Origin of the sequence: Parabacteroides sp. AM08-6 (assembly GCF_003473295.1) — a bacterium.
GTDB lineage: Bacteria > Bacteroidota > Bacteroidia > Bacteroidales > Tannerellaceae > Parabacteroides.
Map to the genome: position 1 here is coordinate 4661 of NZ_QRMP01000016.1, position 57671 is coordinate 62331.

At 42.1% G+C, this 57671-nt stretch carries 40 protein-coding genes and 1 pseudogene (1 of these 41 cut by a window edge); 15 read left to right on the plus strand and 26 right to left on the minus strand.

The genetic code is table 11. The features are described 5' to 3' along the window. The 11 genes and pseudogenes from DW103_RS18055 to DW103_RS11160 form a co-directional block, all read right to left on the minus strand. A pseudogene (locus tag DW103_RS18055) lies at positions 1-240 on the minus strand (hypothetical protein); the annotation flags it as partial. A gap of 88 nt (positions 241-328) precedes the next feature. Beyond that, a complete protein-coding gene (locus DW103_RS11115; protein ID WP_233545674.1) occupies positions 329-1141 on the minus strand; it encodes a PDDEXK nuclease domain-containing protein in 813 nt (270 codons plus the stop codon). Positions 1142-1145: 4 nt separating this feature from the next. Beyond that, positions 1146-1346: a helix-turn-helix transcriptional regulator gene (locus tag DW103_RS11120; protein ID WP_122276112.1), complete on the minus strand. Its 201-nt coding sequence runs from the start codon at positions 1344-1346 to the stop codon at positions 1146-1148. 649 nt (positions 1347-1995) lie between these two features. Continuing rightward, positions 1996-2865 carry a beta-1,6-N-acetylglucosaminyltransferase gene (locus tag DW103_RS11125; RefSeq protein ID WP_122276114.1) on the minus strand — a complete coding sequence of 290 codons (870 nt, stop codon included), beginning with the start codon at positions 2863-2865 and terminating at the stop codon, positions 1996-1998. Between the two features lie 14 nt (positions 2866-2879). Beyond that, positions 2880-4199: an HlyD family efflux transporter periplasmic adaptor subunit gene (locus DW103_RS11130; protein WP_122276116.1), complete on the minus strand. Its 1320-nt coding sequence runs from the start codon at positions 4197-4199 to the stop codon at positions 2880-2882. A 1-nt stretch (position 4200) separates the two neighbouring features. Further along, positions 4201-6423, minus strand: coding sequence for a peptidase domain-containing ABC transporter (locus DW103_RS11135; protein ID WP_122276118.1), 2223 nt, complete (start codon positions 6421-6423; stop codon positions 4201-4203). Positions 6424-6437: 14 nt separating this feature from the next. After that, complete coding sequence (locus tag DW103_RS11140) at positions 6438-7763, minus strand: radical SAM/SPASM domain-containing protein (RefSeq protein WP_122276119.1); 1326 nt, start codon at positions 7761-7763, stop codon at positions 6438-6440. Between the two features lie 6 nt (positions 7764-7769). Beyond that, on the minus strand, positions 7770-9140 hold the full coding sequence (locus DW103_RS11145; RefSeq protein ID WP_122276120.1) for a S41 family peptidase: 1371 nt from the start codon (positions 9138-9140) through the stop codon (positions 7770-7772). Between the two features lie 128 nt (positions 9141-9268). Next, positions 9269-9610 carry a hypothetical protein gene (locus DW103_RS11150; RefSeq protein WP_122276121.1) on the minus strand — a complete coding sequence of 114 codons (342 nt, stop codon included), beginning with the start codon at positions 9608-9610 and terminating at the stop codon, positions 9269-9271. 14 nt (positions 9611-9624) lie between these two features. Further along, positions 9625-10575 (minus strand): glycosyltransferase family 2 protein, encoded by a 951-nt coding sequence (locus DW103_RS11155; protein WP_122276122.1) that lies wholly within the window; start codon positions 10573-10575, stop codon positions 9625-9627. A gap of 6 nt (positions 10576-10581) precedes the next feature. Continuing rightward, the gene (locus DW103_RS11160) at positions 10582-11397 is read right to left on the minus strand and encodes a glycosyltransferase family 2 protein (protein ID WP_122276124.1); all 816 of its coding nucleotides are present in this window, start codon (positions 11395-11397) and stop codon (positions 10582-10584) included. Positions 11398-11937: 540 nt separating this feature from the next. Here DW103_RS11160 and DW103_RS11165 point away from each other — a divergent pair. The 5 genes from DW103_RS11165 to DW103_RS11185 all read left to right on the plus strand — a co-directional run bounded on the left by DW103_RS11165 (position 11938) and on the right by DW103_RS11185 (position 19961). Further along, positions 11938-12528, plus strand: a complete 591-nt coding sequence (locus tag DW103_RS11165) for an HU family DNA-binding protein (protein WP_122276126.1) — start codon at positions 11938-11940, stop codon at positions 12526-12528. 3 nt (positions 12529-12531) lie between these two features. Beyond that, positions 12532-13740: a DUF4105 domain-containing protein gene (locus DW103_RS11170; protein WP_122276128.1), complete on the plus strand. Its 1209-nt coding sequence runs from the start codon at positions 12532-12534 to the stop codon at positions 13738-13740. After that, positions 13725-15326, plus strand: a complete 1602-nt coding sequence (locus DW103_RS11175) for an alkaline phosphatase family protein (RefSeq protein WP_122276130.1) — start codon at positions 13725-13727, stop codon at positions 15324-15326. The genes DW103_RS11170 and DW103_RS11175 overlap by 16 nt, the downstream gene beginning before the upstream one ends. 85 nt (positions 15327-15411) lie before the next feature. Further along, positions 15412-18747: a preprotein translocase subunit SecA gene (gene secA / locus DW103_RS11180; protein WP_122276132.1), complete on the plus strand. Its 3336-nt coding sequence runs from the start codon at positions 15412-15414 to the stop codon at positions 18745-18747. A gap of 479 nt (positions 18748-19226) precedes the next feature. Then, on the plus strand, positions 19227-19961 hold the full coding sequence (locus tag DW103_RS11185; protein WP_122276134.1) for a tetratricopeptide repeat protein: 735 nt from the start codon (positions 19227-19229) through the stop codon (positions 19959-19961). 74 nt (positions 19962-20035) lie between these two features. Here the strand turns inward: DW103_RS11185 and rseP are convergent, their stop codons facing one another. The 10 genes from rseP to DW103_RS11235 all read right to left on the minus strand — a co-directional run bounded on the left by rseP (position 20036) and on the right by DW103_RS11235 (position 33424). Beyond that, positions 20036-21364, minus strand: a complete 1329-nt coding sequence (gene rseP / locus DW103_RS11190) for an RIP metalloprotease RseP (protein ID WP_122276136.1) — start codon at positions 21362-21364, stop codon at positions 20036-20038. 67 nt (positions 21365-21431) lie between these two features. Continuing rightward, complete coding sequence (locus DW103_RS11195) at positions 21432-22580, minus strand: 1-deoxy-D-xylulose-5-phosphate reductoisomerase (protein ID WP_122276138.1); 1149 nt, start codon at positions 22578-22580, stop codon at positions 21432-21434. Positions 22581-22585: 5 nt separating this feature from the next. After that, positions 22586-23458 carry a M23 family metallopeptidase gene (locus DW103_RS11200; protein WP_122276140.1) on the minus strand — a complete coding sequence of 291 codons (873 nt, stop codon included), beginning with the start codon at positions 23456-23458 and terminating at the stop codon, positions 22586-22588. A 16-nt stretch (positions 23459-23474) separates the two neighbouring features. Next, a complete protein-coding gene (gene rimM, locus DW103_RS11205; RefSeq protein WP_122276142.1) occupies positions 23475-23996 on the minus strand; it encodes a ribosome maturation factor RimM in 522 nt (173 codons plus the stop codon). An 11-nt stretch (positions 23997-24007) separates the two neighbouring features. Further along, positions 24008-25312 (minus strand): UDP-N-acetylglucosamine 1-carboxyvinyltransferase, encoded by a 1305-nt coding sequence (murA, locus tag DW103_RS11210; RefSeq protein ID WP_122276144.1) that lies wholly within the window; start codon positions 25310-25312, stop codon positions 24008-24010. Further along, positions 25309-25917 carry a DUF4290 domain-containing protein gene (locus DW103_RS11215; protein ID WP_122276146.1) on the minus strand — a complete coding sequence of 203 codons (609 nt, stop codon included), beginning with the start codon at positions 25915-25917 and terminating at the stop codon, positions 25309-25311. Before DW103_RS11215 ends, murA begins: the two co-directional genes overlap by 4 nt. Positions 25918-26140: 223 nt before the next feature. Next, entirely contained in the window at positions 26141-27997 is a 1857-nt protein-coding gene (locus DW103_RS11220; RefSeq protein WP_122276148.1) for a glycoside hydrolase family 2 protein, read from the minus strand. Positions 27998-28016: 19 nt separating this feature from the next. Then, the gene (locus DW103_RS11225) at positions 28017-29831 is read right to left on the minus strand and encodes a glycoside hydrolase family 2 protein (RefSeq protein ID WP_122276150.1); all 1815 of its coding nucleotides are present in this window, start codon (positions 29829-29831) and stop codon (positions 28017-28019) included. Between the two features lie 39 nt (positions 29832-29870). After that, the gene (locus tag DW103_RS11230; protein ID WP_122276198.1) at positions 29871-30875 is read right to left on the minus strand and encodes a family 43 glycosylhydrolase; all 1005 of its coding nucleotides are present in this window, start codon (positions 30873-30875) and stop codon (positions 29871-29873) included. A gap of 23 nt (positions 30876-30898) precedes the next feature. After that, positions 30899-33424 (minus strand): glutaminase domain-containing protein, encoded by a 2526-nt coding sequence (locus DW103_RS11235; RefSeq protein ID WP_122276152.1) that lies wholly within the window; start codon positions 33422-33424, stop codon positions 30899-30901. Between the two features lie 394 nt (positions 33425-33818). Between DW103_RS11235 and DW103_RS11240 the strand changes: the two genes are divergently transcribed. Then, entirely contained in the window at positions 33819-37787 is a 3969-nt protein-coding gene (locus tag DW103_RS11240; RefSeq protein ID WP_122276154.1) for a two-component regulator propeller domain-containing protein, read from the plus strand. A gap of 168 nt (positions 37788-37955) precedes the next feature. On the opposite strand, the gene DW103_RS11250 is transcribed toward DW103_RS11240, so the two are convergent. The 5 genes from DW103_RS11250 to DW103_RS11270 all read right to left on the minus strand — a co-directional run bounded on the left by DW103_RS11250 (position 37956) and on the right by DW103_RS11270 (position 45574). Continuing rightward, entirely contained in the window at positions 37956-39971 is a 2016-nt protein-coding gene (locus DW103_RS11250; protein ID WP_122276156.1) for a beta-L-arabinofuranosidase domain-containing protein, read from the minus strand. Between the two features lie 13 nt (positions 39972-39984). Next, positions 39985-42918 carry a family 43 glycosylhydrolase gene (locus DW103_RS11255; protein ID WP_122276158.1) on the minus strand — a complete coding sequence of 978 codons (2934 nt, stop codon included), beginning with the start codon at positions 42916-42918 and terminating at the stop codon, positions 39985-39987. 291 nt (positions 42919-43209) lie between these two features. Then, complete coding sequence (locus tag DW103_RS11260; RefSeq protein ID WP_122276160.1) at positions 43210-43446, minus strand: hypothetical protein; 237 nt, start codon at positions 43444-43446, stop codon at positions 43210-43212. Between the two features lie 2 nt (positions 43447-43448). After that, positions 43449-44771 carry a Gfo/Idh/MocA family protein gene (locus DW103_RS11265; protein ID WP_122276162.1) on the minus strand — a complete coding sequence of 441 codons (1323 nt, stop codon included), beginning with the start codon at positions 44769-44771 and terminating at the stop codon, positions 43449-43451. Then, on the minus strand, positions 44768-45574 hold the full coding sequence (locus tag DW103_RS11270) for an FAD:protein FMN transferase (RefSeq protein ID WP_122276164.1): 807 nt from the start codon (positions 45572-45574) through the stop codon (positions 44768-44770). The genes DW103_RS11265 and DW103_RS11270 overlap by 4 nt, the downstream gene beginning before the upstream one ends. 258 nt (positions 45575-45832) lie before the next feature. Here DW103_RS11270 and DW103_RS11275 point away from each other — a divergent pair, with 258 nt between their 5' ends. From DW103_RS11275 to DW103_RS11315, 9 genes are all read left to right on the plus strand, one after another. Continuing rightward, the gene (locus DW103_RS11275) at positions 45833-48109 is read left to right on the plus strand and encodes a GH92 family glycosyl hydrolase (RefSeq protein ID WP_122276166.1); all 2277 of its coding nucleotides are present in this window, start codon (positions 45833-45835) and stop codon (positions 48107-48109) included. Between the two features lie 181 nt (positions 48110-48290). Continuing rightward, positions 48291-49142: a DUF3298 and DUF4163 domain-containing protein gene (locus tag DW103_RS11280; RefSeq protein WP_122276168.1), complete on the plus strand. Its 852-nt coding sequence runs from the start codon at positions 48291-48293 to the stop codon at positions 49140-49142. A gap of 39 nt (positions 49143-49181) precedes the next feature. Then, positions 49182-49850: a 16S rRNA (guanine(527)-N(7))-methyltransferase RsmG gene (rsmG, locus tag DW103_RS11285; protein ID WP_122276170.1), complete on the plus strand. Its 669-nt coding sequence runs from the start codon at positions 49182-49184 to the stop codon at positions 49848-49850. Beyond that, the gene (locus DW103_RS11290) at positions 49847-50485 is read left to right on the plus strand and encodes an MBL fold metallo-hydrolase (RefSeq protein WP_122276172.1); all 639 of its coding nucleotides are present in this window, start codon (positions 49847-49849) and stop codon (positions 50483-50485) included. Before rsmG ends, DW103_RS11290 begins: the two co-directional genes overlap by 4 nt. 11 nt (positions 50486-50496) lie before the next feature. After that, positions 50497-53349 (plus strand): aminomethyl-transferring glycine dehydrogenase, encoded by a 2853-nt coding sequence (gcvP, locus tag DW103_RS11295; RefSeq protein WP_122276174.1) that lies wholly within the window; start codon positions 50497-50499, stop codon positions 53347-53349. 233 nt (positions 53350-53582) lie between these two features. Beyond that, on the plus strand, positions 53583-54062 hold the full coding sequence (locus DW103_RS11300) for a helix-turn-helix domain-containing protein (RefSeq protein ID WP_122276176.1): 480 nt from the start codon (positions 53583-53585) through the stop codon (positions 54060-54062). A gap of 148 nt (positions 54063-54210) precedes the next feature. Beyond that, the gene (locus DW103_RS11305; RefSeq protein ID WP_122276178.1) at positions 54211-55095 is read left to right on the plus strand and encodes an electron transfer flavoprotein subunit beta/FixA family protein; all 885 of its coding nucleotides are present in this window, start codon (positions 54211-54213) and stop codon (positions 55093-55095) included. Between the two features lie 13 nt (positions 55096-55108). Then, entirely contained in the window at positions 55109-56128 is a 1020-nt protein-coding gene (locus tag DW103_RS11310; protein ID WP_122276200.1) for an electron transfer flavoprotein subunit alpha/FixB family protein, read from the plus strand. Between the two features lie 4 nt (positions 56129-56132). Further along, on the plus strand, positions 56133-57671 hold the 5' portion of the coding sequence (locus DW103_RS11315) for an acyl-CoA dehydrogenase family protein (protein ID WP_122276180.1). It continues 165 nt past the right edge of the window; 1539 of the gene's 1704 nt are visible here — the first part of the coding sequence; it begins with the start codon at positions 56133-56135; its stop codon lies off the right edge, out of view.

The window sequence follows — 57671 nt, forward strand, 5'->3', positions numbered from 1 at the left end:
AAGAAAACCGTTTTCATCCGTTTCAATTTCAGGGTATAATTCAGCATCCACATAAGAACAACGATATTCTATTCCTGAATATGGTAAAATTCCATTTAGAGAATCTGCTCCATTATAAGAAACAGGAGTACCAGCCCTTTCTCCAACTACAAGCCCAACCTTTTGTCTACGAAAAAGTGCCACAAAATTAATCGCTGCTGAATAAGTATATCTACTTTGAATAACAAATACCTTACCAGCAAATCCTTTTGTATTTTTAGAGTAAGCCTGCCCGTTCGTTCAAGTATTTTTGCTTCTTTATCTGGCCACATAGACATTTTTCCTTATATCACTTCTTTTCTGACAATAATTTTACCTCAGTTTCTGTACGAGAAGGAAATTCTTTACCAAAAGCTTCCACTTCTTCAGCTACAACTTTCTTTAATTCTTCCTGGGGAACAATCAGTTGGTAATCTGCCACGCCGATGGGTTTACCCATATCTTCTAATGCTAGTTCCACTTCTACACGGTCTTTCTCGGCACATAGAATGATACCGATAGAACGATTCTCATCTTCTCTTCGTTCCAAACGGTCAAGCAACGACAGGTAGTAGTTCATTTTACCTGCATATTCCGGCTTAAACTCACCAATCTTTAAGTCGACAGCAACAAGACAATGTAACCCACGATGAAAAAAAAGCATATCCACCTTACTCCGCTTTCCATTGTATTCAAGCATATACTGATTTCCTATATAGGTGAAACCCTTGCCTAGTTCCAGAAGAAATTGCTTTACCTTCTCTACTAGTCGAGCTTCAAGTTCTGTTTCCAATATAGGATCTTTAACACCAAGGAATCCAAGATTATAACCGTTTCTGAACACTTCATTGGCAAACATTGCTTGTGCAGCAGGCAGAGTCTGCTCAAAATTATTACCAGAAGGCTCGTCCTTCCTCATGTGCATTTTCAGAGAGATGGCACTGGATAGAAGTTCACGATTCCAACCTTTTGATGTGGTTTCCTGTGCATAGTATAAAATAGCATTGTCATCTTCACCGAACTTGCGCATCAAGGTCAGTATATGTCCCCATGGTATAACTGCGACAGCCTGTCGCAGAATTGCGTCATACTCTGATTCTTGGATTTGCGTAATATCTGTCATGGCCTCAATCTTTCCCTGTTATAAGTTCTCGCTTGTCAATATCAAGCAACGTTGCAATCCTGTCTAATGTGTATAGGTCAGGCTGGGACACATTAGTACACCACTTGCTTACAGTAGCAGGATTCTTCCCTAATTCTTCGGCAAGCCATTTAGCCGTTCGCTTCTTTTCAACAAGCACAACTTTAATGCGATTTAAATCTTCCATTTGCAAATCTATTTAATTTGAACGCAAAGATATATAAAACAATTGGCAATAAATGGATTTTTACTTAGGAAGTTCATTTATGCATTCGTTTTTCATAATTATTGAATCTCTATAGAAATGATTGTCCAAGTTAGGTGTGATTAACTAATTCATGTTACACCTTAAGAATGAGTTCGCTGATTCGCTTTACAGTTTCTGCTTGGTAGACTAAACCTGTTTACGAACAGTCCACTTGGAACTATTCAGCTCTACAGTGATTGTTGCAGAATGATTAAAAGAGACATTGAGTTATCGGAATTTTTGATTACCCTTGTCGTCAGCTAATCATTTCACTTCTATTTGAAGCAAGACGAGGAAAATAGTACGTTACAAATCCATTACCTATGCCTATTTAATGGTTTTGTAAATCTTTGAAAGATAGGGATGTATATTCAGGCAAAAGAATTGTTGCCAACTCATTACCTCTATTTCTCAAATAATTCGCTAAAAGTCTATTTCTCAAACGTTTGTATCAAACCGTCAAAAATCTAAAATAATAATCAATATCAGACCTCATCTCTTCCGGAGACAATTTCTGTGCAGAAGAAAGATGGACGCTAAATATAAATATCAAAACAATCAAATATTTCATATATGCAAAATTCATCGTTTATAGAAATCCCATTATCTGATTTTTAAGAACACTCCGAATTTCCGAATCGACAACATCATCAAATTTCCGGGCAAACAAACATTCAGACTTCAGGAGTAACGATAAATCATCTATTCTCAATAGTCTCGGATATTCCGGACCTTTTACCCAATCAATATACCTGAGATTACTATTTACCAAAGATGGCTGAAATATAGAATTTTGTAAAATGGTCTGAAATATCATTTCATCAGGACATAATGTATTTTTATAAAAATCATACAGCTCATTTCCAAAAGCACAATTATTTGCCAAGAAACTAACACATTCATACGTTAAAGACCACCATTGAGAACCACCATAGAATTTTATTCCTAAAGGACAATTCCGTTTCATATTCTTTTGTTTCTGATATTCAACAAGAAAATAAGCGCGTTCTATACCTGTTTCATCAATCAACCATTTATACGTTAGGCGATCTAATCCACCATTACCACTCCAATTCTTATACGGCAAAGGGAAAAATTCTATAAAATTCAAACCGTTATTTCGCACAAAATAGTTATCAATTTCAACATTTGATTTCAAAGGAAAATCTTGACCACTCAAAAGATGTACATAATCAACCTGAATCCCTGTTTCAATCAATGCCTGTATCAAGCACATAGTTGCTTTCACTTGGCTAAAACCAGCCCAATTCACAGATATCCTTCTTTCTAAGAAAAAGATTCGTTCCGGCATTTTATAATTCTCTCTTAAGAAAAGCGAAAGTTCCGACTTTTCGTCTATATGTACAAAAAAATAATTATCCTCATCTTGTAATACATTAATCAAATCACAAAGCTGAGATGGATTTTTATGCGCTTGTATCAGATATGCAAATTTCATATTTATCAGAACATTTATTTGTTTGCAGAAACTGTACCACTATTCTTAATCAAGGACTTCATCGGGAAAAATAATCTTTGCAATATATTGTAATCATCTGTGATAATTTCTGCTTCACCCGTCATTTCTGGGGAAAAGGGTAATTCTATTCCATAGCTTGTTCGCACCGCGTTCGGTAATTCAACCTCTACTTTATAATTTTCCTTTCCGGGTATATCAGATATGGAACGTATCACACCTCTCAATATGCCAAATTCCATATAAGGATAATTGTCCAATTTTATATTCACAACCTGTCCTTCTTCTACTTTTCCTGATTTAAGCAATGGCAACTCCAATTTTCCTATAAAAAAACCTTTTTTAAATGGTATCACATTTGTAAATATATCACCTTGCTCTATATATTGATTTTTACTCCAAAAAGCGGGGAATGACAGTTGTCCTTCATAAGGAGAACGGAACACATACCTTTTATCCCACTGTTCCGTCTGATCCTGTAATGCATCCAACTTCTGACGGATATTATTCAGATGTTCCTGTTTTTGTTTCTGATAATCCAATTCTAGTTCCAATAACTGTTGTTTTAATTGTGATAATTGGGTTCTTGTATTTGCCAAAGAAGCCATATTACCTTCCCATGTAATTTTCTTTTGTAGGAGAGCACTTTTCGTTTGCTCTAATTCTGCTGAGAAAACAACTTGTTTCTCAAATAATAACGAATCTCTTTTATAGGCTATTACAGACAATTCTATTTCTTCTTCTAACAATTTATTTTGTCTTTCAAAATGAGATACATTATCTGATGTATACAGGATTTGTTCTTCCAAAACCTTTCTATTCCGGGTATGGTAATCTAAGTCTTGAAATTTTTTATAATCTTTCAAAGCAGACTTCAAGTCCAGAAAATAAGGCATAATCTCTCCTAACTGTTGTTCTTTGACGAAAACGCTGTCTTTCAAACTTATTATTTCCGGTTCATTATTTTGATTCAACCAAGCTTTTAAACTCAACATATCATTCAAAGAAGATGGACTTTCAATCACCCCCAATACTTGATTAACACCAACCTCCGCTTTATCACTGACTTTTATATCAACTATCCGCCCCGATACTTTTGCGACTAAAGAAACAGAAGGGAACTCGGTTGAAATCGTAATTTTTGCATTGACAACATCCGGATAACTAAAAAAAGAACTTCCTATTAATAAAATCAGAAAAAAAAGAAACAAAACAAAGATACCCATTCTCATCAACCAGTTAGGCGTCCTTCCAAGAATGGCTTCTATTTCATCACTACGGATATTCAATTTTACGGGTTTCTTTTCCTTCTCCATGTCAATTCACCATTTCCAATTGATTCTTAACTAATTCATAATAATATCCCCGCTCTGCTACCAACTGTTCATGAGTTCCTTCCGACACAATTTTTCCATGATCCAAAACCACAATTTTATCAGCATTCCTTACCGTACTAAGACGATGTGCCACTACAATCACAGTTCGTCCCTGATAAAAATCGTGCAAATTATCATTGATGGCACGTTCATTGTTCGCATCCAAAGCATTGGTAGCCTCATCCAAAAAAATGTATTGCGGATTCTTGTATACAGCCCGTGCTATCAAGATACGTTGCTTTTGTCCCTGGCTCAAACCACTTCCCTCCTGGCCTATCTTTGTATTATATCCGGAAGGCAATTCCTCTATAAACTCATGAATATTGGCAATCTGGGCAGCAACATAAAGTCGTTCTATATCTATTTGTTCTTCTCCCACTGCTATATTTTCAGCAATCGTATCAGAAAAGATAAAACCATCTTGCATCACAACACCACAAATAGAACGCCAGTAATTAGTATCGATGTTTTTCAGATTCGTTACGCCTATATTAATACATCCGGACAGAGGTTCATAATATCCCAGCAGCATTTTCAGTATGGTAGTTTTCCCACTTCCACTTTCACCGACAATAGCCGTCACTTTATTATGAGGAAATACTAAATTCAAATGATCCAACACCGGCAAAGAAGAAGCACCCAAGTAACTGAATGTTAAATCCTTCAAAACCAAATCCCGATTTCCCGGCGACAATGCCTTTTGCCGGATTTCATTCATTTGGTCCTCATCCTCCCGAAAATGTACTTCACCCAATCTTTCCAAGCTGATTTTTGCATCCTGATAAGAATGTACAAAACCGATAAAATTCTCTACCGGTCCTTTTAGTTGTCCTAATATATAGGATAAGGACATCATCATACCTAATGTAATCTCACCTTTTATCACCAAATAAGCAGAGAATACCGACATTCCTATGTTCAATGCATTCGAAATAAAGAAAGCGCCGATACTCTGGATTTGACTGACAGTAAGACCTTTTATACTCACATCGAATAATTCAGCCTGTATATTTTCCCACTTCCAACGAACTTTTCGTTCGCATCCGTTCAATTTTATCTCTTCCGCCCCGGAAATCAACTGGATTATACTGGATTGATTACGTGCCGCTTTCTCAAACCGTTTAAAATCCAATTCACGACGTATTCCCAAAAAGAGCATGACCCATCCCACATAAATAGCATGTCCAATCACAAAACAAACCAACATCCAATAATTATAATATCCCAATACGATTGCAAACACAAAGAAATTTAAAAAGGAAAACAGTGTACCTAAAGAGGTTCCGGTAAAAAATTCCTGAATACGGGAATGATCGCCTATACGCTGCATAATGTCCCCTGTTTTTTTCGATTCGAAAAAATTGATTGGCAGTTTCAGCATCTTTGTTATGAAGTCTGAAATCAAGGCTACATTAATACGGGTCGTAACATGAAGCAAAATCCAACTTTGAACAAATCCGACCGATAACTGGCTAAGAGAAAGGATAAACTGTGCAACCAAAACAAGTATGATAAAATTCAAATTGTTGCCCAAAACACCAAAATCCACCATCGACTGGGTTATAAAAGGAAACAACAACTGAATAAGCATTCCCATCAACATCCCTAACATCACCTGAAAAAACAGCTTCTTATGCGGACGTATATAAGAAAAGAAATGAATCAAGCTATACTTTTTCGATTCATTCAAATCATCATCCGGATGATAGAAAGCTAATGTCGGAGACAACATCAAAACCATTCCTTTTTGTATTTCATCTTCAACCGTACTGAGCCATCCATCCAGAAATTCGGAAACACTGTAAGTCAACAATCCAAAAGCAGGATCTGCTACATATATTTTTCCCATCCAGTGCTCCCCCTTTTTCCTGACCTTTATCTTATAAACGACAGCAAAATGGTCCTGCCTCCAATGAATAATACAAGGTAAAATCACATCTTTCTGTAATCGGTCGAAACTCGTACGTATTCCCATTGTTCGAAAACCAACTTTCTCGGCAGCATCGCTAATACCCAACATTGTCACGCCATTTCTGTTTGCAAAACACAAATCGCGTAATCTATATAACTCCATTCTTCTTCCGTAATGGGCCGAAATCATTCGTAAACAACTCGGACCACAATCGGAAGAATCATGTTGACGAAAAAAGGGGAATTTTCTCATTACAATATATCGTGTTAATTTTCTTCTAAAAACTTCATCTTATTTTTATAATACTCTACAATTACTGTTTCCGGTGGAATTTCTGAATATTTTAAACTACAAATAGAAGACAGGTATTCCTTGGGGGTTTCCATGATTTTTTGTGAACATGGTCCCATACATAGAGGCAAATATTTACATTTAATACACATCTCATTCTCGAATGTAGCTTTTGCGTAACGTTTTGCAACCTTTTGTTCATGCCAACGTATAGTTCCATCATCGTTTAATACTCCGACCTCATATTCTTCTGTAAAAGTTCTTGCAGTACAAAAGTACAGTTTGCCATCATAATTTATTTCCAAATGGTTAAAACAATCTACATAACATTTGAAATATGCACCTATCTGAAGAATATTCGCAGGTTCATTCACTTTAAAACCAATATCCCTACAATAATTATACAAATCCAAACGCCTTTCATTTTTGAGAGATCCCTCTTTTACTGTTTGCCACACTCTTTGAAAATTCGGTAATATTTTTGCTCTATATTCAACTGGTATAATAGAAAAAATCTCTTTCATTTGAACATCTTTCAATGTTTTATCATCATAATTAATACGTAACGTTATATGAACATCCTCTATATACTTACACAAATCATTAACATTTTTCATTATCCTATCATAACTCGGTAATCCATTCTCATTCCGTATTTTATCATGCCTCTTCTTTGCCCCATCCAATGTAATTTGAAAATGCTTCATATCAATTTCTTTCATCTTGGTTATCATCTCTTTATCAATCCTATACGCGTTTGTCGTAACAGAGACATTAAATGGCACATTATGGGAAGCACAGATTTTCTTTGCAAAAAGAGAAAGCGGATAGACCACTTCATTAAAATATAACAATGGTTCTCCACCAAACCAAGATATATGAACAGAAGAAACATGTTCTTTTATAACTTTATGTTCTATATATTTTTGAATTTTATCAACGGTATCCTGATTCATAACACCTTTAGGATGTTCTTCGTAGCAGTACCAACAATTAAAATTACATTCTAAAGTTGGATTAATCACTAAATTTAGTGCTTTATTTCCTATCGTAGCAAGCTTATTTCTATACCTAACGATATCTAATTCATCAACATCTTCTTCTATCACAAATCCCCAATCTATAAACTTTTTAAACACTGAATTATAATTAATCTCAAAAGAAATTAAATCATAAAGTAATCGTTGTATATTTTCATGTTCATTTTCAGACAAAGAGAACACATGATTCGTAATACCATTAAAATAGACATAACGATTATTTTCCTTCACAAAATAATTATAAGAACTCAACTTATACATAATTAATTATTTTAAATTATTACTCATATCTATTATCTTCAAATAATCTTCTATGCCCAATTCACGATTATAAACATCATATGGTATATCTGGAATAATAAAACCATTTTCATCTGTTTCCATTTTAGGATAATTTATCTCTTCAACTAAAGAATATCGAATTTTTATTTTTGAATATGGCAAAATATCCTCCCGTGGATTTCCACTGAAACAAATAGGTTCACCGGCCTGCTCTCCAACTACAAGACCCATATTTTGCCTACGAAAATATTCAACCAAACTTATCGCTGCAGAAAAAGTCTCTCGTCCTTGAAGAACAAAGACTTTACCATCAAAACCCTTCGTATTACCAGGCATAGAGATTTTCAATGTTCCAGTTCCTGTTTTTAAGAAATTTTTTTTCGCTCTTTCTAGTTTCCAAATAAAATATCTAATTTTTAACCTCTTCATAAATGTTGTTCCTTGACTTGCAAGATATTTTCTATTTTCTTTTACATCTTGCTCCATAAGCTCTTTTACGCATTTTTTATTAATGCGCTTTACTATTTTAATAGTAACTTTTTTCGCATTAAGATGTTTGAAAATATATTTTTGATATTCATCACTACCTCCTCCATTTTTAGTCACATCAATAAACAAGTATTTTATGTGGTCGTTTTTCATTTTTCTAAATGCTTCTATTAATACGTGTTCAAAAAATTCTTCATCTTTTCCTAAATAACATGTATTATAATGAAGTACAGCAATTGAATATTCTTCAAAAAATTCAAAATTAAATTTAGATTCGTTATTATACACCTGTTTAACAAGCTTCAAGGTATCTTTCTTCATTTCCCCTGTTTTCAAATTTTTAAAAGAGGCTATATAGGGAGGTTTTATTCCATAAAATTTAGCAGCAAACAAAAGAAAATCATCATTAATGCTTTTTTCTTTTAACAACGAACTATATTCCCAACTATACATATTAGAAAGTTCTTGTACTATTTCTTTCGTGCTTACATCATTAATAAATACAATCAAATTATCATTCAACAATAAAGAATCTTCTCGTACTTGAAAATATGGAAATTTGGTCTGTACATTCCATTTAGTAATCTTATTTATATTAACATTAGTATGGCCATCTGTATAAGCATTAACTCTTAACATCAAACGATTAAAATCTCTACAACTCATTGTATCTTTTATATTTAATAGAATACTTTGTCGCAATGAATCAAACTGAATAGCCGTATATTTCTTATAAAGATTTGGATGATATTTGTTCAACATCTCAAAATAATAATTAACATCAATCTTCATTTCATTAGGAGATAAATCCTGAGCATAAGAGACACAAATACTCATTAGAAATAAAAAAGAGACAACATATTTCATTACATTAATATTTATTTGTATCACAAAAATGTATCTGTCATTAATGTTATAACGAATTTCATTCAAAACTTATTCATAAAGAAAAACATTTCTACTTATAATGACAGATACTCTAATATCAAACCCTATCAGGGCTTAGGGATTGAAGGTTGAGCAAGAGTTACTTCTGGTACAGCAAGTGTTGGCACGGGAACTGTAGGCAATTCTACCGAAGCTAAAATACAAATAGCTGCTTTTGGATTAGTACAAGGTTTATTATCCTGAGGACAATTACATTTTGAAAAATTAATACAAATACCATTCTTAGCACCTGGACAATAACCATTGTCATCCAAAAGATTGCCTCCCACAACTTTCCCCATCCTCATCGTATTCAGGGATTCTTCACTAAACAGCTCTACTGCTTCATCAAATACAATGTTCAGTTCAAGAGCCATTCTTTCTTTGTTTTTTAATTCTTGGTCGTTCATACAAACCTCCTTCTTTAAAAATTAGACATATATTTATGGATTTCTCCATTTGCTAACAGAAATTTATCTATTGAATGGTTGAATATTGTTTGATAATAAGAGGATTGTTCTTTAATAAACGACCTGTCTTCAACCATTTTACTTATAGCTTGCCTATATAATACCGGAATTTGTTTTTCCCAATATTTAAACAACATATACTTCTCCGGCTGTGGTAAGAATAATTCTGCTACATAGAACTTATTGTAAAGAATATCTATATCTGCCGTTTTATAAGGAAAGTTAGTTCGATATATATGTCCGGCTCCGACGGACTTTAATAATTTGCATTTTCCACCCTCCATCCATACTTTCATTGAAATGAGCTGTTCATCCAATCCATAAGAACGCAATCCTTTTAATCCTCCCAAATATTTCCAGTAAGATTTATTGCAAGCATAAGCTGCTCCTAATACGCAAACAATATCTACAACATTTTCCTCCGGATTCGGATCTTTTGTATTCCACTTAGCCCGCATATCACCATTCTCTGAAAGGTCTATATAGGCACCATATGTTGTAACCTTGTCTGTTTCAATCACATCGTATCCATCTGTGTCTTTTTTAAAGGAAATTGATTGACAACAAAGTAACGCCCGTCCATCTTTATACAATTCTTGAACTATTAACTCGACCCAATCATTCTGAAAAAAACGCATATGTCCATCCAGAAGTAAAAAGAACTCCGTAGGACAATTCTCTACTGCTTCATCTCTTGAAGCAGCAACCCCTTTTCTTTCCGAATGACAAATATAAGCTGCATCAAACTTATCCGCCACAGCCTTATAATCATATCCATCTTCCGACGCATCATTTATCAACATGATATTGATTTTATCACTTGCCGTATCCCGAAGATTTTTTACTGTATTATATACTTCTTCTCCTTCGTTCAAAAATGGTATAATCACTGTCAACTCTTTCATAGCATATCAAATTTTCATTAAATAGGACACCAATTGACAATAATCCTTTATAGTCAAAACATTACGAATATAAAGGTCATATAACAAATCACAAACTGGCACAACATTATTATACTTTACATTATCACGCTTCAACAAATATCGGATAATCTCTTGACGGATAACAAATGAATTTTCAATCATTTGCATATTATTCACCGTGCTAATCTGCTGTTCATGAATACGATAATAATTCAAAACTCGTGGTAGATTCGACAATTTACCGCCAGCTAACACGATATCAACCCAAAGTTTATAATCTTCTGCATAAATATATTCCTGTTTATAACGAATTTGATAAAAATCTAAAAAGTCTTTTCTCATCATCCCCACTGCAAAGCAATTATAATCTATAAAACCATTTTCTATTTCATCGGAATCCAATAATTGAGGCATATATTTTCCACTTCCATATCCAAACCGCTCAAACCCGGCACCACAAGCCGCTATATCTTCATTATTTTCTAAATAATTATACTGGACCAATAATCTATCCTTATGCATCTTATCATCGGCGTCCATTCTGATAACATATTTACCGACAGCCTGCTCCAAGCCGATATTCAAAGTTTGAATAAAATCATGATGATTGTCAATCACACGTATACGTTCATCCGAAAAACCTTGAGCGATTTGCAGACTTTTATCAGTGGAGCCGTCATTAATCAGAATCAATTCAAAATCTCGAAAAGACTGTTCCAAAACACTTTGTATCGATTCCGAAAGATAGGACTCAACATTATAAAAAGGTATATACACGGATATAGAAAGTTTCTTTTCCATAAGTAAAGACAATAGATTAGGTTATCATTCTTCACAAAATCAACAAATCAATCCTTATTTTTCATCGCCTGTAAATGTAACGCTTATATTGTATACAACAAAAAAAGAATCCTTGATTTTCATATATAAAACATTATTTAACACCATCATTCTCGAATCCCCTATTTTTGTAATCTGTATATTGCAAAAACCCAATCGTTACGACTCCATCACAATGTACACCCCTTGATATAAAACCTCACAAATCAAATTTTCCATTCATTTCTTTATCAAAGGCAATCGGCAAAAACAGCAAATAATCAAGGTGAAATGAACAATTTGCCTCTTTCTGTTGTATCTTTGCAGCCGTTCGATTTGCCTTTCGATAATTGTCGTAAGGCCTTACGACGGTTATCGAAAGGTCTTACCACAATTGTCAAAAGGCCTTACGACAATTATCGAAAGACGATTAGCCGGGCAACAAAATCCGAATACATCCCGGCTAAGGCGAATAAGCTTGCATCTATTTTAAAATTATTCAGGTAACAAACATTAGTATATATGGCTATAAAATTCAGCGTACACCAGACTCCGCAACCGAAAGACCGCAAAGAGGAAGCACTCTGCCACGCACGCGCAATTCCTAACGGAACAAAGAGAATGGATGACATTTGCGCACTCATCTGCGAACGGGGGTCTATTTCGTCGGCCGACGTAAAGGCGGTGTTGGACTCGCTGGTATGGGTAATCAGGCTGTCACTGGAATACGGGGACCATGTGGAACTGGAAGAGTTAGGGCATTTCTCGCCTTCGCTCCGCAGCCGGAAGTTGCCGAACGGGAAATTTACCGTGTCGGTGGACGGCGTGAACTTCCGCTGCTCGGAAAAACTGAAAAATCAGCTCAAATATGTAAAACTTGAAAAAGGAAAAGAGACGGCCGGTTATTTGCCGAAAGAACGGAAAAACCGGATGGTGGATTACCTGAAACGTAACGAGACGATTACGACTCCGATTTATGCCGCATTGAATGCTTGTTCCCATTACAGGGCCAAGGCCGACCTCGACCAATATATCAAAGAAAACGTGATTGTACGTGTCGGGAGCAGCACGCATGTGAGTTATTTATTGACTGAAAATGTAAACAGAGAATAATCAATGAAAAAAAGCATCTTCCTTTTCCTCCTGTTATTCACGCTCCCTGCGCTCCGGGCGGAAATCATCCGGATGAGCAATAATGCCCAAATCAGTTTACTGACGGCGGGCGCATCCGAGGAAGCGGTATTCACAGTCTACGGGCACACGGCTATCCGGGTGAGAGATACGGTATTGATTCGGGATTCGTTGCAGAAGATAGATGTTGTCTTCAATTACGGAGTTTTCGATTTCTCGAAACCGAACTTTATTTACCGTTTTGCCAAAGGAGATACGGATTATATGTTGGGAGTACGGGATTTCCGGGATTTCATACTCGAATATGCAATGCGGGGCAGCGAGGTGACCGAACAGGTGCTGAACCTCGACTCGATTGAAAAGAACAAGGTCTGGGAGGCGCTCGTCATCAATAGTCTCCCCCAAAACCGGGTGTACCGGTATAATTTCTTCTTCGATAATTGCGCGACGCGACCGGCTGCGGTTTTCGAGAAAAGCACAAACGGACAAATCCATTATCAACCGCCTTATCAGGAACAGACCTTCCGTGAGCTGATAAATTATGCCATGCGCAACAAACCCTGGCTTATCTTCGGATGCGACCTGGCACTGGGCAGCCCGACAGACCGGACGGCTACCACACGCGAAATGATGTTTCTGCCGACTTACCTGAAAGAGGCGTTCGGGACGGCTACCATTATCGGACCGGATGGAAGTTCGCGGAAGTTGGTTGCTTCCACTCACCTGTTGACGGAAGAAATCGAAGAGGATGACACGGCGACATGGGGCGACTTTTTTAGCCCGTTACTCTGTTGTTGGGCATTTTTCTTTCTTGTGCTGGCCATTACTTTCAGTGAATGGCGCCGGAAAACATACTTCCGGATTGTGGACTGTTTATTGTTTTTCATCGCCGGAATCGGAGGCGTAGTCTTGTTTTTCCTCTGTTTCGTCTCCACTCATCCGAGTATCTGGCCGAACTGGTCGGTGGTGTGGTTGCAACCTTTCGATTTGGTCGCTGTTATTTTGTTTGCAGTAAAAAAGTTCAGAAAGGCTGCATATTGCTATCATTTTATTAACTTTGCGGCGCTTACGCTCATGCTGATAGGCTGGCATTTCATTCCACAGCACTTAAATCCGGCATTTATCCCGCTGGTAATGAGCCTTTGGCTGCGTTCGGGATATGGCGTATATAGAAAAATATGGAACATCGGGTAAGAAAAATATTATCATCACTCATCGCAATTCTGGTTGTCACCAACTTAGAGGCACAGCAACACACCCCTAAATTAGTGGTTTGCATCACTGTGGACCAGTTGAGGGGCGATTATATCGAATACTTTTACAACACGTTCGGCGAACGTGGTTTCAAACGGTTGATGAATGAAGGATTGGTGTACAGCAACATCCGGTTCGAATTTTCCGACATCGACCAGGCAAGCGCTTTCGCCACCCTGTTTACCGGGAGCAATCCCAACTATAACGGTATTTCAGGAAAGAAAACGTATGATTTCGAGAAAGATCAGGAAGTTTCCATCCTGAACGACCCGGAATATCTGGGTAATTACACGAAGGAACATTATTCCCCGCGAAAGCTGTTCAGCTCGACTATCGGGGACGAACTGAAAATCGCCTCCAACGGCAGAAGTGACGTGTATTCCATCGCTCCCGACCCTGAAAGTGCCATTCTTTCGGCAGGCCATGCGGCAAATGGGGCTTTCTGGATGGACGATTACAATGGGAAGTGGGCTACCACGACTTTCTACAAAGGCATCCCTTGGTATGTGGACCGCTATAACAATGGTCCCGAATCGCTTTCGACACGTCTGGAGCAGATGGTGTGGACTCCTTCGCTTCCACTCGACAAATTCAACGCGTTTCCTTATGTGCTGGATGACGTGTCCTATAAATATACGTTTAAGGAAAACACAAAAGAGTGTTTCTTCAATCTGAAAACATCCCCTTTTATCAATAAGGAAATCAACCGGTTGGCACTCCAGTTCCTTGAATACGGGGCTTTCGGCACACGAAGTTGTCCGGATATGCTTTCCATCACATACTACGCCGGCAACTACCGGGGGAACATGAGTAAGGAATATACGCGTGAAATACAGGATACGTACTATCAGTTGGACAAAGACCTTGAACAGTTGTTAGATAAAATAGACAAAAAGGTGGGTCTTGCCAATACATTGATTGTACTCACCGGTTCGGGGTATTACAAGAGCGAAGAACAATATCCCGACGGATTGTTCCTGACAAACGGTGAATTTTATCCGAAACGTTGTCTCGCCTTGCTGAATATGTATCTGATGGCCATCTACGGACAGCAGACGAATTGGGTTACAGGTTTCTACAACAACCAGATATTCCTGAACCGGAAAGCGATAGAAGAGGCTAAGCTGGAACTGGCAGCCGTACAGGACAAAGCGGCTGAATTCCTTCGCGAATTCAGTGGCGTGCAGCATGTTGTAACGGAGAATGTTCTGCGTTCCGGGACTTGGAACGAACAGACTTCCGACTATTTGCAAGGAACACATCTTTCTACACGGGGTGATTTGATTATCGAATTGCAACCGGGTTGGCTGATTAACAACGAGAACTCGAAAGAAAAAGTCAAATTAATACGAAACAACGCAGTTATTACCCCACTGGTATTTATGGGCAACGGCATCAAACCGGAACGTATTTACCGTGAAGTGAAAGCCACAGAGGTAGCCCCCACGGTAACCCATGTGCTGAGAATCAGGCCGCCGAATGCGTCTACCAGCCTGCCGTTAAGGGAACTGACCGTCAACAAATGACAATTGACAGTCAGTCATGCGTAGGTTATATATAAAGCCACGCATCCATACTCTTTCTATCTAATAAAATTAAAACAAATATATCATGGGATTTAATGAATTTATGACGAAGCTGTTCGGCAACAAGTCGCAGCGAGACCTTAAGGAATTTACCCCTTATGTGGATAAGATTAAGGCTGTTTATCCGTCAATCCAAAAACTTTCGCACGACGAGTTGCGTGCGAAAACAGATGAAATCAAACAACGTATCCAGGACTATGTTGCCGACGAACGCGCCAAAGTGGAAGAACTGCGCAAAGGTATAGACGACAAGGAACTGGAAGAACGCGAAACGATTTGGGCTGAAGTAGATAAAATAGAAAAGGAAATTACGGAGAAAATGGAAGTCGTGCTCGAAGAAGTACTGCCGGAAGTATTCTCCATCATGAAAGAGACGGCACGCCGTTTCTCCGAAAACGAAACAGTTGTCGTTACGGCAAATAATTTCGACCGCGACCTTGCTACGACACATGACTTTGTGGAAATAGACGGCGACAAGGCTATCTATCACAATCACTGGAAAGCGGGCGGTAACGAAATCGTCTGGGATATGGTACACTATGACGTACAGCTGTTCGGTGGTGTCGTACTGCATAAAGGAAAAATCGCGGAAATGGCAACCGGTGAAGGTAAAACACTTGTGGCCACCCTGCCGGTATTCCTGAATGCCCTGACTCGCAACGGAGTACATGTGGTAACGGTGAACGACTACCTGTCCAAACGTGACTCCGAATGGATGGGACCGTTGTATATGTTCCACGGACTGTCGGTGGATTGTATCGACAAGCACCAGCCCAATTCCGACGCGCGCCGCAAGGCTTACAATGCCGACATTACATTCGGTACGAACAATGAGTTCGGTTTCGACTACCTGCGTGACAATATGGCTATCAGTCCGAACGATTTGGTACAACGCAAACATAATTATGCAATCGTCGATGAGGTCGACTCCGTATTGATTGACGATGCCCGTACGCCGTTGATTATTTCCGGTCCTATTCCCCGGGGCGAAGAGCAATTGTTCGAACAGTTCCGTCCGAACGTGGAAGTCGTAGTAAACGCACAGAAAGACCTCTGCTCCAAGTTGTTGATTGAAGCCAAGAAGAAAATGGCCAGCAGCAACCAGAAAGAGGTGGAAGAAGGTTCTATCCTACTCTACCGTTCGTTCAAGGGGTTTCCGCGCAACAAAGCATTGATTAAGTTCCTGAGCGAACAAGGTATCAAAGCACAGATGTTGAAAACGGAAGAATATTTCATGTCCGAAAACATGCGTCACATGCATGAAGCGACAGATGAATTGTATTTCGTTATCGATGAAAAAAATAACAGCATCGAGCTGACGGATAAAGGTATCGACCTGCTGACCGGCAAGTCTGACGACCCGACATTCTTCGTCCTGCCTGATATTACGTCTGAACTTTCCGAGCTGGAACATATCCAAAACGAAGAAGAAAGACAGGCGAAAAAAGACGAGCTGCTTGCAAACTATTCCGTAAAAAGCGAACGTGTTCACACAATCAATCAGTTGCTCAAAGCTTACACATTGTTCGAGAAAGATGACGAATATGTCGTGATGGACAACAAGGTAATGATTGTAGACGAACAGACCGGCCGTATCATGGATGGCCGCCGCTATTCCGACGGATTGCACCAGGCTATCGAAGCAAAAGAACGGGTAAAAGTGGAGGCTGCCACACAGACATTCGCCACTATTACCTTACAGAACTATTTCCGTATGTATCACAAGCTGGCCGGTATGACCGGTACTGCCGAAACGGAAGCAGGCGAATTCTGGGACATCTATAAGCTGGATGTTGTGGTAATCCCGACAAACCGTCCGATTGCCCGTAACGACATGAACGACCGTATCTACAAGACTAAGCGCGAAAAGTACAACGCCGTAATCGAAGAAATCGTACAGCTGACCGAAGCCGGACGCCCGATACTGGTGGGTACGACATCCGTCGAGATTTCCGAATTGCTGAGCCGTATGCTTACCATGCGTAAGATTAAACATAACGTATTGAACGCTAAACTGCACCAGAAAGAAGCCGAAATCGTCGCACAGGCCGGACAAAGCAGTACCGTGACTATTGCGACCAACATGGCCGGTCGTGGTACCGACATCAAGTTGTCGCAGGAAGTGAAGGATGCCGGCGGTTTGGCTATCATCGGTACGGAACGTCACGAAAGCCGCCGTGTAGACCGCCAGTTGCGTGGTCGTGCCGGACGTCAGGGTGACCCGGGTTCATCTGTGTTCTTCGTTTCCCTGGAGGACGATTTGATGCGTCTGTTCGCTTCCGAAAAGATTGCGGGACTGATGGACAAACTGGGCTTCAAAGAAGGCGAAGTATTGGAACACAACATGTTGAGCAAGTCCGTGGAACGTGCGCAAAAGAAGGTGGAAGAAAACAACTTCGGTATCCGTAAACGTTTGCTGGAATACGATGATGTGATGAACTCGCAACGTAACGTAATCTACACCCGCCGCCGTCACGCCTTGATGGGAGAACGTATCGGGCTGGATGTGTTGAATACGATTTACGACACTTCGACGGCTATAGTGGAACAGCATACCGATGATATGGATTATGAAGGTTTCAAGCTGGAATTGTTCAAGACATTCGCGATGGAAAGCCCTATTTCGGAAGAAGAATTCAAGAGCACCAAACCGGCACAATTGATTGACAAACTGTTCGAGGAAACTCTGACGCTTTTCAAACGCCGCATGGAACGAATGATACAGGTTGCCAACCCGGTCATCAAGCAGGTTTACGAGCATCAGGGTGCTATGTATGAAAACATTATGATACCTATTACCGACGGTAAACGGATGTATAATGTTTCCTGCAACCTGAAAGAAGCTTACGAAACGGAAAGTAAGGTTATCGCCAAATCATTCCAGAAATCTATCGTATTGCATACTATCGATGATGCCTGGAAAGAACACCTGCGCGAAATGGACGAATTGCGCCACTCGGTACAGAATGCCAGCTACGAAAATAAAGATCCGTTGTTGATTTACAAACTGGAATCATACAACCTGTTCAAAACAATGGTCGACAACATGAACCGCAGAACTGCTGCTATCCTGATGCGCGGTCAGATACCGGTACGCGAAGAACCGACCGAAGAAGAAAAACAGGCAATGGCTGCCCGCCAACGTATCGCCGTACAGCAAGCGGCTCCCGAACATCGTCAGGATATGAGCAAATACCGGACGGAAAAAACGGATATTTCCGGCAACAATACTCCTGAAGCCCGCGCTCCGCAACAGCCGCGCCAGGAACCGGTTCGCGCCGAAAAACGTGTAGGGCGTAATGATCCGTGTCCTTGCGGTAGCGGTAAGAAATACAAAAATTGCCACGGACAAGGATTATAAAACCTTTCCGGCTTACAATAAGACAAAAGGCGACCCGGCAGACAGGTCGCCTTTGTTATTTTAACACCTCTTATTTGCAAAAACAGCCCTTTTCGATAACAATTTATCAGATTATTCGTATATTGTAGGCCAATAATCATCTAAAAACTACCACTATGATAATCGGAATTCCCAAAGAGATTAAGAACAACGAGAACCACGTGGCACTTACTCCCGCCGGTACAAAAGGTATCCGCTTGTTTTATGAAATAAGCACCTTTTTCATGTAAATAGGATTAAAGGCTATTAATTGTATTCAACAGATATTAAGTAAAAATCCTGTGAAATAGAAAAGAGGTAAAAGGTTCAAATACTCCGCACCTCTTTTTTTACAATGTTTCCGTTTTCTTTATAAATCTAAAAAAAAGCAAAAAGCTATTGTTTCTATCGGGACACTTACTACCTTAGTGCGCATTAATACAAAATTACATTTAATCACCATGAAGAAAATTGTTTTATTATTGGCTTTCTGCCTGAGTATCGGTAATTTATTTGCACAAGATGCAAACGCAGACAAATTGCGTGAAGAAGGAGATGCAGCCATGCAAGCTAAAAATTACGAAGAAGCTGCAACAAAGTACAGCGAGTATTTAAAACTTACCAACTATGAGGATGCGGACCGTATATTCAATTGTGGGTTTGCAGCATTCAATGCTAAAAAGTATGATGATGCTGTAAAATTCTACGATATGTCCATCCAGAAAAAAAACAATGTGGATAATGCCTATGTCGGCAAAGCAATGTCACTCCGCAACCTGGATAAAGCGGAAGAATTCTGTTCAACCGTGGAAGCCGGCTTAGCTGTAAACCCTAAAAACGTTAATCTGGAAAAAATACTTTACGGATATTGCATGAAACAAGGACAGGCTGCCCAAAAAGCAGGTAAACTGGATAAAGCAGAAGAATTGTTTAAGGATGTACTGGTTGTAAACGACGTAAAATATAAAGGTAATGCGCTTTATAGCCTTGGCGTTATGTTCTACAACGACGGAGCTAAAATCCTGGCAAGTGCGACTCCTCTCGCAACTTCAGATGCAGACAAATACAGCAAAGAAAAAGCGAAAGCAGATGCACAGATGGCTAAAGCAAAAGGATACTTGGAACAAGCCCTCAAACTTAATCCGGAAGATGCTAATTCCAAAAAAATTCTGGATGCAATCAATGCAGCAAAATAAAACAAAAGACATCCAAAATAAAAAAGAGGACCCGAAAAGGCCCTCTTTTTTATTTCCTACACCAAAGAAATCTCCTATTTAAAGAAGAAACGAACCAAGTCGTTTCCATTTGCATAAATCAATAAAGCAAACAAAAGGAACATTCCTGTGATTTGAGCATATTCAAGAAATTTGTCGCTTGGCTTACGACGAGCAATTACCTCATAAAGCAAGAACATCACATGTCCGCCATCCAATGCCGGAATAGGTAAGATGTTCATAAAGGCCAAGATAATGGAAAGAAATGCCGTACGCTGCCAAAATATTTTCCAATCCCATTGCGAAGGAAACAAACCGCCGATAGTCCCGAATCCACCCAGATTGGAGGCACCTTCTTTCGTAAAGACATATTTCATGTCATTTACATAGCCCTTCAGCGTGTTTACCCCTAATTGAATACCCGCAGGGAAGGATTCGAAGAAACCATACTTACGGGTAACCGTTTGATACAATTCACCCGGCAACATGGCATATACGCCCATTTTACCAGCCGTATCGGTACGTAAACTCAGGGAAGCCGGCATACCATCCCGATAATAACCAATTGTTATCTCAGTGTCCTTATTTTTGGCCAGAATAGCCGAAACATCATCAAATGTAGGGGTTATCACTCCATTGATGGAAACGATGCTGTCTTTGGGCTGTAAACCGGCTAAAGCGGCCGGAGAACTGTTCCCGTCCACTTCGCGTACGACCATTGGGAAACGGAACGGATCGGCAAAGCCTTTTTTATCGCGCATCACGCGCTGCATCATATCGCCCGGCATAGAAATAACCGTTTCCACTCCATCACGTAGAACAGTCACTGTTTTTGCTTCAACAACCTGACGAAAACTTTCTTCCCCAAAACGTTCTAATTCGACATCATCAGCTTTCAAAAGAATATCTCCGTCATGAAAACCGACTTCTTGGAAAGTTTCGCTGTAATTCATACCAGCCTTCATATTCTTCAAAGGCAGATACGTGTCTCCCCAAGCATAAAGAATCATCGAATAAATAAACAATGCCAACAGGAAATTGAATACAACCCCTGCAACCATAATCATCAATCGCTGTCCGGCAGGTTTCGAGCGAAATTCATAAGGCTGGGGCGGCTGTGCCATTTGCTCCTTGTCCATACTTTCGTCTATCATACCTGATATCTTGCAATAACCACCTAAAGGCAGCCAGCCGATACCATATTCAGTATCGCTATTTTTCGGTTTAAACTTAAAAAGTGAAAACCACGGGTCGAAAAAAAGGTAGAATTTCTCCACCCGCACTTTAAAAATACGGGCGAAAATAAAATGCCCGAACTCGTGGACCAGCACTAAAATTGACAAACTCAAAATAAGTTGTAGTGCCTTAATTAAAAATGTTTCCATTTATTGTTTCTAATTTATTTTACTGTTAAAACATTTTGGCTACCGGATACCGGCAGTCCGTTTACAACTAAAAAAAGGTTGCGGCTATCCGCCTGGCTTCCGCATCCGTCTCCACATAATCTTCATAAGCAGGAGTTGTAATGAAAGATGCCTTTTCCATTGTTTTTTCTATTACCTCACTCATTTGCAGGAAACCAATCTTATCCTGCAGGAAAGCAGCAACTACCACTTCGTTGGCTGCATTCAGAATACAAGGCATATTTCCTCCCTTGCGAACAGCTTCGAAAGCAAACGCCAGATTACGGAAACGTTCCATATCCGGTTCCTCAAAAGTGAGAGTCGAATATTGCCCGAAATCCAAACGGGGTGCTTTACTCTGCAAACGCTTCGGATAAGAAAAAGCATAGCTGATAGGCAATTTCATATCCGGAATACCCAATTGAGCGATTACGGCACCATCCTCAAACTGAACCATGGAATGAATAACCGACTGCGGATGCACGACAACTTGTATCTGTCCGGGTGTAACTCCAAACAGCCATTTAGCTTCAATCATTTCAAATCCTTTATTCATCATGGAAGCAGAATCAATTGTAATTTTAGCTCCCATCTGCCAATTCGGATGCTTCAAAGCCTGTACTTTTGTCACTTGTGCCAGTTCATCCTTTGTTTTCGTCCGGAAAGGACCGCCCGATGCCGTAAGCAGTATCTTTTCCACAGAATTCTCCCATTCTCCGGCTAAACACTGAAAAATAGCAGAATGTTCAGAATCGACCGGAAGGATAGGAACTTTATATTCAGCAGCTAAGGCTGTAACCAACTCACCGGCAACAACCAAAGTCTCTTTATTGGCCAAAGCAATAGCTTTACCCGCTTTAATAGCAGAAATGGTAGGCCTAAGACCGGCATAACCGACCATGGCTGTCAATACCATATCAATCGGCTCCGATTGCACCACTTGAGCTATTGCTTCCGAACCTGCCCAAACCTTGATAGGAAGGTCTTCCAACGCCTCCTTCAGTTCCGGATATTTCTGTTCATTGGCAATAACAACCACTTCGGGCATATATTTACGTGCCTGATTAATCAATAAATCAACCTGATTGTTGGCTGTCAACGCATATACTTCAAAAAGGTCAGGATGTTCGCTTACCACTTCCAGCGCCTGTGTTCCGATAGAGCCTGTCGAGCCCAATATGGCTAAATTTCTTTTCATGAATATTAAAAAGCTATATATTCTTCGGGATTGACCGGATTACCTTTATACCACAACTCGAAATGAAGGTGCGGACCGGTCGATAATTTCCCTGTATTACCTACTAAAGCAATAGCTTCTCCGGCAACCACACGGTCTCCGATTTCCTTCAGTAATAGTTCGTTATGTTTATAAATAGATAAGAAGCCATTTTTATGCTGAACCTGGATAACATTGCCGGAATTCGGGTCGAAACCGGCAAAAGTAACAGTACCATCCAGTGTTGCAAGCACACTCTCTTTAGGTGCTGCGACCAAATCTACACCAAAATGGCGTGCATCCGCCTCATAATGAGAAGAGACTATCCCATTTACAGGTTTATAGAAAAAAACACCGTCTGTCGGAACCGGATTAGGGTCCAATACAGCCAAATTATATTTTTCAGCTTCTTCAAATTCCTTTACATATTCCGCTTCCTGTTTACTGCGAGGTATCTCAAAATCCGCCTGCGTACGAGCCAAAGAATCTATATTACGGATGGAATCGACCGACATTGTCCCGGAAAGAATACCGGCAACATTATCCAGATACAATTTATGGATTTGCAACATTCGTTCCAGCGAGTCGGCTCGAAGGGTATTTTGCATAATCTCTTTACGCACTTCCACATCCAGGTATCCCGGCAAATAGTTTCGTATCGGGGTTTTAATAATAATCAAAGCTGTAAAAGCTATCAGAAGAAAAGCGAACAGTGCCAGCATGGCAAATGCGGACAGTCGTGACAAACGGAACGACCAGACTTCTTCCAATGTACCTTCATTAAAAAAGGACAGCTTATATTTGAAGCGAATCCGATGCCAGAATGACTTTTTATTTGTACTTCGTTGCTTTTTTGCCATGTGTTTTTTATCAATTTCATAAATCCAGCAAACCTTCCGGTACGGAAACGGTCAGCTTTTTATTTTCATGATCTGCCGAAAGAATCAGTTCCTCGGCAGCCGGCAATAAAATATCTTCTCCTTGGTGAGAAATCTGAAGAAGAACATTAATTGTCGACTCATCGACATCAGTTATTGTTCCTAACTCACCGTATTTATCGTCTACGACTATATAACCGATAAAGCTATCCCAAGTCATATTCCCCATCAGGTCATCTTCATCCATTTCATCCAGCGGGTAAAAAACTTCACGACCTGCAAATTCACGGGCAGCCCGTTCGTCATCTACATTTTTAAGTTTCAGCAAAATAACCGTATCTGTTTTATAACGATAATCTTCAACAAAGAAAGGGACTAAAATACCCTCTATCTCACACACGATATAAGCATCGTCGGAATCCTCAAAAACGTCACTGTTCGTCACGAGTGCAATTTCCCCTTTTATGCCATGAGGCTTGGCGAACTGTCCTATTTTGAATACATCTTCTTTTCTTATCATCGCATGAATATTTACAGACGGGTTATACGTGCTCCGATACTATTCAATCGTTTGTCAATATTTTGATACCCACGGTCTATCTGGTCAATATTATGAATATGACTGATACCATCCGCACTCATAGCTGCTATCAGCAATGCAATACCGGCGCGGATATCAGGCGATACCATATTGGAACCACGTAAACGAAAGCGATTCCCCAATCCAATCACCGTAGCCCGGTGCGGGTCACAAAGGATAATCTGCGCTCCCATATCTATCAGTTTATCAACAAAAAACAGACGGCTTTCAAACATTTTCTGATGAATCAAGACACTGCCAACGGCCTGAGTTGCCACAACCAGAAAAACACTCAACAAATCCGGAGTCAGTCCCGGCCACGGTGCATCGGCAATTGTCATGATTGAACCATCGATAAAAGTATCTATCTGATACGAATCATGCGTAGGAATATGAATATCATCCCCAACCTGCTCCACTGTAATACCGAGCCGGCGAAACGATTCCGGAATAATCCCCAGCATATCGTAACCTGTATTTTTTATTGTAATATCCGAACCAGTCATGGCAGCCATACCGATAAAACTGCCGACTTCAATCATATCCGGCAAAATCGTATGCGTCGTACCGCCCAGACATTCCACACCTTCGATTGTCAGAAGATTGGAACCAACTCCCGAAATACGGGCCCCCATCCGGTTCAACATAGAGGAAAGTTGTTGCAAATAAGGTTCACAAGCTGCGTTATAGATAGTCGTTTTACCTTCAGCTAACACGGCTGCCATCAAAATATTGGCTGTACCTGTCACTGAAGCCTCATCCAATAGCATATAAGTACCTTTCAAGCGTTTCGCCTCAATTTCGTACAATTGACGTTCGGCATCATAGCCAAAACAAGCTCCCAATTTCTGGATACCTACAAAATGTGTATCCAAACGACGACGGCCAATCTTGTCTCCTCCCGGCTTCGGTATCAACGCCTTGCCGAAACGGGCAACCAGCGGTCCCACAATCATCACCGAGCCACGAAGTGAACCGCTTTTACGGATAAAATCTTCGGTTTGCAAATAATTAAGGTCGATATCGTCAGCTTGAAAAGTATAAGTATCAGCAGACGGATGTTCCACCTTTACACACATATCGCGCAAAAGCTGTATCAGGTTGTTCACATCCAAAATATCAGGTACATTATGAATAGTCACCTTTTCCGGAGTAAGCAGTGTCGCACAAATAACCTGCAAGGCCTCATTTTTAGCACCTTGAGGAATAATCTCTCCGGACAATCTGCAACCTCCTTCTATGACAAAAGAACTCATCTGCCTTTACGCGTATAATTTTTCTTATTGTTATTATTGTTGTTGTTACGAGCCAGAATATCACGGCTTTCCGCCAGTTTATGCACTTCTTCATCCAGTACAATCTGTCCATCGGAAAGTTCATCCAAATCTTTAAATATTTTACGGTCGTCGACAGACTCCTTATTCCAAGTCAGGAACGACTTCTTCATCTGAGTGGCAAGTAGTTTAATCAATAAATCCTTCTCTGCTCCGGGTTCAAATTCCGTAGCCTTACGTATCATCAGTTCAAGTGTTTTTCCATAATGCCGATAACGGATACGGGAATTATTATACGGTAAACGTGGCGGACGGGAATACAAATCTTCTTTCTTTATAATTTCATACGGATAATCGATATCCAATTTGAAATCTGCCATAATAGCGAGGTGATCCCACAATATATGCTTAAAATCATTTACATCACGCAAATGAGGGAACATATTACCCATGATGTTTATAATAGAGTCGGCACAGCGTTTACGTTCTTCTCTGTCCTGAATAGTCACGCAATAGTCTACCATATTCTGAATATTACGTCCGTATTCGGGCATAACCAATTTTTTTTCTTCTGTATTATATTTCATTATTTCTTCTGTTAGTCCGGCAAAGTTACAGATTATAATTGACTTAAACAATATAAGCGTTTGAAGGCATCCGGCAATATGTCCGCGTTTAAGAATATTTGATAAAGAAACGAGGTTGTTCAAAGTTATATAACTTTTTTGAACAACCTCATTTCCATAAGATGCAAGCTTTCGCCGGCATAATCTATTCTCTTTTCGCTCTATGTCGCGAATGTTTCAGCTATTACTCCGTTCCCGGTTGTTTACTGAAAATCGCATGAATACGCTTCATGTCGAACTTTGGTTTACGGTCATAATAATAAATACCGTTTTGTTCCTGTTCCACATCTGTCAGCTGTGTATAACAATAGCCCCAAACATCCTGGGATAGAGACAGGACCGCATTCACCTGGCCTTCCAGACGCGCATAAAATTCATCGAGGGAACGAGGCGGTTCACCATATCCCCAAGAAGTATTCTGAGCACTCTGCATCTGTTGCGACGGGTTCCATTTTATTCCACCGAATTCATCTAACAGATAAGGCATATCTTTCTTATACTCAGGGAATACGTACTGGTCGGTATATTTCAGCCCGTTAAAGCCTATATTCTTCGGCATCAGCTGGATTTCCCATCTGGGCGTTCCGGACATATTGCCATTGTTGTACACCTGCTCTTTCAGCTTGACCGGATCTTGTTCGTAATTATGGCTTGTCCAGATATCCGTAGCGACGTGTACCCCTCCACTTGCTCCGTGGAACGGACGAGTGGGGTCTATCAGCTTGGTAATATTATACAAATCGTGCATCAGGCGCGGATATTGAATACGATCCGGCCAAAATTCCTCATTTGTAGGTGTCCATATCAAAAGAGACGGATGATTACGGTCGCGTTGAACAATTTCAGTCCACTCGGCAATAAAATTACGAGCCACTTCAATGTCATTGCAATCCATTCCCCAACTGGAAGCTTCCCCCCAAGTCAGATACCCCATCTTATCCGCCCAATAGTAGAAACGTTCTTCGAAAACTTTCTGATGCAAACGCGCTCCGTTGAAACCGGCTTCCATCGACAATTCGATATCACGTTTCAGTGCCTCATCGCTCGGAGCAGTCCAGATTCCATCAGGATAAAAACCCTGATCCAACACCAAACGCTGATAATACGGCTTGTTGTTCAGATAAATCTTATTCCCCTCGATATGGACTTTACGCATGCCAACATAGGCATTTACCACATCCACAACATGACCATTCTTATCCAGTACTTTGTATTCAACATCATACAGGAACGGACTTTCAGGACTCCAAGTTTTCATCTTCTTCACCGGAAGGACTGCCGTCGACAAAGAGCTGGCGGTAACAGTCTGAGTAGAAACCGTTTTACCGTTATCTTTCAACGTCACCTGCAGTTTACCACCCAATTCCTTGTAGAAACGGGGACGTACCACCAGTTGTTGCTGGTCGATATCCGTCACGACCTGTACAGACTGTAAACCTTCCGGATGTACGGCCTCCATCCAAACCGTCTGCCAAATACCAGTTGTACGAGTATAGTTGCAGGCATAGGACTCGAATTGCAAGTTTTGTTTACCACCCGGTTGTTTAGTACTGCGTACATCGCTTTCCACATATACAACCAAACTATGTGTCTGCCCCGGTTTTACCAACGAAGTAATATCAACGGAGAACGAAGAAGTTCCACCAAAATGGCGGGCGGCAAATACGCCGTCCACATAAATTTCCGATTTATAGAAAACTGCTCCGAAATTCAGCAAGATATTCTTTCCGGTCCATTCCTGCGGAATCGTAATAGTACGCTGATACCAAAAATGATTGATAAAATCCTTATATCCCACTCCGGATAATTCGCTTTCCGGACAGAAAGGGACAATAATCTTTTTATCAAAACCTTTCGATTTATAGAACTCGCGTTCCAAGCCGGAACCGCTGAAATCGAACGAACAAGTCCATTCGCCGTTCAAATTAACCCAATCGGCACGTTCGAACTGAGGACGTGGATATTCAGAACGCGGAACAGCCCATAAAGCGGTTATGCAACAAAACAACAAAAAAGAAGCAATGCTCAGTATTCGTTTCATGATTGGATTATACTAAATGCTATTTAGACATTTCATTTATAACAGCCTGATTGGCTTTCTTCACGGCATCCTCATTAATCTTAATAACCTTACGGTCATATGTCATAAGGCCGTTTACTTCGCCTTCAACATCGGTTGTCTGCGTATATACAGCAGCAGAGAAACCACGCTTAACCAAGTCTTTCAGATGATTGGCATATTTAACATATTCGGCAGTTACCTCATCACCATTCTTGAACTGTATATAGCCCCAGTTACGTTTATTATTCCACCACAAATGGTTTTCCAAAGGTAAACCGATACCGCCATATTCACCTAAAACAGTTACGCGCTGCGCATCAAACAGGAACATATCGGGACCCGGATAATTATGCAAGTCCAAAATATCGCCGCAAGCACGATGGTTACCACCACTTGCCGGATTTATCAGACGAGAAGGATCGTAAGATTTTGTCCACGCCACAACTTTTTCCGTATCGAACTGTCCCCATGCTTCGTTGAAAGGAACCCAAGTTACCACACTCGGATTAGACATACAGAAATCCATGATTTCTTTCCATTCCTGATAATAATTAGCTATAGACTCCGGAGTACGTTCCTTATCCGTACCACCTCCATAAACATGAGGCTGCCAATTATTGCCCATATCTCCGCTCGGCATATCCTGCCATACCAAAATACCTTCTTTATCGCAATGATAATACCAACGGGCCGGTTCAACCTTTACGTGTTTACGAATCATATTGAAACCCCAATCCTTAGTCTTCTGAATATCATACAGCAAAGCCTCATCTGTCGGTGCAGTATACAGACCGTCAGGCCACCAACCTTGATCCAGCGGACCATATTGGAAGAGCGGCTTGTTGTTCAAGCACATACGCATAATTCCATCTTTGTCGCGTGCCGCAGAAATCTTACGGAATGCAGTATAAGATTTTACTTCATCCAAAATCTTACCGTCTTTTGACAGAGAAACCTTCATATCATATAGATAAGGGTCAGACGGACTCCATAAATTCGGGTTCTGAACTACCAAACGTAATTCTTTACCACTAATACCTTTAGCTGAAGCAACTACCTGGCCTTTATCCAGCAACTTTACCTCTACGATACCGGACGGGCAATTGCAAGAAGTGCCGACCGTCACATTCATTATATTGGTATCGATATTCGGAATCGCTTTGATAGACGTAATATGACCGGCAGCAACAGGTTCCAACCATACAGTCTGCCAAATACCGGTTACCGGAGTATACCAGATACCTTCCGGGCGAGAAGTTTGTTTTCCGCGCGGTTGGTAACCTCTATCACTCGGGTCCCAAACACGAACTACCAGCTTCTGATTGCTTTTCCCGTTCAGATAGGGAGTAATATTGAAAGAGAACGGAGTAAAACCGCCCTGATGCGAACCGATTAAAATATCATTGACAAAAACATCAGTCTTCCAGTCTACAGCACCGAAGTTCAAAATAACATCTTTGTTTTTCCAGTTAGAAGGGACAGAGAATGTACGTTTATACCACAATTCATTCTTGTCGCCAACTTCCTTCTGCACACCCGAAAGAGAAGATTCCACAGCAAAAGGGACCAAGATATTCCCATCAAACGTAGCCGGTTCAGCCTGTCCTACCGGCTTGATGGCATATTCCCATTCGCCATTCAGGTTCATCCAGTCCGCACGTTCCATCAAAGGACGCGGATACTCAGGCAATACATTCTTCGGATTAATCTGTTCCGCCCACTGTGTCTTAATCTTATCACCGGCAGGCTTCCACTGTGCTTGTGCACTCAACGTCAAAGCCAATGCACAACATGCCAATAAGGTCTTTTTCATGATAACTTAATTTATTATTTATACTTAGTAAATTTCTATTCAGAAAACAGGTGCTTCCGCTTCCAATGAAGGAGACGTTCCCGTTACAACCGGCCAACCGTTCTGCCAACGAACTTGGTCCATCATCAAAACACGCCCGGTCGGGTTAGCTTTGCTGACCGCATGATAGAATATCCAGTCATTCCCCTTTGCATCCTCTACTATTTCCGAATTATGACCGGTTCCGACAAATGCGTCATTTCCATGAATAAGGACTTCATGATGATTTTCCAACATCGGATTACCCTGCTTGTCCGTGTACGGGCCGAACAGGTTTTTGGAACGACCGACAACCGTAGTATAGGTACTCTTTAATCCATCACAACAACTCCCGATAGAGGCAAATAAATAATAATAGCCCCCTTTTTTATGGATATAAGTACCCTCATAGGCTGTTCCGGCAACCTGCTTCTTCTCGGCCCCTTCACGAACAGACAAACCGTCATCCGACAGTTCTATGCCATATATACCGTGGAAACTACCCCAAAAAAGGTACTTTTTCCCGTTATCTTCAATATAATATTGGTCTATCGAATTTTGAACATTTATCGTATTGCTGCGGAACATAGGTCCCCGGTCCGTAAACGGTCCCTCCGGTTTATCAGCCGTAGCAACCCCGATACCGCAAGTCCATTCGCCCCCCCAGACAGACATGGAATAATACAACACATACTGTCCGTTGATAAAATTAATATCCGGAGCCCACAACCCACCTTTCGGTTCAAATGTAGGACGAGTCTCTTTTGTAAAAGCTGTACCTATCTCTTCCCAATCCACCAAGTTTTTAGACCTATGGATGGGAAGATTACGAATATCTTCGGTGGCATACAGATAAAAATAGCCGTCATTCGCTTTTATGATTGTCGGGTCCGGCAAACTATAGTTTATAACCGGATTCTTATATGTTTTTTTTGATTCCCCCGGAGCATCTCCATCTCCGGCATGACAATATGTAATACAGCTGCAAAACAAAACCGATGCAAGCAAAATATTCCAGTTTTTCATGTTCATCAAGTTATTTTAATGAATTAATTTGAAGCTTGTGCTCCGAGCATCTCTTGTTCCAACAACTTCATAAAATACCCCGCCACAACCGAACGGGCACGGAAGCCAACCGATTTGCCATCCGTTGTCTCATGCCAGTCGCTCAAAGGCATACGAGTAGTCGTTTCATTTGCATATTTATAAACCGGTGAAATCAATTGATGGAAATCACTCATATTCCCGGTCAGGCAAGCCGTCCACATAATCCAATCAGATTTCGTATACGTTTTCCTGCTATCCAACGGTAATCCGTAAGGATTCTGCTTTTTCAGATAATAAGCCATTTCAGTTGTCGCAATAGACGGGTCAAAAATATTCAATCCCAACAATCTATCCCAGACTAAATTATATTTCTGGCTCCAAGTACCCGGCTGGTCAAATGTTAATTTATAATGATCGCCGTCTATAGCCATTTCTTTCCATTTCGCAGCCATCTCTTTAGCAGCTGCCATATACTTTTCCGCCGTTTCTTTATCACCCAACATTTCCGCCAGCTTTCCATATCCGGCAATCCCCATAATCGCTTTGATAGAGAGATTGGCATTATGGGCAAAATGGCCGGCAAAGTCGTCCGTACAAAGCTGGTTTTCAGGGTCCAGACCTTCTTTCAGCAAATAGTTAGCCCAAGTTGTCAGAACTTCCCAATGCTTCTTCGCATAATCGGCATTTCCTTCACGCATAGCGATTGCGGTTATCAATATCAACATATTGCCACTCTCTTCCACTGGCATATCCCCTCCATATGTTTGTCCGTTAGCCTGCGGATAAGTACCCACATCATGGGCAGCGAACGGTTTGTTCCACTTGCCGCTTTCGCTGAAATATAATATCGGAGTCAGCATTCCTTTCAATAATTCCGGATTGTAAACCAAGAAGAGAGGAGCAGACGGATACGACAAATCGACCGTACCGACAGAACCGTTACTAAAGTTCTCTTTTGAAAGGAATATCAGGTTCCCTTCCTTATCTTCCACCAACTTATGGGCAGCAATCGATTGGCGATAAACAACGGCGCAAAGTTCGGCATACTCTTTTCCTCCGGCTTTTTCCGTAGCATCCATCATCTGTGTATCAAACTGACGGCAACGCTCCATCACAGCAGCATAATCCGTACTCGCCTTTTCCAAAGCCTGCTGCATATCCACCTTACCATTATGTTTCCAGTAAGCCATGCGGTTATCCTTAAAATACTGAATAGCATATAAATCATCATATCCAATCATCATAAAACCGGTAGCCGGAGCTGAAACTTTACCCAAATCATCAGAGAAACAAAGAACACTCAGGGCAGCAGGAGTATTATCATTGGGAACCCCTACAATAGAAGCCGTACCATCTTCTACAAAACGTTTTTTCATCTGACGGTAAGAACCCGTTCCTATATTCACATTTTCCTTCTTAGGTGCAGCCAAATAGAAATATCCCCAATCAATACGGACATCATCCCCTTTCTTCTGAAGGATAGGTTGTTCCGTCGTCCCTGCCTTCGCATAAATAAGTTTATCACCTCCCAAAGAAGCACTTATCTCTACCGGCTGGCCAGGAGTATTAATCGCCCATTCCGGAGTAGCATCCATATAAATCTGTACATCATGCTCTTTTCCATCCAATGATTTTACCTGATAAGACAGATAGTTCACAGGCCTAGTCATCAAATCCAAATCATCCATCAATACAGGTGAAGTAAAAATCAAATCCAACTGTACAGGTCCGCATTCAAAGACATAGAATGTCTGTGTCGGCAACACATTTACAGATTTTTGTGTGGCAGCCTGTTCAAAGAACGTAGCATTCTGCTCTTTTGTATATAAACCAAAATCAACATAAGCGCCCCCGATACGGTTATGGCAATGAGCCGCAATCACATTTTTACCGGGTTTCAAGGTAGCCTTTACTTCGGCCGGAAGTTCTTTCATCACATTACTTTTCCAGGAATAATCCGTTGCGACAACTTCTATACCATTTATATAAAGCTCGAATATATCATCATGCGAATACTCCAAAATCACCTCATCGGCAGAACAATCCTTCGACAAATCGAATGTACGGCGCACCCAGATATCTTTGCTTTCCCAAAGAGTAGAAAGATGCGGTTGCTCGGAAGTTCCGAAAGCGGCTTTCCCCTTTGTCCAGGATGTATCATTAAAATCATCGGATATCCAGTTCTTAGCCGGTTCCTTTTCCGTATATACGGCATCCCATTTTTCTACGGCAGCCGTAGGCAGAATCGCATTTAACGGCATTTTCTCCACCCCCATAAAACGATAGACCTGGCCATCCACACGCAAGGCACCGACTAACGGATGTTCACGTCCTGTCCAATGACGCGTTGCGTCCTCATTTAGCTTATCGGTAAACGACCAAGTACTTGTATACGGGTCAATTGTTACCAATGGATAAGAAGGTGCACGAAGCGAATTTTGTTTTTGCGGTTCGAAATAATCGGAAGAACCGCTGCATGCACTCAGTAAACACGAAAATAAAACACAAATCAAAGATACATTTCTCATGATATTAGATTTTTTCCATTTTTATCAGAGACAAAGATACCAAATTCTTTTCCGGTTGTACTTAAACATTCGGTCAAAAGCTTTCAAATTTCAATCAATCAATCGTTCATTTTCTCATCACATGCGGATTTTAAAGGCATCTCAAGACTGAATAGCACTTTTCTCCTATCCTGCAGATTGACAAAATGTTCTCCTTTTGAATGTTTTACTACCATATCCATATATTAAAAAGAGTTACATGTGCGGGTAATTCATTTTACCCGCCATATTAATCCGATTTAGCTGCGGTAATAGTGACATTTTGATAATCGGGAGTATCTACCGCCAAACAAAGATTCCTCATATAAATATATTTTATTAATTTCGTCCCGTTGAACACAGACTGTACATTTATATGAAAATACAATTCTATCTGTTTCTATTATTATTCTTGTTGCCGGGGCTACAAACGGTCAAAGGAGAGAATCTGTATTTTCGACATTACAATAACAAACAAGGATTGTCCCATAATACGGTTTATTGTTCCCTACAAGACAAAAGAGGTTTTATGTGGTTTGGGACCGACGACGGGTTAAACCGGTTCGACGGACATACATTTAAAGTTTACCGCCATAACTCCTATCAACCGGAAAGCCTTCCTAACGACCACATCATCAGTCTTTTTGAAGATTCGGAAGAAAAAATATGGGTGTGTACAAACCGGGGAACCTGCTATTATGATTATCATACGGATGCTTTTCACCCTTTGCAACTTGCGAATGAGGAAAATACTCCGGAATATTTCATTTCCGTCCGGGAAGATAAGCAGGGTAATTTATGGTTTCTCGATTATAACCGAATCGTACGTTACTCTCCATCTGACCGGACTACCCGAAGCTATCCGGGCAGTACACACGTCTATTCAACTCTGGCTATTTCCGATGAAGGATTACCGATTGTGGCAGACTACTACGATTTTTATCAGTACAACCCGCAAGCGGATAACTTTTTCAAAATTCCGGCTTTAGGAGAAGCCGATATAAAAAGCCAAAACCATATTTCTACAATTTGCCCGGTACCCGATGTCGGTATTTTGATTGGTACGGAAAAAGGAGGACTGATGTTGTATAATAATTACGACAAAAATACGACGACACTCATTCCTGCCATTCAGGTTCGTTCTATTATACCTTTCAATAAAAACACGTATTGGATAGCCTCTGAATCGGGTATACACATCTATAACATTCTGACCCGTTCTATCCGGCAATTAACAAAATCATTGACAAACGAATATACGATTGCCGACAATGCCGTTTACTCACTAACCAAAGATAAAGAAGGAGGAATATGGGTCGGTTCCTTTTTCGGAGGTATCAGTTATCTCCCTAAGGAATATACCGGCTTTAACCACTTCATCGGAGGAAAGACACATCCGCAAATGTTGGGCAATGCCGTACGGGAAATCTGCCCGGACCAATATGGGAATCTGTGGTTGGGTACGGAAGATAACGGTATTAACCAATATAACCTGAAGACAGGTAAAATCACCAACTATTCCTATAATAACACACAACATCCCTTATCCGCTACCAATATACATGGTTTATTCGCCGACAAAAATAAACTTTGGGTAGGAACTTTCAACAAGGGCATCGACCTACTGGATATTCCTTCGGGCAAAATCATCAAACGTTACAATCAGGCTAACACAGGAAATAACCTGGGGTCCGACTTTGTTCTTTGCTTTGAAAAAACACAGCAAAATGAGTTCCTTATCGGAACATCCAACGGCATTTTCCTATACAATGAGGAAAAAGATGATTTCAACCGTTGGAAAGACATTTACGCCCTTATCCGGCAAATTTATGAAGACACAGATGGAAATATCTGGGTGGCCTCCACCAATGGTATATACTGTTATCACCAAACGGATGGCACAATGACACATTTCACCTCCGATATGAATCGCTCACAAAGTATCGGCAGCAACAATACTACTTCCATTTTCGAAGATTCTCACGGACGTATTTGGGTTACTACCGTCAATGGGTTCTCTTTATATAATGAGAAAACCGGACTATTTAACCATATTAGCGTGGAAAACGGACTTCCCAGCAATATTATTTACCGAATCGTAGAAGATAATAATGGCTTTTTCTGGATTTCGACAGCAAACGGACTGGTACATTTTAATCCTGAAACCTACGCAATGCGTACCTTTACCTACAAAGATGGTCTGCACGAGGCCCAATTCAACTACAGTTCGTCCTACAAAGCTCCGGATGGAACCATCTACATGGGGACTATCAACGGGATGATTTCATTTAATCCCCAATCGTTTAAAGAAGATACATTTTCTCCTCCCATCTATATCACACGTATTCATCTGCCGGGAGAAGAAAAGAAAAAATATAATATCGAAACACCTTTCACCGGAGATACAAAAAAACTGGAATTACCTTACAATGCCTCTACTTTTACCTTGTCGTATGTAGCTCTCAGCTATACTTCGCCGGAAGCTATCCGATATGCCTATATGCTGGACGGAGTAGACAAAGACTGGATTTATATGAACCAGAATCAGGAAGTAACCTTTGCCAATCTATCACCGGGAAAATATACCTTTCGGGTAAAGTCTACGAACAGTAGCGGCATCTGGCAAAATAACGAACAGGCATTGTCTATCATCATCACCCCTCCTTTCTGGGCTACCAATTGGGCTTTCATGGCTTATGCCTTGTCCGTTTGTTTCCTGATTTTCTTATTCTACAAATATAAGAAAACAAAGCTGGAAGAAAAGCTCCGAATCAACCGCCAGATTTTCGAGAACAAAAAGGAAAAAGAGCTTTCTGATGCCAAAATCCAATTTTTCACTTTTATCACACATGAAATACGGACTCCGCTGACATTAATTAATGCCCCATTGGAAAAAATAATCAAGTCCGGTGATGGAAATACCGAAACAAAAAGAAACCTGCATATTATCGAAAAGAACACACAGCGTTTACTGAACCTCAGCAATCAGCTTCTCGACTTCCGAAAAACAGAAAGCAGAGGCTTCCGCCTGAATTATGTAAAAACAGACGTAACGCTTTGGCTGAATACCATTCTGCAACCTTATCTGCCACTCATGGAAAAAGAGCATAAAATATTTAAAACAGATATTCCAGAAAAACATCTTTACGCAGATATTGACAGGGAAGCATTTTCTAAAATAATGGATAATCTGCTAACAAATGCCATCAAATATTCGGACAAATTTATCCATTTACATGTAAATTCAGAACAGACGGACAATTTCTCTATTACAATAATAAACGATGGTTTCCTTATACCGGAAAATGAACGGGAAAAGATATTCTCACCTTTCTACCGGTTGAAAGAAACTGAGAATAAACAGGGTAGCGGCATCGGTTTATCTTTAGCTTTATCCTTAGCTGAATTCCACAAAGGAACAATCCTCTATAATCAGGCTGAAGGAGGAATGAACCTGTTCACTCTGACATTACCCTATAATCAGAAAGAGGGTTATCAAATACTTACAATGGATGATGAACAAGAAAGCATCACACCTGTACCTTCCGTTCAGGATACGGGAAAACCTGTTATCCTCATAGTTGAAGACCAAAGCGATATGCGGCAATTTATCGCGCGCGAATTATCTGATAATTACGCTGTTTTGGAAGCCGAAAACGGAAAAATAGCAATCCAAATATTAAAGAACAATGTAATTCACTTAATCATCAGCGATGTGATGATGCCGGTAATGGATGGCTTCGAGTTCTGCAACCAAGTCAAAAATGATATTAATTTCAGCCATATTCCGTTCATCTTGCTGACAGCGCAACATAACCTACAATCCCGTCTGAAAGGATTAAACACCGGAGCGGACGCTTATATGGAAAAACCTTTTTCCACAGAACTTTTATTGGCTCAAGTTGAAAACCTGTTAAAAAACCGCGAATTATTGAATAAAGCTTATTTTGAAAAACCACTTATCCCTGTAAGTAGTTTATCCGCCTCACCGGTCGATGATATTTTTCTCAAGAAACTCAACGCATTCATGGATGAACAGATTAGCAATGAATCACTCAGTGTAGAAATGGTAGCCCAGGAGATGGGTATGAGTACTTCCAGCTTATATAGAAAAGTGAAAGGCCTTTCCGGCCTCTCCCCTGTTGATTTCATAAAAGTAAGCCGTCTAAAAAAAGCCGTCCAACTGATGCAAAACGGAGAAGAACGCATCAATACAATAGCTTTCCAGGTCGGCTTCTCTTCCCCCGCCTACTTTTCGACCTGCTTTCTGAAGCAGTATGGAAAAACGCCAACGGAATTTATGAGAGATATCCAACCTGGAAATTCAAAATATATCACGGACTGACAATAGTAACCAAATCATTTATCTCGTGCTCAACGTCCGTTGTTTGTATGTAAATAGCCGTACTCAAGCCAAAATATTTAACTATTTGGTCCGATTCATTAAGCATTAGCACGTAGGCATCCTATTCAACTTCATTTCATAAGCATCATTACGTACAGGCCATAAATGTTATTCAGTAGTCGGGAATGAAGCTATTCTCAAACGTGCGGCTCCCATTGGAACTAATGTTATTTCATCCAATGTTTCCGATTTTCGGGCATTTTCATACGGAAGGACACCACACAACCCATATTCATCAATTTTCCATTCCGGGATTAAACGACCTTTTGCTTTAAACTCCAAAGGAACATTTGCTAAAGTAAACGGATTATTATCAGAAGGCCATTCCCTACGCTGGATAGTAATTGGCGTGTTGACCTGCAAAGCATAATTCCAAGGACTTGCCGGATAAATTTCATAAGTCGGCCAAGCTGAAGCATCAGCTCCTTCCTGCCATTTAGAATCACCGATTGCAGTTTCACGACTATCCTTCTGCCGATAATCTTCATTTATCTTTAAAGACAATGTTAGAGGCCCATAATCCACGCTGACACTATTTTTATTGACCTGCCATTGACGATAATTGAAATTCATCGGAACAGAAAGTACTACTTCATCGCTATCCGCCCATTCGCGTGTGATTTTAGCGTACTTACCTGCAATCAAATCCACATTAAAAGGCTGCCCGTTTACAGAAACCAAAGCATTTTCACACCATGAAGGAATACGTAAATAAAGAGGGAATGTAACATTTTTAGAAGTTGTAAGAGTAAAACGTATTGTCTCCTCAAAAGGATAATTCGTTTGTTCCTGCAAAGTTACTTCTGTTCCGTCCCCAACCTTCACCTTTGCCTTGCAAGCATTGTATAAAACAGCAGCAACCCCATTGTCAGGTGTAGCATAAATCAAATTTTCTACATAATAAGGCCAACCGAAACCATGATTATGCTGACAACAACGACTACTAAAAGGATTCATAGATAGGAACGGACCGCTATTGTCAATGCCTGGATGATGGTTCTTTGAATCACTTACCACATGATTCGGACTTGTTATATAACGAAGTGCTTTATAATCAGGCATTAAAGCAGCAGGATAACTATTAAATGCCACATCTTCACAATTCTCTGCCCAATAAGGGTCGCCACTTATCTGGAGCATGATTTCATCCGATGCCATTTGCTCAACAAAACCACAAGTTTCCGTACCCTGACGCGGATCAAAGTATCCGATACGTGCATTTTCGTCTGCACCGAACATTCCGCCCGGAACTTGTCCGAACGCCCGGCGAACCAAACTTTGCACATTGTAACTGGCAGACAACATCGCAGAATCCTTTGTAAACAAGAAATAAGTAGCCGGTTCACGAAAACACTGGGCCACATTTACATTATGCCAGTTAGGTAACTGGGTAGATTTTGTCCAATTAGCTGTATTTTTATGTATTTTTTCACCTAAAGCCAACAACTTCTTATCTCCTGTATGATTATATAGCCAAACAACACTCCACAGATTATCACCCCCTCGGCTATTTTCCCAATAACTGGACAGGAAATTTTCATCCGGAACGGTAAGCAGATAATTGCAATACTTTGTCATAAAATCAATAACCCGTTCATCGTTTGAATATTCATAATAGGATTGCATAATCCACAAGACAATCATGTTCGGCCAAAAATCCTGTTTACCGTTATTCAAATGGACCGGACCGAAATTGCCGTCTTCCCGCTGACTTTTCAGGATACTATCAATCCAGAACTTTGCTTCTTTCAGCATCGCATCATCCTGAACAATATAAGCAAGATTCGCATATCCGCGCAACCAATAAGGAACTTCTTCCCATCCCCATTGTCCGCCAGTTTCCAGCCAGGCATTATCTTTCTTTTGCAACCAAGCACTAATCTCTCTCAAATGTCCGTTCAATCCGTTTTTCTGCAATTCCAATTGTTGCTTCAGCCATCCTTCCGGTTGAATAGTACCAGCCGGAAGTTTTATAAACTGCTGTGGTTGCAGAGGAGCACGGTTACTCACGTAAAAATCATTCCGTGTAGTTGTCGACAGTCGGTCAACCTGCTCTAACAACGTGTTCTGAGGGCTTGAACAGGATACACAAATCAAAGAAAGAAATAATATACTTTTTTTCATAATCAAACTATTTTTATTTTCGAGTAGATATTGTACCAGAAGGTTTATTCAGAATCATCGCATTCGGAAAAGGCTTTCCAAAAACAGGGAAACCATTTTTCCAAGTAATTTTTTGTGCACGTGGAGCACGTGTATCTCCTTCTCCCGGAGGATCTGTTTCCGTATTACGTCCATGATACAAAATCCAGTCTTCCGTTCCGTCCGGAGATTTAAAGAAACTATTATGCCCTGTTCCATACACATGATTCTCTGGAGCCTGAGAAAATACCGATTGAGGCGATTTGGTCCAGCTGGCCGGGTCTAATAAATCGGCATCGGCATCAGCATAAAGCATTCCCAATTGATAATGAGGAGTCCAACATCCACTTGCCGAATAGATTAGAAATATTTTATCACCTTCCGGATTTTTCAGAGGTTGAGGTCCTTCGTTTACATAAATGATATATGAAGGTGTCCATCCATTCGGATTTTTATAGATACGTTCCCAGTCCAGTTCCGGCTCAGAAATCTTCACTCTTTCGGATTTTAAAGTCCAAGGATTTTCCATTTCTGCAATCCAGATACATTGAGTTTCCGTACTTACCCGGCGAGTTTTCCAACCGGACCAAAACATATATAGTTTTCCATTATGCTCCAGATAAGTCCCATCAATCGCCCAATTATTATCTTTATCCGTACTGATGCGCCCTTTCATCTTAAATTCACCCTTGAAAGGATCTGCTGACGTGTTTTCCACACAATAAAGCTGATGGTTATCCGTATTTCCATCATCTGCAGCAAAAAGCAAATACCATTTACCATTCAGAAAATGAATTTCAGGCGCCCAGACATCCTTTGCATAAGACGGATGATCCGGAATCCAGACTGTTTTACTTTCGGCATTACGTAAATCCGTAATATCTTTTGTTCGCTTCAGGATAATACAGTCCTGGGCAGTATTCACATAATAATAACAGGAATCATGCCATAAGGCCCAAGGATCAGGCCCGGAACTCAATAACGGATTACGAAAGGTATTTTTATCCGTAATAACAGGGGCTGCAGCCGGTCCAAAAGAAGGCGTCATCTTTACCGGCCATCCACCTTTCCAATCCAATTTATCAATCAAAAACTCCCGTTGCGTATAAGTATCTTTTCCTGCCGAAGCCTTTTTTTTCGCATCAATAGCATGATACAAAATCCAATCATCTCCGGCATCATCCCGGATTATTGAATTATGCCCCGGAGCCAGCCAGTGTTCGTTCGCTTCCAAAATCACACTGCTCTCCGTTTCTGTAGCCTTTGCCATTGGAATAAAAGGGCCTTCCGGAGAATCTGCTTTTGCTACCATTACAGCATAATGAGCACGCTCCCCACAACAATTATCTCCAGAATAGAACATATAATACTTACCATATTTCTCAATCAGCCAAGGACCTTCCAATAATGTTTCATAAGGTTTTGATGAAGGGAACAAAATATCTTTCTGTTTGCTTCCTTTTTTAAAAGTCAGCAAATCATCGGCCATTTCCCGTACCTTCAGAGGCTTAAAAGCTGAACCCCAATATAAATACTTCCGTTCCGTACGAGAATCGATAAACAACATCGGGTCGATGTTCTCAAAACTTTCCCCTCTGACTATCTCTTTCTTTTCCGGTATAAACGGACCTGCAGGAGAATCTGCGACAGCCACTCCAATCCCCATTCCTTTCTTATCATTATGAGTAGCCGAGAAATAAAGATAATAACGACCTTTATAATATTGTACGTGAGGAGCCCAGTATGTATCAGTTTCACTTGCCCAAGCCGCCTTCTGAGGTAAAGCATCTCCCATCGGTTCCCAATTCACCAAATCAGGCGATTTCAACACTCGGATATTGCAAAATTCACCTTTCTGTTTGCCATTCGTGGCATACGCATAATACGTTCCGTCTTTTACTCGAATAATAGCCGGATCCGGAAAATCTTCCGACCAGACCGGGTTCTTAAAGGCTTGCCCGTAATCATTCACATTTGGTAAGTAGATTTGTGGGAAAAAGAAAGTTTCCGGTAAAATACCAAAAACGGGCTCTCCGTTCCGTTTATCCTTTTTCAGCGTAACAATAGCCGTTTGTCTGGGTGAAACAAGCGTATCGGAATGATGTGTATGGAACACATAGCGCAATTGCCCTTTATCGTCCTTAAAGATATCGCCATGTCCTGTACCGTTATGTTTCAACAACCGGCGACTGATAATCGGATTACCTTCGTACTTTTTCCAAGGACCATAAGGTGACTTCGACGTTGCATAACCAACAGCATAATCAATATTCCTGAAATCATTGGTTGAATAGAAAAAGTAATACACGCCATCCTCCTTGAGGATAGTCGGACCTTCCGATACCGGCCATTCTGCTTGTTGGGTATTCTCCCAGTTTTCAGTAGCCGAAATACATTCCTTCAGTGTTCCTTCCTTAATCGCTGTCAAATCCTTATTCAATTCCGCTACAAACAAACGATTTCCTTCCGTTAACCGGACATGATACAAATAAATTTTGCCATCATCATCAAAAAAGACATACGGGTCAATCTGTTTGATTTCAGCCGGCAACTTTTCTATCTTATGCTGGCGAAAAGGGCCTAACGGACTATCGGAGGAAGCTATTGCTATAAATTCGTCGGCCGTATAAGCCATATAATATTTTCCGTTATAACGAAAAACCTGCGGAGCCCAGAAGCCTTTTGTTCCGAAAGAATCCCCCTTTTTCAATGCGTATCCATTCGAAGCCCCTTTCGGTCCTTCCCAGCTTTTCAGGTCTTTTGAGGTATAAACCTGAAAACCGAAATTAGAATCACCACCTGTTCCATACAAGTAATAAGTTCCGTTTTCATAAAAGATAGTTGGATCTGCCAAATAAATATGCTGTCCGGAAGCAAAAACAAGACCGGACAGAAACAATACAAAAAGAAGTAATAAGGACTTTTTCATGGTATTGAGAATTATAAAAATAAGCTTTCACATGCTTGAATGATTGGAGTGAACTCTCCCTTCAACGGCAAAGATACATAAAGATTTCATATAAAAATGTCGATTGCAATCAAGAAAAAAGGTTTCACAAAAGGGGATTTTTATTTCATTCGAAAGAAATAAAATTTCATTCGAATAAAACTCTTGTTCCTTCCGAATGAAATTTTTGTTCCTTTCGGATGAATTTTACGTCCTACAAAAAAAGGTGGGACAAGCATTTTGTTCCACCCGGTAAAGCTATGTTATACTGTTTTACTTTTTAGCAATCAAATACCGAAAACCGAACAACAACAATCGTAAAACAATCGACAGGCCATAAAACGCACATGAGAGAAGCAACATCCAAAGGGATTGTGTCCACAATTCAGACCACTCCGTATTATATATCAGAATGGAGGTTATATTCAACAAATATGCCAATACAATGCAGGAGCAGAATATTTTAATCTCCGTTTTTTGTCTTTTTACCGATAATAGGATATCTTTCATAATCATGCAAAATTTAGATACGGTATTTTATATTCGTCCGGGAAAGTAATTACCCGTTTTTCATCCATCGCCTGTAAGCCAAGTAGAGCTAACACTGATGAGTAGTAGGCTTCTTCTACCAGATTCGGAGCCGGTTTACCCGTGATGGCAGCTTCCAGAAAAGCAGTTACCAGTTCGACGGAACCGTCACCGGCCGCACCGACAGAAGACTGTCCGCTAATGGTAGTCACCTTATCCATTATCATTTCTCCTTTATTGATAGATGCTGTTTCGGGAACCCAGCTCGGACCGGCGAATGACACATTATCAAAGATACTGTGCTCGATTTGATTTATCATCTGCATAATACCGGGAGCGGGCTTTGCTTCTTCAAAATAATATTTTCCTTTCTCCGGTTCCATGGTTCCTTTACTTCCCAGGATTTCTTCCTCCAAACCATAAAACTTATTCGAAATAATGGATTCATAATTCATCTTTACACCATTGGAATAGCGGTAAATCAGGCTGACATTATCATAAACTTCACGACCATCTTTCCAATAGACAATATCGCCCATGCCGGTCACCGTTTCCGGTATCATTTTCAATGCCCAGTTTCCGACCTGCAACTGGTGTGTAGCAAGTTCCGTCATTAGACCACAAGAATATTCCTTATACAAACGCCAATTGATTTTGCGCTCTAAATCGGGAGAAGGAACCGGACGGCGCCAATCATTATTTCTGAACCAGTAGGCTCGGATACCTCCGATTTCACCCAACACACCGGAATGAATCATTTCCATTGCCCTGACATATTTAGGGTCGTACAAACGTTGTTGCCCGATAAATAAGACTTGTCCGGATTGCTTGAATGCATTGTACATATCCAGGCAACTTTGAGGAGTCATTGCCATTGATTTTTCACAAAAGACCTGTTTCCCGGCTTGTAAAGCATCAATTGTCAGTTGTGCGTGCTCATAAAGCGGCACAGCAATCATGACAGCCTGAACCTCCTTCGATTCAAGGACTTTGCGATAGTCATCATACGTTTTTGCTTGAGGGAAAATCTCGGAAGCAGCCTTCAGATTAGGCGGGTAATTGTCGCATAAAGCCACGACATCCGCCATTGGCATATCTTTCAAATTATTCAGGTGATACTGTCCGCGTGAACCTGTCCCGATAAAGCCTAATCGAACTTTTTCTTTAGCTATTTTAGCCTTATCGTCCGGACTGCAGGATTGCAACCAGGGAAAAGCCGAAAGGAGCATTCCTCCTCCTCCAATCATGCCGACTTCTTTAAAAAAATCCCGTCGGCTTAAACTGACTGAATTATCTTCATTTTTCATAACTTATATAGATGTTTTTCATAAATATCAAACTTATCGGAAATGGTCTGAACCTGTTCATCGCCGGCAACCATCAGAGCTGTCGTCAGTATTTCCGCTATCACAGAATCTTTTGCTATCACGGAAACCATCTTGCGCCCTTCTGCATATTTCCCGGTATGAGGATTCACAATATGTTGCGGATGCGAAGGCATATTGCCGGATGTCGATAAAGAATTATCCCGAAGTTTAAGCTCTGCGACCCGCTCTTTTGTATAAGGATTGTCCAACCCGACCGGCCAGTATTCTCCACAAGGATGACTGCCTACAGCCAGCACCGAACTATTCCCGAAATTAACGAGCGCTTTGCTTATATTGTTTCGCACTAAAATTTCTTTTATTTTAGACAATGCATATCCTTTTCCATATCCGCCTAAATCCATATACATCGTTTCGGAAAAGAAAAAAATACTTTGTTCCGTCTCATTAAAAAGGATTTGGTTAAAGTGCTGTATCGTAATATCAAAATATCCTTCCGTATCTTCATAATAACGCCGGCAGTCCAGCAATATTTTCCACAATTCATCATTCACTGTCACAGGAAAATGGCCGGCTTCCCGGTTTATTTGTGAAACTTCACTTTCAGAATCAAATCGGCTCAGCATCTTGTCCAACCGCTTCACTTCTATTTCAATCTCATTCCAAATTTCAGCAAGCAACCGGGGTTCTCCTCCAATCATCAACACGTCCAACTGTGTCCCCATAACAGACGACATAGAACCGTGAAAAAGCTGAGACGCAGCATAGTAATTAGAATAAGACATAAGTTGTTCTCTTTTATACCGTTAGACAGGTGTGCGCACACAGAATGTCGGATTTTAAATTGCTATTGCATGCAAATATAGTGGAATAAACGGTTTTACAAGCACATCAGCCCTAATTTTTAAATAATTTCACCAATCATTTTTATTTTATGCCACATTCTTCGGCTCAAACATGAATTTGTCATTATCTTTGTATTCGTTTAAAAAAAATTGTGTCCTATTAGTTCAATGTATTAAAATCGTAATCATTTATATATCATGAAGATAAAAAAACATGTATGGATGCCGGGAATGACTATATGCCTGGCTTTGTTTGCTTTTTCCTGTAATATGTCGAAAAAGACAACCGCAAAAAGCAGTGCGGATTATGTGTCGTATGTAGATCCGTATATCGGTTCGGGAGAGCACGGCCATGTATTTGTTGGTGCCAATGTTCCGTTCGGTACGATACAGGCCGGACCACAGAACATTCATAAAGGATGGGATTGGTGCTCCGGATATCACTATTCCGACAGCATCATTATCGGCTTCAGCCACACGCACCTGAGTGGAACGGGATGTGCCGATTTAGGAGACATTTTAGTGATGCCGTTTACCGGAGAAGTACGTACATCACGTGGAGAGCAAGATAATATAGAAGGAAGCTGCTCTTCGTATTATTCACACAAAAACGAAGCAGTTTCTCCCGGTTATTATTCATTATTAATGGATAACGGAGTAAAAGCGGAACTGACTACGACCGAGCGCGTAGCCATGCATCGTTACCATTATCCTGAAAATCAGCAGGCTCGTCTGCTTATCAACCTGAAAGAGGGAAATGGCGACAGTTCTTATGACACTTACCTGAAGAAAACAGATGATTATACAATCGAAGGATACCGCTTCTCCCACGGATGGAGTCCGCAGCACAAAGTCTTTTTTGTACTGAAATCTGACAAGCCCATCAACTCTCTGGCCGTTTTCAACAATGACGAAGCAGCCGGAAATGACGAGATAACCGGAAAAGAGGTGAAAGGCGTATTATCTTTTAAGGATAATCCTCAGGATATAAACATCAAAATCGCAATCTCTTCCGTCAGCTGTGCCAATGCACTGGCGAATATGAACGCAGAACTTCCGGGTTGGGACTTTGAACGTGTACACCAAGATGCTATAGCCAAATGGAATAAGCAACTGGCTTGCGTTCGTATCGAAACGCAGGATGAACGTGCCAAAAAGATATTTTATACAGCCCTGTATCATGCTTTTATCGCACCAACATTATATTGTGATGCAAATGGAGAATTCCGCGGACAAGATGATAAGATTTATTCCAACAATACCTGGACTAATTATTCCACCTTCTCCTTATGGGATACATACCGTACATTAAATCCGCTTTATACCATCATCGTACCGGAAAAAGTAGACGATATTGTAAACTCATATCTCAGCATCTACGACCAACAGGGGAAACTTCCTATCTGGCATCTTTTAGGCGGCGAAACGAACTGTATGCCGGGCTACAGTTCCGTTCCTATCATTGCTGATGCTTATTTGAAAGGTTTCAAAGGTTTCGATGCCGAGCGGGCTTTCCAGGCCATGACTTCAACCGCGACAAACGATAAACAAAACGGAGTCACCTATGTAAAGGAAAAAGGATATATTCCTTGCGATAAAATACATGAAGCCACCTCAATCGCGATGGAATATGCAGCAGACGATTGGGGCACGGCTCTGATGGCTAAAAAAATGGGTAAGACAGATGATTACCAGACTTATCTGAAACGCGGTAAATATTACACACAATATTTCGATAAAGACATCAACTTTATTCGTCCGAAAATGTACGACGGCAGCTGGCGTACTCCTTACAACCCGTTCCGCTCTATTCACGGAGTCGGAGATTTCACGGAAGGAACCGGCTGGCAATATACATTCTTTGTTCCGCAGCATCCGGAAGGACTGATTGAATTGTTCGGGGGCGACAAAACTTTTGTGGCCAAGCTAGATTCACTCTTTATCGTGGAAGGAGACATGGGAGAGGGCGCATCCAGCGATATCAGCGGTTTAATCGGACAATATGCGCATGGCAACGAGCCCAGCCATCATATCGCATATCTTTACCCATATGCCGGAGAACAATGGAAAACAGCGGAAAAAGTTCGTTACATCCAAGATGTATTCTATACCGACCAACCGGAAGGCATCATCGGAAACGAAGATTGCGGACAGATGTCGGCTTGGCATATCATGTCAGCTTTGGGTTTCTATCAGGTAAATCCGTCGAACGGAGTATTCGTATTCGGCAGTCCTTTATTCGAAAAAGCAACCATCCGCCTGCCGGAAGGAAAAAGCTTTGAAATAACAGCACAGGACAATAATAAGGAGAATATCTATATCCAGTCGGTTACCCTGAACGGACAACCGTACGATAAATCCTATATTTTATACGAAGACATTATGAAAGGCGGCAACCTGACTTTCATAATGGGTAATACACCTAATAAACAATTCGGGGCGGCACCGGAAAGTCGTCCGAAAACAGCGGATTGATTATTACTTTCAGCTTTCTCCAAAAGTAGCCAAAAAGTTAAGGTCGCACCTGCTTCGCAACTCCGGTGAGACCTTAAACTTTTGGTTACTTTTCTTTCAAGAGAAAAATAATATTCCATTCGTTTATTCAAAGATTATCCCGTACATTTGCAACCGAATGTAAAATTAAATCAGAATCCAGATGAGTACACAATTGTGCAAAAGTCTCGCAGCTTTTTTCCTTTTAGGACTATTCGTCACGAGTTGTCATACCGGTACGAAACGATTTGCGGAAAACGATATCAAGATTGATTCCATCAACGTAGAGAAAACTTATCATTTACTGGAAAATCCGGAAAATCCGAATTGTACTCTGCAGATAAATTTTGTTTATCCTGTCAAATACGCTGATAAAGAAGTACTGAAAAAAGTACAAAAACAGTTTGTCTTCTCCTATTTCGGTGAAAACTATGAGGACTTATCGCCTGAAGAAGCCGTAGCCAAATATACGGAAGACTATCTGAATGCTTACAAAGACTTGGAAACGGAATTCAAAAAAGAATTGGCCCAACAAGACGAAACACCACTCGGAGCATGGTTTTCCTATTATGAAATGTCATCGGACGATATTGTTTACAATCAAAACAACATCTTGAGCTATACGGTTAATTTTGAAAATTATACCGGTGGTGCACACGGTGCACACTCATTCAACAATTACGTAATCAACCTGAAAAACGGTAATCTGATTACGGAAGAAGATATATTCGTGGATAACTATCAGGATGAACTCGCTAAAATCCTGATTGACCATATCGCGAAACAAAATAGTGCGGAAAATCCGAAGGACCTTGAAAACATCGGTTTCTTCAGCGTGGAAGAAATTTTCCCGAACGGTAATTTCCTAATTGATGAAAAGGGTATTACATATACCTTCAACGAATATGAAATTGCCGCCTATGTAGTCGGCGCCACCAATGTATTCCTTCCTTACGAAGAAATACAGCTTTTATTGAAAAAAGACAGCCCGATTTCAAAATTAATTGACAATTGAATAAAGCCAATTGCCAATTAAAACCTCCAAAAGAATTTTATGGAAGAAAAAGATACAATAAACGATTTGGCGCTTGTTCATCGACAACTGGCAATTCTAAAAGACTATTTTCCGGAATTGACGGAAACACAACAGAGTCAACTGGATGCGCTCTTTCCCTTGTATGCCGACTGGAATGCTAAAATCAACGTAATCTCCCGCAAAGACATAGACAACCTATATCTGCATCACGTATTACACTCGCTTGGGATTATGAAGATGCTTCGGTTTAAGGAAGGTTCGACAGTTATGGACATCGGCACAGGAGGCGGATTTCCGGGCATTCCTTTGGCTATCTTGTTTCCTGAAGTACAATTCCACTTAGTCGACAGCATCGGGAAAAAGATAAAAGTCGGACAAGCTGTAGCCGAGGCCATCAGACTAAAAAACGTCAGCTTCCGCCATTGTCGTGCGGAAGAAGAAAAACAGCTTTTCGACTTCGTGGTAAGCCGCGCCGTCATGCCGCTTGCAGACCTTGTGAAAATTGCCCGCAAAAACATAAAAAAAGAACAACAGAATGCACTTCCTAACGGTTTAATCTGTTTGAAGGGTGGAGAGCTACAGCATGAAATACTGCCGTTCCGCAATCAAGCTGTTAGTCTTAACCTGAGTGATTTTTTCAAAGAAGAATTTTTTCAAACTAAAAAAGTGGTGTACGTACCGTTATGATTACAATTAAAGCATTCGAATTTAATTATTTCCAGGAAAACACATTCCTGTTGTATGACGAGACAGGGGAAGCCGTTCTGATAGACTGCGGTTGTTGCCGCAAGGAAGAAGAAAAGGAGTTGAGTGATTTTATCACAGCAAACAAGCTGACTCTGAAATACCTTCTTTGTACCCACCTGCATCTCGACCATATATTCGGGAATCCTTATATATATAAAAACTATGCTCTGAAGCCTTGGGCGCATAAACTGGATACTGAGAAATTGCCGTCACCCGGCGAACAGGCAAAACTGTTTGGTCTTCCCGGACGAATGGAGAATATTCCGGTCGGAAAATTTATCGTAGGCAACGAAATCATCAAATTCGGGGAATCCGAATTGCAGGTGATTACCGTTCCCGGACATTCGCCCGGCAGCGTGGCTTTCTACTGTAAAAAAGACGGTTTCGTTATTGTTGGCGATGCCTTGTTTTCCGGTAGTATCGGACGCACGGACCTTTGGGGAGGAAATCAGGAAGTACTGATTGCCGCCATCAACGACAAACTGATGACATTGCCGGACGAAACAGTCGTTTATCCCGGCCATGGCCCCGAAACACGCATTATCGACGAAAAATTAAATAACCCCTATTTATAAACTTCACTACTATGGACACAAATAAATTTGTAAATCGCCACGTAGGTATCTCAACAAAAGACATTCCATCCATGCTGCAAGCTATCGGTGTGAAGTCGGTTGACGAATTAATCGAACAGACAATCCCGGCCAATATCCGCCTAAAGGAGCCGTTGAACCTTCCCGAGCCAATGACTGAACGCGAATTTGCCGAACACATTGCCGAGCTGGCTTCCAAGAATGAAGTATTCACTTCCTACATCGGCATGGGCTGGTACGACACCGTTTGTCCCGCTCCCATCCAGCGAAACGTATTCGAGAACCCGGTATGGTACACCTCTTATACCCCGTATCAGGCAGAGGTTTCACAGGGTCGTCTGGAAGCCTTGCTGAATTTCCAGACAGTTGTCTGCGAACTGAGCGGACTGCCACTGGCCAACTGCTCATTGCTGGATGAAGCAACTGCCGCAGCCGAAGCCGCCACGATGTTCCACGGAAGCCGCAGCCGTGCACAGGTGAAGGCAGGAGCCGACACCTTGTTTGTCGACGAAAACGTGTTTGCTTCCACACTGGCAGTTATCCAAACCCGCATGATTCCGCAAGGCATCCGGGTTGTGACGGGCAATTACAAGACATTCCAATTCACCCCGGAAGTATTCGGCGCTATTGTTCAATACCCGAATGCAGACGGTTCGATTGAAGACTATAAAGAATTTATCGCACGTGCCAATGCGAACGAAACACGCGTTGCCGTTGCCGCCGACCTGATGAGCCTCGTCCTGTTGACACCTCCGGGCGAATGGGGCGCCGACGTTGTATTCGGAAGCAGCCAGCGCTTCGGTATCCCGATGTTCTACGGAGGCCCGTCCGCCGCTTATTTTGCCACGAAAGACGAATACAAACGCGCTATCCCGGGACGTATCATCGGTATTTCGAAAGACGCCTACGGCCATGCCGCCTTCCGTCTGGCCCTCCAGACACGCGAGCAGCACATCAAACGCGAAAAAGCGACTTCCAATATCTGTACCGCCCAGGCATTGCTCGCCACGATGGCCGGCTTTTATGCCGTTTACCACGGAGCCGAAGGACTGAAAAACATCGCAGGCCGCATCCACGCCTCTGCCGGTTTCTTGGCCGCCGAACTGGAAAAACTGGGATATAAGCAATTGAACAAGGATTATTTCGACACATTGAAAATCGAATTGCCTGAAAACGTCTCCATCAACGCCTTGCGCGAAATCGCCCTGGAATGCAAAGTCAACCTCCGTTATTTCGAAAGCGGACATGTCGGCATCAGCGTGGACGAGACAACCCTGCCGACCGACATAGGCGTCTTGCTGTACATCTTCGCCGGTGCAGCCGGAAAAGATTATATGCTGAAAGAAGCCGTTCCCGAAAAGACCTATTTCGACCCGAAATTCGCCCGCACATCCGATTTTCTTCAAGAAGAAGTCTTCCAAAAATATCATACGGAAACCGAACTGATGCGCTACATCACCCGCTTGGGACGTAAAGACGTCTCACTAGCACAATCCATGATTTCGCTCGGTTCGTGCACCATGAAGCTGAATGCAGCCTCGGAAATGCTTCCGCTCAGCCGCCCGGAATTCCAGAACATCCATCCATACGCCCCCGAAGAACAAGTGGAAGGCTACAAGGAACTGATTGAGAACCTCTGCAGCTACCTGGCCGAAATCACCGGTTTCAAAGGCGTCACGCTGCAACCCAACTCAGGAGCTGCCGGCGAATATACCGGTCTACGTGTCATCCGCGCCTATCTGGAAAGCATCGGACAGGGACATCGCAACATCGTCCTCCTCCCCGCTTCCGCCCACGGGACAAATCCCGCCAGCGCCATCCAGTGCGGTTATCAGACCGTCACCGTCAAATGCGACGAAAACGGCAACATCGACCTCGAGGATTTCCGTGCAAAAGCGGAAGCCAACAAGGACAACCTGGCTGCCAGCATGATTACATATCCGTCCACCCACGGTATCTTCGAAGTGGACATCAAAGAAATGTGCGACATCGTTCACGCTTGCGGCGGACAACTCTATATGGACGGAGCCAACATGAACGCCCAGGTAGGCCTGACCAATCCGGGTACAATCGGTGCCGACGTCTGCCACCTCAACCTGCATAAGACATTTGCCTCGCCTCACGGCGGCGGCGGTCCCGGCGTAGGTCCGATTTGCGTGGCCGGGCACCTGATTCCCTTCCTGCCCTCCCATCCGGTATTATGGGGAAATAGCTTGAATACGGTTTCCGCCGCACCTTACGGCAGTGCCGGTATCCTGCCGATTACATACGCCTACATCCGCATGCTGGGAAGCGAAGGACTGGAAACTGTGACCAAGACAGCTATCCTCAACGCCAACTACCTGGCCGCCCGCCTGAAAGACACCTACGGTATCGTCTACACCGGCGCAACCGGCCGCGTAGGGCACGAACTCATCCTCGAATGCCGCACCGTGAAAGAACGCTCCGGCATAGATGAAGGCGACATAGCCAAACGTCTGATGGATTTCGGCTACCATGCCCCGACGCTCTCCTTCCCCGTCCACGGGACACTGATGGTAGAGCCGACCGAAAGCGAAAGCCTGGCCGAACTGGACCGCTTCGCCGAAGTCATGCAGTGCATCTACAACGAAATCCGTGAAGTGGAAGAAGGAAAAGCCGACAAAACGGACAACGTCCTGAAAAACGCGCCTCATCCCGAATACGAAGTGACTGCCGATGAATGGAAGCACTCTTATCCGCGCAGCAAAGCCGCCTTCCCGCTGGAATGGCTGCACGACAGCAAATTCTGGATTAACGTAGCCCGCGTAGACAACGCTTACGGCGACCGCAACTTAATCCCGACCCTCTGCGCCTGCGAAATTTAATATTTCCGGCCGGAAATATACTTAGGAAAGGGTAAATCCATCCGTAGATTAGACCTCGCTAACTTCGAGGTCTAATCTACGATAAAAGATTTGACCCGGACAAGAGCGAGGTCTAAACCACGGTCAAGGATTAGACCCGCTCAAGTTCGAGGTCTAATCAAAGGCCTAAGATTTGACCCCGAAGTCAGCGAGGTCTAATCCAAGAAAACATCAACCTCCAAATCCAATCATTTATGGAAGAAAAATACAAACAAATCATTCCCGAAGACGTTTTCATCACCACTGCCGACCGGAAACCCACCGAAGAAGAACGTTGGCTGGGCGTCACCGACGATTTCAACGGGAACCGGCCTACGGGCAACAACTTCGTCGACCTTTTCGCCTATCTTATCCGGAAATACGGACGCAAGGACACCTGCTTTTACGCCCGCATCATGGGTGTGAAAACCGAAGACCTGAACATGGCCATCCGCGCCATGAGCGGAATATCGGGCTGGGAATGGCGCAATCGCTATCTCCTGCTCGAAGCCAAAGAATTACTGGAAGAATCAAATATGCAAATCAACGACATATCCGCGAAACTGGGATTTTCCCAGCCCTCCGTTTTCACCAAATTCTTCCAGGCAAACACCCATTCGCAGCCCTGGGAATGGCGCATCAACAAAAAGGAGCCGGGCAAAAACTGGAAAAAGACATATCACTGGGGAGAATGACAGCTCACAATGCTCAAAAGGCAATCAAGTGTGCAATTTCCCCTCTAAAGTTCTTTGATTTAAAGAATGTTTGATTATTTTTGCAAGCTGGAAATCAGAAAACAAATCGATTAAACTGCTAAATATAGCAATCTAACAGTCCTATAATATGAGTTTAAAAATTATTGTATTAGCGAAACAGGTTCCGGACACGCGTAATGTGGGAAAGGATGCGATGAAAGAAGACGGAACAATCAACCGTGCCGCCCTCCCCGCCATCTTTAACCCGGAAGACCTGAATGCATTGGAACAGGCACTGCGCCTGAAAGATGCCTACCCCGGAACTACAGTTACGCTGTTGACGATGGGCCCGGGACGCGCCGCCGAAATCATCCGTGAAGGTCTATACCGCGGAGCCGACGGCGGCTATCTGTTGACCGACCGCGCCTTCGCCGGAGCCGACACGCTGGCAACCTCTTACGCGCTTGCCACGGCCATCAAGAAAATAAAAGATTACGACATCATCATCGGCGGACGCCAAGCCATTGACGGCGATACCGCCCAAGTAGGCCCGCAGGTTGCCGAGAAACTGGGATTGACGCAAATCACATACGCGGAAGAAATCCTGAACGTCGACGAAAAGACACGCCGCATCACGGTGAAACGCCACATCGACGGCGGTGTCGAAACCGTAGAAGGCCCGCTGCCTATCGTAATCACCGTAAACGGCTCGGCCGCCCCTTGCCGTCCACGCAATGCCAAATTGGTGCAAAAGTATAAACGCGCACTCGGAGCGCAGGAAAAAGCCGCCCTCGGCGACGCCCTCACGCACACCGAAATGTACGAAAGCCGCCCTTACCTGAACATCACGGAATGGAGCGTTGCCGATGTAAACGGCGATACCGCTCAATGCGGCCTGTCCGGTTCACCGACAAAGGTGAAAACAATTCAGAACATCGTATTCCAGGCAAAGGAAAGCAAAACGCTGACCAGCTCGGATAAAGATATAGAAGACATGATTGTTGAACTGTTAGCCAATCATACAATTGGCTAAGGAGACAAAAGATATGAACAACGTATACGTATATTGCGAACTTGAAGGTACGACAGTTGCCGATGTAAGTCTCGAACTTCTGACCAAAGGCCGGAAGTTAGCCAATCAGCTGGGTTGCCAGCTCGAAGCCGTTGCAGCCGGAACCGGCCTGAACGGGGTGGAAAAACAAATAATCCCTTACGGCGTCGACAAAGTACATCTATTCGATGCACCGGGACTGTTCCCCTACACTTCACTGCCCCACTCGTCTATCCTTATCAATCTTTTCAAGGAAGAAAAACCGCAGATTTGCCTGATGGGAGCAACCGTTATCGGCCGTGACCTCGGCCCACGCGTATCTTCCGCCCTGACCAGCGGTCTGACAGCCGATTGTACTTCATTGGAAATCGGTTCGCACGAAGATAAAAAAGCCGGCAAGACGTTCGAAAACCTGCTGTACCAAATCCGTCCCGCTTTCGGTGGAAACATTGTGGCTACCATCATCAACCCGGAACATCGCCCTCAGATGGCGACTGTCCGCGAAGGTGTGATGAAAAAAGAAATCCTGGACGAGAACTATAAAGGCGAAGTGGTGAACCACAATGTCGCCCAATATGTTCCACAGACAGACTATGTGATAAACGTCATCGACCGCCATGTGGAAAAAGCGCAACACAACCTGAAAGGTGCTCCAATCGTAGTGGCAGGCGGTTATGGCGTAGGTTCCAAAGAAAACTTCAACCTGCTATTCGATCTGGCAAAAGAACTTCATGCCGAAGTGGGTGCCAGCCGCGCAGCAGTGGATGCCGGTTTTTGCGACCACGACCGTCAGATAGGCCAGACCGGTCTTACGGTTCGTCCGAAACTCTATATCGCATGCGGTATCTCCGGACAAATCCAACACATTGCCGGCATGCAGGATGCAGGTATCATCATCTCTATCAACAATGACGAGAATGCACCAATCAACACCATCGCCGACTACGTCATCAACGGCTCCGTCGAAGAAGTGCTTCCAAAGATGATTAAGTATTACAAACAAAACACGAAGTAAGAGTATGGCTAATTTTTATTTAGATAATCCCAGCATGAAGCACCATCTTCATCACCCGTTGATGAAGCGCATCGTGGAACTGAAGGAACGTGACTTTGCCGACAAGGATAAGTATGACTATGCTCCTCAGGATTTCGAGGATGCAATGGACAGTTACGAAAAAGTACTGGAAATAGTCGGCGAAATCTGCGGTGAAATCATCGCACCCAATGCCGAAGATGTCGACCACGAAGGACCGTCTGTTGCCAACGGACGTGTCACATACGCAAAAGGTACACAGGAAAATCTGGATGCCGTACGGAAAGCCGGGTTGATGGGTATCGCAATGCCCCGGCGGTACAACGGGCTGAATTTCCCGATTGTCCCTTATATCATGGCTGCCGACTTGGTATCGCGTGCCGATGCAGGTTTCGAAAACCTATGGGGCTTGCAGGATTGTGCCGAGACTTTATATGAGTTCGGTAACGATGACCAGCGTGAACGCTACATTCCGCGCGTTTGCAACGGCGAAACCATGTCGATGGACCTGACAGAGCCGGATGCCGGCTCCGACCTCCAATCGGTCATGCTGAAAGCTACTTACAGCGAAAAGGACAACTGCTGGTACTTGAACGGTGTAAAACGTTTCATTACAAACGGTGACGCGGACATTCACCTCGTACTGGCCCGTTCGGAAGAGGGAACAAAAGACGGCCGCGGCCTTTCCATGTTTATCTACGACAAACGTAACGGAGGCGTGAACGTACGCCGCATCGAGAATAAGATGGGTATCAAAGGTTCTCCGACCTGCGAGTTAGTATTCAAGAATGCGAAAGCTGAACTTTGCGGAGACCGTAAATTAGGCCTTATCAAATACGTAATGGCCCTGATGAACGGTGCCCGCCTGGGTATCATGGCACAGGCTGTAGGTCTGAGTGAAGCCGCTTACCGCGAAGGTTACGCCTATGCTACGGAACGTAAGCAGTTTGGTAAAGCGATTATCGAATTCCCGGCTATCTACGAAATGGTATCCCTGATGCGTGCAAAAGCAGACGCTTCCCGCTCCATGTTGTACGAAACAGCCCGCTTCGTCGATGTATACAAGGCATTGGACGACATCTCCAAAGAGCGCAAGCTGACTCCCGAAGAACGGACCGAAATGAAAAAGTACAGCAAGCTGGCAGACGCTTTCACTCCGATGGGTAAAGGGATGACTACGGAATATGCCAATCAGAATGCTTACGATGCCATTCAGATACACGGAGGTTCCGGTTTCATGAAAGACTATGCCTGCGAACGCCTGTACCGCGACGCCCGTATCACGAATATCTACGAAGGAACGACTCAGTTGCAGGTAGTAGCAGCTATCCGCCACGTCACCACCGGCACTTACCTGAATCAAATCCGCGAATACGAAGCTATCGAATACAAACCGGAATTGGCAGGCTTGCAAAACAAGTTGAAAGCAATGACGGACAAGTACGAAAAGCTGGTAGCTATGGTTACGGAAACGAAAGACAACGAATATATCGATTTCCAAGCCCGCCGCATGGTAGAGGCTGCC

What these genes read in the sequence shown, in the direction of transcription:
- DW103_RS11275 (WP_122276166.1), top strand. Translation starts at nt 45,833, where the DNA reads ATGAAGATAAAAAAACATGTATGGATGCCGGGAATGACTATATGCCTG.
- DW103_RS11290 (WP_122276172.1), top strand. Translation starts at nt 49,847, where the DNA reads ATGATTACAATTAAAGCATTCGAATTTAATTATTTCCAGGAAAACACA.
- DW103_RS11115 (WP_233545674.1), bottom strand. Translation starts at nt 1,141, where the DNA reads ATGACAGATATTACGCAAATCCAAGAATCAGAGTATGACGCAATTCTG.
- DW103_RS11220 (WP_122276148.1), bottom strand. Translation starts at nt 27,997, where the DNA reads ATGAAACGAATACTGAGCATTGCTTCTTTTTTGTTGTTTTGTTGCATA.
- DW103_RS11150 (WP_122276121.1), bottom strand. Translation starts at nt 9,610, where the DNA reads ATGAACGACCAAGAATTAAAAAACAAAGAAAGAATGGCTCTTGAACTG.
- DW103_RS11170 (WP_122276128.1), top strand. Translation starts at nt 12,532, where the DNA reads ATGAAAAAAAGCATCTTCCTTTTCCTCCTGTTATTCACGCTCCCTGCG.
- DW103_RS11310 (WP_122276200.1), top strand. Translation starts at nt 55,109, where the DNA reads ATGAACAACGTATACGTATATTGCGAACTTGAAGGTACGACAGTTGCC.
- DW103_RS11175 (WP_122276130.1), top strand. Translation starts at nt 13,725, where the DNA reads ATGGAACATCGGGTAAGAAAAATATTATCATCACTCATCGCAATTCTG.
- DW103_RS11265 (WP_122276162.1), bottom strand. Translation starts at nt 44,771, where the DNA reads ATGAAAAATGAAGATAATTCAGTCAGTTTAAGCCGACGGGATTTTTTT.
- DW103_RS11250 (WP_122276156.1), bottom strand. Translation starts at nt 39,971, where the DNA reads ATGAAAAAAAGTATATTATTTCTTTCTTTGATTTGTGTATCCTGTTCA.
- DW103_RS11135 (WP_122276118.1), bottom strand. Translation starts at nt 6,423, where the DNA reads ATGAGAAAATTCCCCTTTTTTCGTCAACATGATTCTTCCGATTGTGGT.
- rseP (WP_122276136.1), bottom strand. Translation starts at nt 21,364, where the DNA reads ATGGAAACATTTTTAATTAAGGCACTACAACTTATTTTGAGTTTGTCA.
- DW103_RS11160 (WP_122276124.1), bottom strand. Translation starts at nt 11,397, where the DNA reads ATGGAAAAGAAACTTTCTATATCCGTGTATATACCTTTTTATAATGTT.
- secA (WP_122276132.1), top strand. Translation starts at nt 15,412, where the DNA reads ATGGGATTTAATGAATTTATGACGAAGCTGTTCGGCAACAAGTCGCAG.
- DW103_RS11215 (WP_122276146.1), bottom strand. Translation starts at nt 25,917, where the DNA reads ATGAAATATAATACAGAAGAAAAAAAATTGGTTATGCCCGAATACGGA.
- DW103_RS11140 (WP_122276119.1), bottom strand. Translation starts at nt 7,763, where the DNA reads ATGTATAAGTTGAGTTCTTATAATTATTTTGTGAAGGAAAATAATCGT.
- gcvP (WP_122276174.1), top strand. Translation starts at nt 50,497, where the DNA reads ATGGACACAAATAAATTTGTAAATCGCCACGTAGGTATCTCAACAAAA.
- DW103_RS11165 (WP_122276126.1), top strand. Translation starts at nt 11,938, where the DNA reads ATGGCTATAAAATTCAGCGTACACCAGACTCCGCAACCGAAAGACCGC.
- DW103_RS11305 (WP_122276178.1), top strand. Translation starts at nt 54,211, where the DNA reads ATGAGTTTAAAAATTATTGTATTAGCGAAACAGGTTCCGGACACGCGT.
- DW103_RS11185 (WP_122276134.1), top strand. Translation starts at nt 19,227, where the DNA reads ATGAAGAAAATTGTTTTATTATTGGCTTTCTGCCTGAGTATCGGTAAT.
- DW103_RS11235 (WP_122276152.1), bottom strand. Translation starts at nt 33,424, where the DNA reads ATGAGAAATGTATCTTTGATTTGTGTTTTATTTTCGTGTTTACTGAGT.
- DW103_RS11240 (WP_122276154.1), top strand. Translation starts at nt 33,819, where the DNA reads ATGAAAATACAATTCTATCTGTTTCTATTATTATTCTTGTTGCCGGGG.
- DW103_RS11225 (WP_122276150.1), bottom strand. Translation starts at nt 29,831, where the DNA reads ATGAAAAAGACCTTATTGGCATGTTGTGCATTGGCTTTGACGTTGAGT.
- DW103_RS11280 (WP_122276168.1), top strand. Translation starts at nt 48,291, where the DNA reads ATGAGTACACAATTGTGCAAAAGTCTCGCAGCTTTTTTCCTTTTAGGA.
- DW103_RS11120 (WP_122276112.1), bottom strand. Translation starts at nt 1,346, where the DNA reads ATGGAAGATTTAAATCGCATTAAAGTTGTGCTTGTTGAAAAGAAGCGA.
- DW103_RS11200 (WP_122276140.1), bottom strand. Translation starts at nt 23,458, where the DNA reads ATGGCAAAAAAGCAACGAAGTACAAATAAAAAGTCATTCTGGCATCGG.
- murA (WP_122276144.1), bottom strand. Translation starts at nt 25,312, where the DNA reads ATGAGTTCTTTTGTCATAGAAGGAGGTTGCAGATTGTCCGGAGAGATT.
- DW103_RS11260 (WP_122276160.1), bottom strand. Translation starts at nt 43,446, where the DNA reads ATGAAAGATATCCTATTATCGGTAAAAAGACAAAAAACGGAGATTAAA.
- DW103_RS11125 (WP_122276114.1), bottom strand. Translation starts at nt 2,865, where the DNA reads ATGAAATTTGCATATCTGATACAAGCGCATAAAAATCCATCTCAGCTT.
- DW103_RS11270 (WP_122276164.1), bottom strand. Translation starts at nt 45,574, where the DNA reads ATGTCTTATTCTAATTACTATGCTGCGTCTCAGCTTTTTCACGGTTCT.
- rsmG (WP_122276170.1), top strand. Translation starts at nt 49,182, where the DNA reads ATGGAAGAAAAAGATACAATAAACGATTTGGCGCTTGTTCATCGACAA.
- DW103_RS11300 (WP_122276176.1), top strand. Translation starts at nt 53,583, where the DNA reads ATGGAAGAAAAATACAAACAAATCATTCCCGAAGACGTTTTCATCACC.
- rimM (WP_122276142.1), bottom strand. Translation starts at nt 23,996, where the DNA reads ATGATAAGAAAAGAAGATGTATTCAAAATAGGACAGTTCGCCAAGCCT.
- DW103_RS11130 (WP_122276116.1), bottom strand. Translation starts at nt 4,199, where the DNA reads ATGGAGAAGGAAAAGAAACCCGTAAAATTGAATATCCGTAGTGATGAA.
- DW103_RS11230 (WP_122276198.1), bottom strand. Translation starts at nt 30,875, where the DNA reads ATGAAAAACTGGAATATTTTGCTTGCATCGGTTTTGTTTTGCAGCTGT.
- DW103_RS11255 (WP_122276158.1), bottom strand. Translation starts at nt 42,918, where the DNA reads ATGAAAAAGTCCTTATTACTTCTTTTTGTATTGTTTCTGTCCGGTCTT.
- DW103_RS11155 (WP_122276122.1), bottom strand. Translation starts at nt 10,575, where the DNA reads ATGAAAGAGTTGACAGTGATTATACCATTTTTGAACGAAGGAGAAGAA.
- DW103_RS11195 (WP_122276138.1), bottom strand. Translation starts at nt 22,580, where the DNA reads ATGAAAAGAAATTTAGCCATATTGGGCTCGACAGGCTCTATCGGAACA.
- DW103_RS11145 (WP_122276120.1), bottom strand. Translation starts at nt 9,140, where the DNA reads ATGAAATATGTTGTCTCTTTTTTATTTCTAATGAGTATTTGTGTCTCT.